General features: G+C 64.2%; 53 protein-coding genes and 1 tRNA gene (2 of these 54 only partly in view). 33 read left to right on the forward strand and 21 right to left on the reverse strand.

Annotated elements, in window-relative coordinates; genetic code table 11:
- Nucleotides 1-358: the 5' portion of a sugar ABC transporter ATP-binding protein gene (locus QN397_RS04420; RefSeq protein WP_323500169.1), read on the reverse strand. The gene continues 1,220 nt to the left of window position 1, outside the view; only the first 358 of its 1,578 coding nucleotides appear in the window; its start codon is at nucleotides 356-358; the stop codon falls past the left edge of the window.
- 7 nt (nucleotides 359-365) lie between these two features.
- Entirely contained in the window at nucleotides 366-1,319 is a 954-nt protein-coding gene (locus QN397_RS04425) for a sugar ABC transporter substrate-binding protein (protein ID WP_323500170.1), read from the reverse strand.
- Between the two features lie 201 nt (nucleotides 1,320-1,520).
- On the opposite strand from QN397_RS04425, the gene ychF reads away from it, so the two are divergent.
- Both ychF and QN397_RS04435 read left to right on the forward strand, forming a co-directional pair.
- Nucleotides 1,521-2,612 carry a redox-regulated ATPase YchF gene (gene ychF / locus QN397_RS04430; RefSeq protein WP_323495711.1) on the forward strand — a complete coding sequence of 364 codons (1,092 nt, stop codon included), beginning with the start codon at nucleotides 1,521-1,523 and terminating at the stop codon, nucleotides 2,610-2,612.
- 425 nt (nucleotides 2,613-3,037) lie between these two features.
- On the forward strand, nucleotides 3,038-3,712 hold the full coding sequence (locus tag QN397_RS04435) for a glutathione S-transferase (RefSeq protein ID WP_323500171.1): 675 nt from the start codon (nucleotides 3,038-3,040) through the stop codon (nucleotides 3,710-3,712).
- Between the two features lie 9 nt (nucleotides 3,713-3,721).
- Here the strand turns inward: QN397_RS04435 and QN397_RS04440 are convergent, their stop codons facing one another.
- On the reverse strand, nucleotides 3,722-4,192 hold the full coding sequence (locus QN397_RS04440; protein ID WP_323495709.1) for a YqaA family protein: 471 nt from the start codon (nucleotides 4,190-4,192) through the stop codon (nucleotides 3,722-3,724).
- Nucleotides 4,193-4,414: 222 nt separating this feature from the next.
- On the opposite strand from QN397_RS04440, the gene dusB reads away from it, so the two are divergent.
- The 4 genes from dusB (at nucleotide 4,415) to QN397_RS04460 (ending at nucleotide 7,866) form a co-directional block, all read left to right on the forward strand.
- Nucleotides 4,415-5,491 carry a tRNA dihydrouridine synthase DusB gene (gene dusB, locus QN397_RS04445; RefSeq protein WP_323500172.1) on the forward strand — a complete coding sequence of 359 codons (1,077 nt, stop codon included), beginning with the start codon at nucleotides 4,415-4,417 and terminating at the stop codon, nucleotides 5,489-5,491.
- Nucleotides 5,492-5,512: 21 nt separating this feature from the next.
- Complete coding sequence (locus QN397_RS04450; RefSeq protein WP_187053082.1) at nucleotides 5,513-5,749, forward strand: Fis family transcriptional regulator; 237 nt, start codon at nucleotides 5,513-5,515, stop codon at nucleotides 5,747-5,749.
- 53 nt (nucleotides 5,750-5,802) lie between these two features.
- Complete coding sequence (gene purH, locus QN397_RS04455; protein WP_323500173.1) at nucleotides 5,803-7,410, forward strand: bifunctional phosphoribosylaminoimidazolecarboxamide formyltransferase/IMP cyclohydrolase; 1,608 nt, start codon at nucleotides 5,803-5,805, stop codon at nucleotides 7,408-7,410.
- A 210-nt stretch (nucleotides 7,411-7,620) separates the two neighbouring features.
- Entirely contained in the window at nucleotides 7,621-7,866 is a 246-nt protein-coding gene (locus tag QN397_RS04460) for a c-type cytochrome (RefSeq protein WP_323500174.1), read from the forward strand.
- 68 nt (nucleotides 7,867-7,934) lie between these two features.
- On the opposite strand, the gene hemL is transcribed toward QN397_RS04460, so the two are convergent.
- Nucleotides 7,935-9,227, reverse strand: a complete 1,293-nt coding sequence (gene hemL / locus QN397_RS04465) for a glutamate-1-semialdehyde 2,1-aminomutase (protein ID WP_323500175.1) — start codon at nucleotides 9,225-9,227, stop codon at nucleotides 7,935-7,937.
- A gap of 24 nt (nucleotides 9,228-9,251) precedes the next feature.
- Nucleotides 9,252-10,232 (reverse strand): bifunctional hydroxymethylpyrimidine kinase/phosphomethylpyrimidine kinase, encoded by a 981-nt coding sequence (thiD, locus tag QN397_RS04470; protein WP_323500176.1) that lies wholly within the window; start codon nucleotides 10,230-10,232, stop codon nucleotides 9,252-9,254.
- A 110-nt stretch (nucleotides 10,233-10,342) separates the two neighbouring features.
- Here thiD and QN397_RS04475 point away from each other — a divergent pair, with 110 nt between their 5' ends.
- The 6 genes from QN397_RS04475 (at nucleotide 10,343) to QN397_RS04500 (ending at nucleotide 20,480) form a co-directional block, all read left to right on the forward strand.
- Nucleotides 10,343-10,513 carry a rubredoxin gene (locus QN397_RS04475; protein ID WP_187053077.1) on the forward strand — a complete coding sequence of 57 codons (171 nt, stop codon included), beginning with the start codon at nucleotides 10,343-10,345 and terminating at the stop codon, nucleotides 10,511-10,513.
- Between the two features lie 80 nt (nucleotides 10,514-10,593).
- Nucleotides 10,594-10,992, forward strand: a complete 399-nt coding sequence (locus QN397_RS04480) for a response regulator (protein ID WP_187053076.1) — start codon at nucleotides 10,594-10,596, stop codon at nucleotides 10,990-10,992.
- A complete protein-coding gene (locus tag QN397_RS04485) occupies nucleotides 10,992-11,357 on the forward strand; it encodes a response regulator transcription factor (RefSeq protein ID WP_187053075.1) in 366 nt (121 codons plus the stop codon). Before QN397_RS04480 ends, QN397_RS04485 begins: the two co-directional genes overlap by 1 nt.
- 16 nt (nucleotides 11,358-11,373) lie before the next feature.
- Complete coding sequence (locus QN397_RS04490; RefSeq protein ID WP_187053074.1) at nucleotides 11,374-11,907, forward strand: chemotaxis protein CheW; 534 nt, start codon at nucleotides 11,374-11,376, stop codon at nucleotides 11,905-11,907.
- A gap of 35 nt (nucleotides 11,908-11,942) precedes the next feature.
- Entirely contained in the window at nucleotides 11,943-14,297 is a 2,355-nt protein-coding gene (locus tag QN397_RS04495; protein ID WP_323500177.1) for a methyl-accepting chemotaxis protein, read from the forward strand.
- A 51-nt stretch (nucleotides 14,298-14,348) separates the two neighbouring features.
- A complete protein-coding gene (locus QN397_RS04500; RefSeq protein WP_323500178.1) occupies nucleotides 14,349-20,480 on the forward strand; it encodes a hybrid sensor histidine kinase/response regulator in 6,132 nt (2,043 codons plus the stop codon).
- Between the two features lie 149 nt (nucleotides 20,481-20,629).
- Here QN397_RS04500 and QN397_RS04505 read toward each other — a convergent pair whose 3' ends face one another.
- Nucleotides 20,630-22,123: a deoxyribodipyrimidine photo-lyase gene (locus QN397_RS04505; RefSeq protein ID WP_323500179.1), complete on the reverse strand. Its 1,494-nt coding sequence runs from the start codon at nucleotides 22,121-22,123 to the stop codon at nucleotides 20,630-20,632.
- On the opposite strand from QN397_RS04505, the gene QN397_RS04510 reads away from it, so the two are divergent.
- The 7 genes from QN397_RS04510 to QN397_RS04540 are packed head-to-tail and all read left to right on the forward strand — an operon-like array spanning nucleotide 22,124 to nucleotide 26,888.
- Nucleotides 22,124-22,723, forward strand: coding sequence for a YqgE/AlgH family protein (locus QN397_RS04510; RefSeq protein ID WP_323495697.1), 600 nt, complete (start codon nucleotides 22,124-22,126; stop codon nucleotides 22,721-22,723).
- Between the two features lie 11 nt (nucleotides 22,724-22,734).
- A complete protein-coding gene (ruvX, locus tag QN397_RS04515) occupies nucleotides 22,735-23,190 on the forward strand; it encodes a Holliday junction resolvase RuvX (RefSeq protein ID WP_323500180.1) in 456 nt (151 codons plus the stop codon).
- Complete coding sequence (pyrR, locus tag QN397_RS04520) at nucleotides 23,187-23,684, forward strand: bifunctional pyr operon transcriptional regulator/uracil phosphoribosyltransferase PyrR (protein ID WP_187053065.1); 498 nt, start codon at nucleotides 23,187-23,189, stop codon at nucleotides 23,682-23,684. Before ruvX ends, pyrR begins: the two co-directional genes overlap by 4 nt.
- Nucleotides 23,684-24,646 carry an aspartate carbamoyltransferase catalytic subunit gene (locus tag QN397_RS04525; protein WP_323500181.1) on the forward strand — a complete coding sequence of 321 codons (963 nt, stop codon included), beginning with the start codon at nucleotides 23,684-23,686 and terminating at the stop codon, nucleotides 24,644-24,646. The genes pyrR and QN397_RS04525 overlap by 1 nt, the downstream gene beginning before the upstream one ends.
- Nucleotides 24,643-25,911 carry a dihydroorotase gene (locus tag QN397_RS04530; protein ID WP_323500182.1) on the forward strand — a complete coding sequence of 423 codons (1,269 nt, stop codon included), beginning with the start codon at nucleotides 24,643-24,645 and terminating at the stop codon, nucleotides 25,909-25,911. The genes QN397_RS04525 and QN397_RS04530 overlap by 4 nt, the downstream gene beginning before the upstream one ends.
- 16 nt (nucleotides 25,912-25,927) lie before the next feature.
- Complete coding sequence (locus QN397_RS04535; protein WP_323500183.1) at nucleotides 25,928-26,671, forward strand: lysophospholipid acyltransferase family protein; 744 nt, start codon at nucleotides 25,928-25,930, stop codon at nucleotides 26,669-26,671.
- Nucleotides 26,634-26,888 carry a hypothetical protein gene (locus QN397_RS04540; protein ID WP_323500184.1) on the forward strand — a complete coding sequence of 85 codons (255 nt, stop codon included), beginning with the start codon at nucleotides 26,634-26,636 and terminating at the stop codon, nucleotides 26,886-26,888. The genes QN397_RS04535 and QN397_RS04540 overlap by 38 nt, the downstream gene beginning before the upstream one ends.
- A 61-nt stretch (nucleotides 26,889-26,949) precedes the next feature.
- Here the strand turns inward: QN397_RS04540 and QN397_RS04545 are convergent, their stop codons facing one another.
- Complete coding sequence (locus tag QN397_RS04545) at nucleotides 26,950-28,350, reverse strand: PLP-dependent aminotransferase family protein (RefSeq protein WP_323500185.1); 1,401 nt, start codon at nucleotides 28,348-28,350, stop codon at nucleotides 26,950-26,952.
- 422 nt (nucleotides 28,351-28,772) lie between these two features.
- Here QN397_RS04545 and QN397_RS04550 point away from each other — a divergent pair, with 422 nt between their 5' ends.
- From QN397_RS04550 to QN397_RS04585, 8 genes are read left to right on the forward strand one after another with little or no spacing between them, the layout of a single operon-like run.
- Nucleotides 28,773-29,255, forward strand: a complete 483-nt coding sequence (locus QN397_RS04550; protein ID WP_187053060.1) for an MSMEG_0572/Sll0783 family nitrogen starvation response protein — start codon at nucleotides 28,773-28,775, stop codon at nucleotides 29,253-29,255.
- Nucleotides 29,256-29,268: 13 nt separating this feature from the next.
- The gene (locus QN397_RS04555; RefSeq protein WP_323500186.1) at nucleotides 29,269-30,345 is read left to right on the forward strand and encodes a Nit6803 family nitrilase; all 1,077 of its coding nucleotides are present in this window, start codon (nucleotides 29,269-29,271) and stop codon (nucleotides 30,343-30,345) included.
- On the forward strand, nucleotides 30,308-31,378 hold the full coding sequence (locus tag QN397_RS04560; protein ID WP_323495819.1) for an MSMEG_0568 family radical SAM protein: 1,071 nt from the start codon (nucleotides 30,308-30,310) through the stop codon (nucleotides 31,376-31,378). Before QN397_RS04555 ends, QN397_RS04560 begins: the two co-directional genes overlap by 38 nt.
- Nucleotides 31,379-31,408: 30 nt before the next feature.
- Nucleotides 31,409-32,014, forward strand: coding sequence for an MSMEG_0567/Sll0786 family nitrogen starvation N-acetyltransferase (locus QN397_RS04565; protein WP_323500187.1), 606 nt, complete (start codon nucleotides 31,409-31,411; stop codon nucleotides 32,012-32,014).
- A gap of 7 nt (nucleotides 32,015-32,021) precedes the next feature.
- Nucleotides 32,022-33,029, forward strand: coding sequence for a sll0787 family AIR synthase-like protein (locus tag QN397_RS04570; RefSeq protein ID WP_323500188.1), 1,008 nt, complete (start codon nucleotides 32,022-32,024; stop codon nucleotides 33,027-33,029).
- A complete protein-coding gene (locus QN397_RS04575; protein WP_323500189.1) occupies nucleotides 33,022-34,242 on the forward strand; it encodes an MSMEG_0565 family glycosyltransferase in 1,221 nt (406 codons plus the stop codon). The genes QN397_RS04570 and QN397_RS04575 overlap by 8 nt, the downstream gene beginning before the upstream one ends.
- A 30-nt stretch (nucleotides 34,243-34,272) precedes the next feature.
- Entirely contained in the window at nucleotides 34,273-34,557 is a 285-nt protein-coding gene (locus QN397_RS04580; RefSeq protein WP_323500190.1) for an MSMEG_0570 family nitrogen starvation response protein, read from the forward strand.
- A gap of 18 nt (nucleotides 34,558-34,575) precedes the next feature.
- Nucleotides 34,576-35,868: an MSMEG_0569 family flavin-dependent oxidoreductase gene (locus QN397_RS04585; RefSeq protein ID WP_323500191.1), complete on the forward strand. Its 1,293-nt coding sequence runs from the start codon at nucleotides 34,576-34,578 to the stop codon at nucleotides 35,866-35,868.
- Between the two features lie 27 nt (nucleotides 35,869-35,895).
- On the opposite strand, the gene QN397_RS04590 is transcribed toward QN397_RS04585, so the two are convergent.
- From QN397_RS04590 to QN397_RS04640, 11 genes are all read right to left on the reverse strand, one after another.
- Nucleotides 35,896-36,993, reverse strand: coding sequence for a bifunctional nicotinamide-nucleotide adenylyltransferase/Nudix hydroxylase (locus tag QN397_RS04590; RefSeq protein WP_323500192.1), 1,098 nt, complete (start codon nucleotides 36,991-36,993; stop codon nucleotides 35,896-35,898).
- Between the two features lie 110 nt (nucleotides 36,994-37,103).
- Nucleotides 37,104-37,340: a hypothetical protein gene (locus tag QN397_RS04595; RefSeq protein WP_323500193.1), complete on the reverse strand. Its 237-nt coding sequence runs from the start codon at nucleotides 37,338-37,340 to the stop codon at nucleotides 37,104-37,106.
- Nucleotides 37,340-37,531, reverse strand: coding sequence for a hypothetical protein (locus QN397_RS04600; RefSeq protein ID WP_323500194.1), 192 nt, complete (start codon nucleotides 37,529-37,531; stop codon nucleotides 37,340-37,342). The genes QN397_RS04595 and QN397_RS04600 overlap by 1 nt, the downstream gene beginning before the upstream one ends.
- A gap of 88 nt (nucleotides 37,532-37,619) precedes the next feature.
- Nucleotides 37,620-37,694, reverse strand: a tRNA-Arg gene (locus tag QN397_RS04605).
- Nucleotides 37,695-37,752: 58 nt separating this feature from the next.
- Complete coding sequence (locus QN397_RS04610; RefSeq protein ID WP_323500195.1) at nucleotides 37,753-41,910, reverse strand: translocation/assembly module TamB domain-containing protein; 4,158 nt, start codon at nucleotides 41,908-41,910, stop codon at nucleotides 37,753-37,755.
- A gap of 23 nt (nucleotides 41,911-41,933) precedes the next feature.
- Entirely contained in the window at nucleotides 41,934-43,802 is a 1,869-nt protein-coding gene (locus tag QN397_RS04615) for an autotransporter assembly complex protein TamA (RefSeq protein WP_416352303.1), read from the reverse strand.
- A gap of 114 nt (nucleotides 43,803-43,916) precedes the next feature.
- Nucleotides 43,917-44,825: a 2OG-Fe(II) oxygenase gene (locus tag QN397_RS04620; protein ID WP_323495679.1), complete on the reverse strand. Its 909-nt coding sequence runs from the start codon at nucleotides 44,823-44,825 to the stop codon at nucleotides 43,917-43,919.
- Between the two features lie 108 nt (nucleotides 44,826-44,933).
- Nucleotides 44,934-46,121 (reverse strand): vWA domain-containing protein, encoded by a 1,188-nt coding sequence (locus QN397_RS04625; protein ID WP_187053047.1) that lies wholly within the window; start codon nucleotides 46,119-46,121, stop codon nucleotides 44,934-44,936.
- A 6-nt stretch (nucleotides 46,122-46,127) separates the two neighbouring features.
- Entirely contained in the window at nucleotides 46,128-46,742 is a 615-nt protein-coding gene (locus QN397_RS04630) for a GNAT family protein (RefSeq protein ID WP_323495678.1), read from the reverse strand.
- Between the two features lie 4 nt (nucleotides 46,743-46,746).
- Nucleotides 46,747-46,992, reverse strand: coding sequence for a hypothetical protein (locus QN397_RS04635; RefSeq protein ID WP_323495677.1), 246 nt, complete (start codon nucleotides 46,990-46,992; stop codon nucleotides 46,747-46,749).
- Between the two features lie 5 nt (nucleotides 46,993-46,997).
- Complete coding sequence (locus QN397_RS04640; protein WP_187053044.1) at nucleotides 46,998-47,852, reverse strand: AAA family ATPase; 855 nt, start codon at nucleotides 47,850-47,852, stop codon at nucleotides 46,998-47,000.
- A 164-nt stretch (nucleotides 47,853-48,016) separates the two neighbouring features.
- On the opposite strand from QN397_RS04640, the gene QN397_RS04645 reads away from it, so the two are divergent.
- Nucleotides 48,017-48,700, forward strand: a complete 684-nt coding sequence (locus tag QN397_RS04645; RefSeq protein WP_323495676.1) for a c-type cytochrome — start codon at nucleotides 48,017-48,019, stop codon at nucleotides 48,698-48,700.
- A gap of 125 nt (nucleotides 48,701-48,825) precedes the next feature.
- Here the strand turns inward: QN397_RS04645 and pcaG are convergent, their stop codons facing one another.
- Together pcaG and pcaH are read right to left on the reverse strand one after the other, a co-directional pair.
- Complete coding sequence (pcaG, locus tag QN397_RS04650; protein WP_416352144.1) at nucleotides 48,826-49,431, reverse strand: protocatechuate 3,4-dioxygenase subunit alpha; 606 nt, start codon at nucleotides 49,429-49,431, stop codon at nucleotides 48,826-48,828.
- 40 nt (nucleotides 49,432-49,471) lie between these two features.
- Complete coding sequence (pcaH, locus tag QN397_RS04655; protein WP_323500197.1) at nucleotides 49,472-50,197, reverse strand: protocatechuate 3,4-dioxygenase subunit beta; 726 nt, start codon at nucleotides 50,195-50,197, stop codon at nucleotides 49,472-49,474.
- A gap of 124 nt (nucleotides 50,198-50,321) precedes the next feature.
- On the opposite strand from pcaH, the gene QN397_RS04660 reads away from it, so the two are divergent.
- The gene (locus QN397_RS04660; protein WP_323500198.1) at nucleotides 50,322-51,323 is read left to right on the forward strand and encodes a LysR substrate-binding domain-containing protein; all 1,002 of its coding nucleotides are present in this window, start codon (nucleotides 50,322-50,324) and stop codon (nucleotides 51,321-51,323) included.
- Here the strand turns inward: QN397_RS04660 and QN397_RS04665 are convergent.
- On the reverse strand, nucleotides 51,298-51,732 hold the full coding sequence (locus QN397_RS04665) for a MarR family winged helix-turn-helix transcriptional regulator (RefSeq protein ID WP_323495673.1): 435 nt from the start codon (nucleotides 51,730-51,732) through the stop codon (nucleotides 51,298-51,300). The two genes, QN397_RS04660 and QN397_RS04665, sit on opposite strands and share 26 nt — an antisense overlap.
- A gap of 210 nt (nucleotides 51,733-51,942) precedes the next feature.
- Between QN397_RS04665 and QN397_RS04670 the strand changes: the two genes are divergently transcribed.
- From QN397_RS04670 to QN397_RS04685, 4 genes are all read left to right on the forward strand, one after another.
- A complete protein-coding gene (locus tag QN397_RS04670) occupies nucleotides 51,943-53,019 on the forward strand; it encodes a substrate-binding domain-containing protein (protein WP_323495817.1) in 1,077 nt (358 codons plus the stop codon).
- Between the two features lie 109 nt (nucleotides 53,020-53,128).
- A complete protein-coding gene (locus tag QN397_RS04675; protein WP_323495672.1) occupies nucleotides 53,129-54,646 on the forward strand; it encodes an amidase in 1,518 nt (505 codons plus the stop codon).
- A 92-nt stretch (nucleotides 54,647-54,738) separates the two neighbouring features.
- The gene (locus QN397_RS04680; protein WP_323495671.1) at nucleotides 54,739-55,965 is read left to right on the forward strand and encodes an ABC transporter substrate-binding protein; all 1,227 of its coding nucleotides are present in this window, start codon (nucleotides 54,739-54,741) and stop codon (nucleotides 55,963-55,965) included.
- Between the two features lie 27 nt (nucleotides 55,966-55,992).
- Nucleotides 55,993-56,340: the 5' portion of a branched-chain amino acid ABC transporter permease gene (locus QN397_RS04685; protein WP_323495670.1), read on the forward strand. Its footprint extends 519 nt past the window's final position; 348 of the gene's 867 nt are visible here — the first part of the coding sequence; it begins with the start codon at nucleotides 55,993-55,995; the stop codon falls past the right edge of the window.

Raw genomic sequence — 56,340 nt, forward strand, 5'->3', positions numbered from 1 at the left:
CGCTGCGTCGGACCCAGCCGGCGCGATGGGGCAAGCGATCGAGCAGCAGGTTCTCGGCGACGGACAGCGTTGCCACCAGGCCGAGTTCCTGCATCACCATACGGACGCCCTGGCGTTCCGCGTCGCGCCGCGATACCGGTGAAAAGACGTTGCCGTCCAGGGCCATGGTCCCACGCGTCGCGGTCACCAGGCCGCAGACGATCTTCGACAAAGTGCTCTTGCCGGCACCGTTCTCGCCGGTCAGTGCCAGCACCTCACCCGCGTGCAGCGCGAGCGACACGTCGTCGAGCACGGGCGTGGAGTAGTCCTTTCCCAGTGACTCCAGCGTCAGGAGCGGCGCGACGGCGGCCAGCGGCATGGCGTGGTTATTTGGTCGTCTTGGTGACCAGCACCACGTCGGTCTTGACCTCGGCGGGCATCGAGGACTGGGGCTGCTTGGCGGCCAGCGCCTTGAGCGCGGTCTCGATCCCGAACACCGCCTGCTTCGCTGCGAACTGGTCGGCTGTGGCCAACACGCGGCCGTCGGCGAGCATGGGCTTGATGGCACCGATGTTGTCGTAGCCGACGACCAACACCTTGCCGGTCTTGCCGGCGGCCTTGACCGCCGCCACGGCACCGAGCGCCATGCTGTCGTTGCCGACCAGCAGTGCTTTGAGGTCGGGATGCTCGCGCATCATGCCGGCCGCCACGGTGTTGCCCTTGTCGATCTCCCATTGGCCGGATTGCACGCCGACGACGGTGGCGCCGGCGGCTTTCATTGCATCCTGGTAGCCGAGCGTGCGCTGCTGCGCATTGAACGTGGTCGAGACGCCCTCGACGATGCCGACCTTGTCTCCGGCCTTCAGGCTCTTGGCCAGGTAGTCGCCGACCAGCTTGGCGCCGGCTCGGTTGTCGGGGCCGACGAAGGGCACCTGGATCGACTTTTCCTTCAGCGCGGCGGTGTCCAGCTGGTTGTCGATGTTGACGACGAGGATGCCCTTGTCGATGGCCGCCTTGATCACCGGTACCAGCGCTTTCGAGTCCGCCGGGGCGATCACCAGCGCATTGATTTTCTGCGCCACCATCTGCTCGACCATCTTGATCTGGGCGGCGGTGTCGGTTTCGTCCTTGATGCCGCTGGCCATCAACGTGTACTCGGATGCGTGTGCTTTTTGATGCGCCTTGGCGCCGTCTTCCATGGTCTGGAAGAACTCGTTGGCCAGCGACTTCATGACCAATGCGACCTTGGGCTTGTCCTGTGCGAGCGCAGGCGTCGCGGCGAGGGCGCCCAGCAGTGCCAGAACGGCGGTGGATTGAATGGTGCGGCGAGTGAATTTCACGGTATGTCTCCTGAAAATGGATGGGCTCCGGTCTGTTGCCGGGACTCCGATCGTAGCCAAAGCAAACGTTTGCGCAAACGTTTGCGCGTCGGGTTTTACCCTTATGCTGCATGCGAAGCGCCCGGAATCCGCCGGAAGTCGCGCGACGTCGAAGCTTCGAGGTCCTCGCCTAAAATCACGGGTTGATTCCAGAGGACCTCCATGAGTTTGCAATGCGGCATCGTCGGCCTGCCCAACGTCGGTAAATCCACCCTTTTCAACGCGTTGACCAAGGCCGGCATCGCAGCGGAAAACTATCCCTTCTGCACCATCGAGCCGAATGTCGGCGTGGTCGAAGTGCCCGACCCGCGGCTGGCGCAACTGAGCGAGATCGTGAAGCCAGAACGCATCGTTCCGGCCATCGTCGAATTCGTCGACATCGCGGGCCTTGTGGCCGGCGCCAGCACCGGTGAAGGACTGGGCAACAAGTTCCTGGCGCACATTCGCGAAACCGACGCCACGGTGAACGTGGTGCGCTGCTTCGACGATGACAACGTGATTCATGTGGCGGGCAAGATCGATCCGATCTCCGACATCGAAGTGATCCAGACCGAGTTGTGCCTGGCCGACCTCGCCACGGTAGAGAAGGCGCTGCATCGCCACGGCAAGACGGCGCGTTCGGGCGACAAGGAGTCCATCAAGCTGGTCGCCCTGCTCGAGAAATGCCAGGCCGCCCTGAATGAAAACATTCCGGTGCGCGCGCTCGAATTCACGAAAGACGAGCAACCGCTGGTCAGGTCGTTCACGCTCATCACCGCCAAGCCGGCGATGTTCGTCGGCAACGTGGCCGAAGACGGCTTCGAGAACAATCCGTACCTTGATCGACTGCGTGAATACGCCGACAAGCAGAAGGCGCCCGTGGTGGCCATCTGCGCCAAGATCGAAGCCGACCTGTCCGAGATGGACGACGAGGACAAGAAGATGTTCCTCGCCGAAATCGGCCAGGAAGAGCCGGGCCTGAACCGGCTGATTCGCGCGGCCTACCAGCTGCTCGGCCTCCAAACCTATTTCACCGCCGGCGTGAAAGAAGTGCGCGCCTGGACCATTCATATCGGCGACACCGGCCCGCAAGCGGCGGGCGTGATCCACGGCGACTTCGAAAAGGGCTACATCCGCGCCCAGACCATCGCCTTCAACGACTACATCGCCTTCAAGGGCGAGCAGGGCTCCAAGGACGCCGGAAAGATGCGCAGCGAAGGCAAGGAATACGTCGTCAAGGATGGCGACGTGATGAACTTCCTGTTCAGCTCCTGAACCGTTTGCAGCGCCACTGGCAGGGCTACTTTGCCGCTGCCTGTTGCATGCCCCAAACGACGGTGTTGTCCACAGCGTAGACCGCGCAGGTCACGTTGCGACCGGCGCATGCTTTGACATGCCCGATGAGTGCAGCTGAACTGGTGGCAGTGCCGTACTGGCCGTCTCTCGTGATCAGAAAGACGCGCGTCGACCACATGGCACGCGGTGACCATTGCAGCGGGCGTAACGGCGACCGCGCTGCCGATGGAGAACGCGCCCCTGCCACGATCGGCCTTCACCGTCCACACAGCGGGCGAGACACGTTGAAAAATCGCCTCGGGTTCCAGTGCATTGGCATCGGATGCCAGCCCGCCCAAGGCGCACAGCAACAGCGTCGTTAGACTCCCGATCTTTCCAGAATTCATTCGCATTTTGCGACGCTCATGATCACCGTTCACCATCTCAACAACTCGCGCTCGCAACGCGTGCTCTGGCTGCTCGAAGAGCTCGCCCTGCCATACGAAGTCGTTCGCTACGAGCGCAACCCGCAGACGATGCTGGCACCACCCGAGTTGCGCGCGGTGCATCCGCTGGGCAAATCGCCCGTCGTGACAACCGAGGACGGGTTGACGTTGGCAGAGTCCGGAGCGATTGTCGAGACGGTGATAGAGCGTTTTGGTGAAGGCCGATTGGCACCTGCCGCGGGAACCCCGGAAGCACTGCGTTATCGCTACTGGCTGCACTACGCAGAGGGTTCTGCCATGCCGCCGCTGCTGTTGAAATTGATCTTCGACAAAATCGAGAACGGCAAGATGCCTTTCTTCGTGAAGCCGATCGCCAAATCCATCGCTGCCAGGGCCAAGGCTGGTTTCATCACACCGAACATCAAGGCGCACCTCGAATTCATGGAAGGCGAGCTCGGCAAGAGCCGCTGGTTCGCTGGAGAGAACTTTACCGGTGCCGACATCCAGATGAGCTTCCCGGTCGAAGCGGCAAAAGCGCGCGGCGGTCTCAATGCGACTCGCCCCAAGCTCATGGCCTATCTCGAGCGCATCCATGCGCGCCCCGCTTACAAGCGCGCACTCGAACGCGGCGGCCCGTACGCCCTGCTGGGCTGAGCCGCTCGGTTACTCCGGCCAGATGTAGAGAAGCGCGACTGTCATCGTCACGTAGCGCGCAAATTTGCCAATGGCCATGTAGAACACACACGGCCAGAACGACAGCTTGAGCCAGCCGGCGACGGCGCAAAGCGGATCGCCGACCAGCGGCAGCCAACTCAAGAGGCACGCTTTGGGGCCGAGCTTTTCAAGCCACTTGAGCACGCGCGTGTGGTGCTTGGAATTCGAATACTTGTCGGCGACTTGGTGCGCGCCATAACCCATCCACCAGTCGACGGCGCCGCCCAAAGTGTTGCCAAGGGTCGCGACGCCGATGGCCGGCCAGAACATAGACGGGTTCAACTTGAGAAGGCCGAATAGAAACGGCTCGGACCCGACCGGCACCAGCGTGGCAGATACGAAAGCGGCCATGAAAAGCGTCGACAGCCCGTATTGCGGGAGCGCGAGCAGTGCGAGAAGAGAGTCGAGCCAGGCTTGCATGGTCGCGCAGTATAGGAAGCGGTGCTTTGGGCACGTTGTGGGAAAAACGCGCGATCGGGCGGGCACCGATCGGGACGGCTGAAGACCGGGCGACCAACGCCGCGAACGGGCTCGCAAACCCGAGGCAAATATTCGTGCAAATCGTTTCAGTCACTGAAACGCGGCGTGGCTACAATCGTGCCTCATTTTTCAGCAGCCGACAGCACACCCGCTTCCACTTTCATGACACTGCAGATCGGCAACATCACGCTGGAAAACCGCCTGTTCGTCGCGCCCATGGCCGGCGTGACCGACAGGCCGTTTCGCATGCTGTGTCGACAACTCGGTGCCGGTTATGCAGTGAGCGAGATGGTCACTTCGCGAAGGGATCTGTGGGGCTCGCTCAAGACGTCGCGCCGTGCCGATCATGTGGGTGAGCCCGGTCCGATCTCGGTGCAGATCGCTGGCACCGATGCGGCAATGATGGCCGAAGCAGCGCAATACAACATCGAGCGCGGCGCGCAGATCATCGATATCAATATGGGTTGCCCCGCCAAGAAGGTGTGCAACAAATGGGCGGGCTCCGCATTGATGCGCGACGAGCCGCTGGCGCTTCAAATCGTCGAAGCGGTGGTGGCTGCTGCAGCGCCGCATGGCGTGCCCGTCACGCTCAAGATGCGAACCGGTTGGAGCGACGATCGTCGCAACGCGGTGAAGCTGGCGCGTGATTTCGAAGCAGCCGGCGTGCAGATGCTGACAGTGCATGGCCGCACGCGCGAGCAGGGCTACAAGGGTGCCGCCGAGTACGACACCATCGCGGCAGTGAAGGCCGCGGTGCGTGTGCCCGTGGTTGCCAACGGCGACGTGACCAGTCCGGAGAAAGCACGCGACGTGCTGGCAGCAACCGGTGCCGATGCGGTGATGATCGGCCGCGCCGCGCAAGGCCGCCCATGGATCTTTCGCGAGATCGCGCACTTCCTGGAAACCGGAACGCACCTTGCGCCACCGCTCGTTGCCGAAGTACGGCGATTGCTGCTCGACCATCTTCAAGAGCACCATGGTTTGTACGGTGAGTACAGCGGTGTGCGCACTGCCCGCAAACACATCGGCTGGTACGTTCGGGGCCTGCCGGATGGCGAGGCGTTCCGGGCCCGCATGAATACGATCGAAGACAGCGCATTGCAACTGCGCGCGGTCGGCGAATATTTCGATGAGCTTGGGGTCCGCATGGACCGCATGCCGACGTACCGCCCTGACGAAGAGCAGACGGACGCAATGGGGACGATGGGGAACGAGGAAGCGGTCACCACCGCTGAATGAGAAGAGAAGCAGAGAACAAGCATGAGCAAAAAACACATTGAAGACTGCGTGCGCACCAGCCTCGACAGTTACTTTCGCGACCTGCGCGGCACCGAGCCCGACGGTATGTACGAGATGCTCGTGCGCGTGGTCGAAAAACCATTGCTCGACGTCGTCATGACGCGGGCCGAGGGCAACCAGTCGCGCGCCGCGCAGTGGCTCGGTCTCAATCGCAACACGCTGCGCAAGAAGCTGGTCGAACACAAGTTGCTCAAGTAAGTGCGTAAGCACACCGCAGCAGAAGAACAAAACACGAAGCAACAAAGCACCCCATGGCACTCACCGCACTGATCTCCGTTTCCGACAAGACCGGAATCCTCGAATTCGCCCTGGCGTTGCACGCGCTCGATATCAAGCTGCTCTCGACCGGCGGCACCGCCAAGCTTCTTGCCGATGCCGGCTTGCCGGTGACCGAAGTCGCCGACCACACGGGCTTTCCCGAGATGCTCGATGGCCGGGTCAAGACACTGCACCCCAAGATCCATGGGGGCCTGCTCGCGCGCCGCGATGTGCCGGCGCATGTGGCGGCCATCGACGCGCACGACATCGAGGCGATTGATTTGCTGGTGGTCAATCTCTACCCGTTCGAATCGACCGTCGCCAAGCCCGGCTGCACGCTGGAAGACGCGATCGAGAACATCGACATCGGCGGGCCGGCGATGGTGCGCAGCGCGGCCAAGAACTGGCAAGACGTCGGCGTGCTGACCGATGCCGCGCAGTACCCGCAGGCACTGGCCGAACTCAGGGCAGACGGCAAGCTGAGCGACAAGACCAGGTTCGCTTTCTCGGTGGCCGCCTTCAATCGCATCAGCCAGTACGACGGCGCGATCAGCGACTACCTCTCTGCCATCGACTTCGACGCCAGCATCGGCCAGCCCGCGCCGACGCGTGCGCTGTTCCCCGCGCAGACCAACGGCCGCTTCGTCAAGCTGCAGGATCTGCGTTACGGGGAGAACCCTCACCAGCAGGCCGCGTTCTATCGCGACCTGTTCCCGGCGCCGGGATCGCTGGTCAGCGCGAAGCAGTTGCAAGGCAAGGAGTTGAGCTACAACAACATCGCCGATGCCGATGCGGCCTGGGAATGCGTCAAGAGCTTTGACGTTCCTGCATGCGTGATCGTGAAGCACGCCAATCCGTGCGGCGTGGCGGTCGGCAAGGATGCGGCCGAGGCTTATGCAAAGGCGTTCAAGACCGATCCGACTTCGGCCTTCGGCGGCATCATCGCGTTCAATCGTCCAGTGGACGCAGCCACCGCGCAAGAAATCAACAAGCAGTTCGTCGAGGTGCTAATGGCGCCCGGCTACACGCCCGAAGCGCTCGCGGTGTTCCAGGCGACCAAGGCCAAGCTCAATGTGCGCGTGCTCGAGATCGCACTGCCGCCGGGTGGCGCGACCGATTGGGACAATGGGCGCAACGCGGTCGACGTCAAGCGTGTCGGCTCCGGCCTGCTGATGCAGACCGCCGACAACCGCGTGCTCGCCGCGAGCGAACTCAAGGTGGTCAGCAAGAAGCAGCCGACCGCCGAGCAACTCGAAGACCTGCTGTTCGCATGGAAGGTCGCCAAGTTCGTCAAGAGCAACGCGATCGTGTTCTGTGCCGGTGGCATGACGATGGGCGTCGGCGCGGGCCAGATGAGCCGCCTCGACTCGGCACGCATCGCGAGCATCAAGGCCGAGCATGCAGGGCTGTCGTTGAAGAGCACGGCGGTTGCGAGTGATGCGTTTTTCCCGTTCCGCGACGGGCTCGATGTTGTTGTCGATGCCGGTGCGAGCAGCGTCATTCAACCCGGTGGCTCGATGCGCGACCAGGAAGTGATCGATGCAGCCGACGAGCGCGGCGTGGTGATGGTGCTCAGCGGCGTGCGGCACTTTCGGCATTGAAGCGGCATTGAAGACATGCGCCACTGGCCGGGGTGTCGAGTGCGGCCGATAGCCGGGCGATGGTGGGCGGCAGTTGCAGTTGCTGTCGCGGTTGCTGTTGTGGTGGCAGGCAGCGGGTCGGCGGTGTGGGCGCAGACAGCGGCGACGCCAACTTCTCCAGCGCCTGCAACGGCGACCACGATCGCGACCGCGTCAGTTCAAGGGCAGGCGTTGGCCAACAAATCCGGCTGCCTGTCGTGCCACGGGCTGGTCCACACGCAGGTCGGCCCGGGCTTCGCGCAGGTCGCGGCGCGCTACCGCGACGATGCAGGCGCACCGGCGCATCTGGCCGCCAAGATTCGCAGCGGCGGCGTCGGTGTCTGGGGTCGCCTCATCATGCCGCGGCAACCGCAGGTGAGCGAAGCCGATGCGGCGCTCCTCGCGAAATGGGTACTGTCGCAGCCGTCGCAGCCGTGAGCAAGGCGGACATCGGCACCGTTGGCCGATGCACAGGATCCAGCGCTTAGCTGCAGCGGCTGGCGCGCTTACCGATTTGCCAGTGTCCTGAAGATCTCGCGCGCAGACGCGATGGTCGCTGCAATGTCTTCTTCGCTGTGCGCCGCGCTGACGAACCCGGCTTCATACAAAGCCGGTGCGATGTAGACGCCGCGGTCGAGCAGGCCGTGAAACAGCGCGTTGAATTTGGCGTTATCGGTCGTCATCACCGTCGCGTAGTTTTGCGGCAGTGCATCCATCAAGAAGAAACCGAACATGCCGCCTTCGCTGTCGGCGTTGAAGGGCAGGCCCTCGGCCTTCGCAGCGGCGCGCAGGCCGTCGGTCAGCGAACGCGTCTTCCGGCCGAGCCCTTCGAAGAAGCCGGGCTTGGCCACTTCCTTGAGCGTCGCCAAACCGCATGCGGTGGCTACCGGGTTGCCCGACAGCGTGCCCGCCTGGTACACCGGGCCAAGCGGCGCCAGCTGCTCCATGATGGCGCGCGGCCCGCCGAATGCAGCCAGTGGCATACCGCCGCCGATCACTTTGCCCAGCACAGTGAGGTCGGGCGTGACGCCGAGCACGCCCTGCGCGCCATGCAGGCCAACGCGAAAACCCGTCATCACTTCGTCGAATACCAGCAGCGCGCCGTGCTGAGTGCAGAGCTCCCTGCAGCGCTTGGCGAACTCGGGCGTGGCGCGCACGAAGTTCATGTTGCCGGCGATCGCTTCGATCATCAGGCAAGCGAGTTCGTGGCCGTGGAGCGTGAAGGCTTCTTCAAGTTGCGCGATATTGTTGTATTCGAGAACCAGCGTGTGCTGCACGACTTCGGGCGGCACGCCTGCGGAAGTCGGATGCCCGAAGGTTGCGAGACCGGAGCCAGCCTTGACCAGCAACGCGTCGGCGTGGCCGTGATAACAGCCTTCGAACTTGATGATGTACTTGCGGCCGGTGGCACCGCGCGCCAGCCGCAGCGCGCTCATCGCGGCTTCGGTGCCGGAGCTCACCAGGCGCACCATTTCCATCGACGGCACCAGCGCGAGGATGGCTTCGGCCAATTCGATCTCGCGTTCGGTCGGCGCGCCGTAGGAAAAGCCGTCGAGCACGGCCTTCTGTACGGCTTCGACTACCGCCGGATGGCCATGGCCGAGGATCATCGGACCCCATGAGCCGATGTAGTCGATGTAGCGCTTGTCGTTGGCGTCCCAGAAGTAAGCGCCTTGCGCGCGCTTGACGAAGCGCGGCGTGCCGCCCACGGCCTTGAATGCGCGGACCGGCGAATTGACGCCGCCGGGGATGACGGCGCGAGCGCGCTCGAAGAGGGTTTCGTTGAGGTCGGTAGCCATGTCAGTGCTTTTCAGTGCGAGAGATTAGTGTCGGGTGTCATGCGGAGGCAGGCCGAAATCGGAGGCGTCTCCGATTTCGGGAGGGTCATCGTCGAGATCTTCTTCTTCTTCTTCTTGCGCCCAGAAGAGGCGGTCGGGAATCACGTGCCCCATGCCCGGCCTGAAGCCTGCGTCGAGACAGCGATCCATATAACTCAGCGCTTCGCCGGTGGCTGCGACCAGGTCGGTACCGCTGGCGAGCAGTGCCGCGAGCGCAGCCGACAGCGTGTCGCCAGCACCGGAGAACACGGCTTCGAGCCGCTCGTATTTCTCGCTCGCGAGCACCGATTGCGGTGACGCCAGCACGTTGTCGATGTGCTGGTCGGGCAGCATGATGCCGGTCACCAGCGTGTAGGGCACGCCGAACTCGCCCGCGGCCTTGGCGATGTCGCGCGCTCCGGGTGGCCGGTCGCCGGACCAGTCGGGTAACAGCCAGCGCCACAGGGTGCTGTGGTTTCCGACCAGAACCGTCGTCTGCGGCAACAGCAGTTCGCGGAAAGCGTCGAGGTACGGCTCGATGAGGTTCTCGTCCCACCACGACAGGTTGGGCATGTACGCCACCAGTGGTACCTCGGGATAGTCGGTCGCGGTTTCGGCAACTGTGCTCAGGATCTCCGGCGTGCCGACGAAGCCGACCTTGATCAATTGCACTTCGACGTCCTCCAGGATGGCGCGCGTTTGTTCGGCAACGGCTTCTTCATCGAACGGAAAGTGATCGAAGATTTCGGCGGTGTCGCGTGCGTAGGCGCCTGTTACGACCGGCAACATGTGGGCGCCGACGGAGGCCATGGCGAGTGCATCGCCGCCCAATCCACCGGCGCCGCTGGGGTCGCTCGCATTAAAAACCAGCACGCAGGGAGGATCCAGGCCTTCGACCTCTAGCCCCTCGTCTTCTTCGGTTGTTGGGGGGTCGTTAAGATCACCAGGAAGGCGGGCGTTCTCGGGCGGTAGTAAGTAAGTTGTCATACGCCGTTTGGTGTCACGCGATGGTGGCATATGTGAGACGTTGGTCACGTGTAATCGTGATACGCCTAGATACAATCGTTGCATTCTATGTACAGGGACTTTAAGCTGCGATGAATACGAAAACCTGGATGTGCCTGATTTGCGGGTGGATCTATGACGAAGCGGTGGGAGTACCAGAAGATGGTATTGCGCCAGGTACGGCGTGGGCAGAGGTTCCAATGAATTGGACTTGCCCGGAGTGCGGGGCGCGCAAGGAAGACTTCGAAATGGTTGAGATGTGAAGCATGGCATAGGGTCGTGCTTCCTGCGCTGAGAAGTCGGCGCAGTCGTCTTCCCGGTGTGGGTGCAACGAGGAGTGCGAATGAGCACGAGCGGGTCCGGTTACAAGGTGCTGGTCATCGATGACAGCAACACCATTCGGCGCAGTGCCGAGATCTTCCTGAAGCAAGGTGGTCATGAAGTGCTGCTCGCCGAAGATGGCTTCGATGCACTCTCGAAGATCAACGACCACAAGCCGCACCTCATCTTTTGCGACATTCTGATGCCGCGTCTCGACGGCTACCAGACCTGCGCCATCATCAAGCGCAACGCGCATTTTTCAAACGTCCCTGTCGTGATGCTGTCTTCCAAAGACGGCGTCTTCGACAAGGCGCGCGGCCGCATGGTCGGCTCGCAGGACTATCTCACCAAGCCGTTCACCAAAGACCAGTTGCTGCAAGCCGTGCAGCAGTTCGGTCTGGTTCAACAGGAAGCACCTTAATGCCGATTCACAAAGTGCTGGTCGTCGACGACTCCAAGACGGAGTTGCTGTTTTTGACCGACCTGCTCCAGAAGAATGGGTTCGCCGTCAAAACCGCAGAGAACGCGGACGACGCGATGCGCCGCCTCGAAGAAGAACAACCCGACCTCATCCTGATGGACGTCGTGATGCCCGGTCAAAACGGCTTTCAGCTGACTCGCGCCATCGCGCGCAATCCGCAATACGCATCCGTGCCCATCATTCTGTGCACCAGCAAGAACCAGGAAACGGACCGCGTCTGGGGCATGCGCCAGGGCGCTCGCGACTACATCGTGAAGCCGGTCAACGCGGCCGAACTGATGGCAAAGATCAGCGCGCTGGCCTGATCGTCCCGACGAGTCCATGGCCAACCGCGACGCCCTGCGCGCTTTCCAGTCCCGACTTGCCAGTCGTCTGCAGGCAGCGCGCACATCGGGTGTGTCTGCCTCCTGGCTCGCAGTCGAAGCAGGCGACCGCAAGTACCTGTTTCCCCTCTCCCATGCTGGCGAGATATTTCCTTGGACGCCACCGCAAGCAGTGCCCTATACCGAGCCGTGGTTCCTCGGCGTCGCCAACTTGCGCGGCGGCCTGTACGGCGTGGTGCAGTTGTCGAGTTTTGCATCGGGCGTTGCGACGCCGCTGGCCGCTACCGAATCGGCCCGTGCGCAGTCGCGCATGGTGGCCTTGAACGAGTTGCTCGAAGTCAATTGCGCATTGCTCGTCGATCGCCTGATCGGGCTGCGTGGCGTTGAAGCATTTACCGCTGCCGAGCTGCCGGGGCCTGATGCGCCCGCGTGGCTCGGGCATGCCTACACAGACGTTGCAGGAGAGCGCTGGCAGGAAGTCAACCTGCAGGCGCTGTCGCAGCAACCCCAGTTTTTGAGCATCGGCGCCTGAGGGCGTCGAGCAGACAACAACCTGAAGGACCGACCGTGAGTTCGATCGCCGACAAGTTCAAGAAGTTTCTACCTTTGCGGGAAGACGGCGTGACCGTTCACGCCAGCAACGCCGCGGCCATGTCGCTCGAGCACACCGAGACGGTTCAGCCGCCGGAAGAACGAACGGTGCTGTTGCGCCGTGAGTCCGCGAACGAGGCGGCTGCGGTGCCTGCACACGCGCCCGAACCTCCGGATACCGTGGTGTCTCCGGATGGCCACGCCGACTTTGCGCCCAGCCGTAATTTCGACGATGTGCCTGAGCCCCTGGCGGCATCGGCGGGCAATGGCACCGGTGCGCCGTTGGCGACACGCGGTGGGCTGCAACGCCAACAGCGCGTGCTGGCCGGCGTGCTGGCGGCGGTCGTGTTGCTGCTGCTTCTCGTGGCGGGTTCCGCTATTCTTCGCGCAGAGCGTTTGGCACAACAGGTGGCTTCGACTGGTCAGGCGCTGATGCAATCGCAGCGTCTGGCCAAGTCGGTTTCGCAGGCGCTGGTGGGCAACGTGCCGGCCTTCACCGAAGTGAAGGAAAGTTCGGACGATCTGGCGCGTCGCGCACAAGGCCTGACGGCCGGTGACGACTCGCTCAAGCTCGAGCGTGTCGGTTCTCAGTACGACGCGGAACTCGAAAAAATCAATCCGCTGGTCGATCGTGCCGACAAGAGCGCCAAAGCCGTGCTGGCGCAGCAGCAGATCCTGACGCAGGTCGGTGCCGCGCTTCGCAACATCAACCGCCAGTCGTCCGATTTGCTTGAAATGACCGAGACGGTGGCGTCGCTCAAGATGCAGCAGAACGCGACCGTGCCGGAGATCTCTGCTGCCGGTCAGCTGGTCATGCTGACGCAGCGGATCGGCAAGTCTGCCAATGAATTTCTGACGGTCGAAGGCGTGAGCCCCGATGCGGTGTTCCTGCTTGGCAAAGACCTGAACACCTTCCAGGAAATTACGCGCGGCCTGCTCGACGGCAATGCGCAACAACGCTTGCCCGGCTCGCGCGATGCGCAGACCCGCCAGCAACTCGAAGCCATCCTGAAGACGTATGAGCAGACGCGCGGCCAGGCCGGTGCCATTCTCGGAAACCTGCAGGGCCTGGTGGCGGCGCGCGAAGCGCAATCGATGATCTTGACCGACAGCGAACCGCTGCGCCTCGCGCTCGGCGATCTGCAAGACAAGCTGTCGCAACGCACCGGCCTGGGCGCCGGCACCCTGGTGATGCTGTTCGTGCTGGCGCTGGCGGCACTGCTGCTCGCTGGCGCGATCGGTTTCGTTCAAGTGAGAGAAGGGCGCGAACGTGCCGCTTTGGCCGAGAACGAACGGGTCGAGGCCGAGCGCATGCGCGAAGACGCGAGCCGCGTGAACGCCGCCAACCAGGCGGCAATTTTGCGGCTCATGAACGAGCTGCAAACGGTGGCCGAGGGCGACTTGACGCAAGAAGCCACGGTGACCGAGGACATCACCGGCGCCATCGCCGATTCGGTGAACTACACGGTGGAAGAACTGCGTTTGCTGGTGGGCAACGTGCAGAACACGGCGACCCGCGTGGCCGCAACGACGTCGCAAGTGGAAAGCACATCGACCGAGCTGCTGGCAGCTTCGACCGAGCAGCTGCGCGAGATTCGCGAGACCGGGCAGTCGGTCCTGACGATGGCCGAGCGAATCAACGGCGTGTCGGCACAGGCGCAAGAGTCGGCCACGGTGGCGCGGCAGTCGCTGCAGGCCGCATCGTCCGGCTTGCAGGCGGTGCAGAACGCCATCGGCGGTATGAACTCGATTCGCGACCAGATCCAGGAAACGTCCAAGCGCATCAAGCGGCTCGGCGAATCGTCGCAGGAGATCGGTGAAATCACCGAGCTGATTTCCGACATTACCGAGCAGACCAACGTGCTGGCACTCAACGCGGCCATTCAGGCGGCATCGGCCGGTGAAGCCGGCCGCGGCTTCTCGGTAGTGGCCGAAGAAGTGCAGCGGCTGGCCGAGCGGTCGGCCGATGCGACGCGTCAGATCTCGGCGCTGGTGAAGGCGATTCAAACCGACACCCAGGATGCCGTAGGCGCCATGGAGCGCTCCACGCAGGGTGTGGTCGAAGGCGCCAAGTTGTCCGACAACGCCGGCACCGCACTGTCGGAGATCGACCGCGTGTCGCGTCGCCTTGCCGAGCTGATCGAGCAGATCTCCCAATCGGCATCGCGCGAGGCCGATTCGGCCAACGTGGTGGCTGCCAACATTCAGCACATTTTTGCGGTGACCGAGCAAACTGGCGAAGGCACGCGCACCACCGCGCAACAGGTGCGCGAGCTGTCGCACATGGCTGAAGAACTTCGCCAGTCGGTGTCGCGTTTCAAGATCGCTTAAGCCGTTCGACGTCCGACGCCCGTTAAAAAAAATACACGCCGAGAAAACATCGTGTCGACCCTAAGCCCTGCCACCGCTCATGTCGCCGGCAACGCGCCGGCCACCGAAGACCTTGGACCGCTGGCCTGGGTCTTGGGTGAAATCCAGAAATCGATCGACGGCGTCAGCAAATCGCTGCGCCGTTTCTCGCGCGAATCGGGCACGGTGCCCGAGCTCGATGCCGGGCCGCTGCGGCTCGCGCGTCAGCAACTGCATCAAGCCGTGGGCGCGTTGCAGATGGTCGGTCATGCCGCGCCGGCGCTGGTGCTGGGCGCGATGGAGTTCGCCGTGCAGAGCTTCGTCGCGGAGCCGACGCGCTGCAACGAAGCCGCTGTACAAAAAATCGACAAGGCCGGTTTTGCTGTCACTGACTTTCTGAGTGCCATGTTGTCGGGCAAGACGGTGTCGCCGATCGCGCTGTTTCCGCAGTATCGCGACGTGCTCGAATTGGTGGGCAATGAACGTGTTCATCCGGCCGACCTCTGGAGCCTGCCTTTTCGCTGGGTCGACATCGAGGCATCTGACCGGCAGCCCACGCTGGTTTACGACCCGGCGGTGCGATCCAAGCTCGACCGCGAAGTGCTCAAGGTCGTCAAGACCGGCGACGACGCTGCTGCGCGTCGCTTGAGTGCGCTGTGCCTCGGGCTCGCGCGCGGCGCCACCATTTCCCGCGTCCGAAGTTTCTGGACGTTGGCCGCCGCATTCTTCGAATCGCTTTCCCTGGCCTTGATGCCCGCCGATGTGTACGTCAAGCGCGCCGCCTCGCGTGTGCTGCTGCAGTACGCCACGCTCGCCCGTGGTGACAACACCGTGTCGGACCGACTCGGGCAAGACCTGCTGTTCTTCTGTGGACAGGCCGTGCCCACCGCCCGCGACGAAGCCCTGACCTTGCGCGCCGTGCGTGCGGCCTGGGGCCTCGAAGCCGAGCAACACGTCGACTACACCGTCGAACAGTTCGGTCGTTTTGATCCGCTGGTGTTGGTGCAGGCGCGCAAACGCATCGAGGCCGCCAAGGAAATGTGGTCGGCGCTGTCGGGTGGCGACATGACCCGCATGCGGCAGGTGGCAGACACCTTCGCGCAGTTGGGAGAGTCGCTCGGCAAGCTGCATCCGCCCAGTGCACCGATGGTGCAGGCGCTGAACAACGCAGTCGAAGATTCGCTCCGCGCCGGGCAGCCACCGGCCACCGAACTCGCCATGGAAGTCGCGACCTCGGTGCTGTACCTGGAAGCGGCTTTCGAAGACCTCGACCCGCATGATCGGCAACTGACCGCGCGCACTGTGCAGCTCGCGGGTCGCATCGACCGTGCTCGTGAAGGCGGCCATTCGGAGCCGCTCGAACCGTGGATGGAAGAGCTCTACCGACGCGTGAGCGATCGGCAGACCATGGGCACCGTGGTCGATGAGTTGCGCTCCCATTTGAGCGAGCTTGAAAAATCGCTCGACCAGTTTTTCCGTCGGCCGGGCGACAAGAGTTCGTTGCGCACCGTGCCGAGCCAGCTGCTGCAAATGCGCGGTGTCTTCTCGGTGCTCGGGCTCGACCAGGCTGCGCAAACCGTGCAGCGCATGCGGGACAACGTCGACAACCTGATGGCCCGCGATTCGACCATCGAAGAATCGTCGGCCGAAGAGACGCGCAGCTTCGATTCGCTCGGCAACAACCTCGGCGCGCTCGGTTTTCTGATCGACATGCTGGGCTACCAGCCGGCGCTGGCAAAGCGTTTGTTCGTGTTCGACGCGGCAACCGGCGAGCTGAAGCCGTTGATGGGCCGGCAAGGGGCCGACTCGGTGCCCGAAGCGCCGGTGCCGGTGTCGATCGCACCTGCTGCTGCGCCCGTGTTGCACGACGTTTCGTCGCATTCGCCAGCGCCCTCTGTAACGCTTCCTGCAGCGCCGATCGCCGCCAAAGCCGCGTACGACGCCAAGCTCAGCGTGGAAGAAGTGGACGCACAAATTGCGGCCAAACTGGCTGCACTCGCAGCGCCGAGCCGCAAGAAAGTTTCCCCGCTCGAAGAGTTCAGCCGCGCCACCGACAGCTGGACCTCGAAGATCACCGGACCGGCGCCGCTCGAACATTCGATGCCCGACACCGAGGTCACCGAGCTCGAAGAAGAAGACCTGCAAAACATCTTTCTGGACGAGGCGCGCGAAGTGCTGCACAACGGCCTGGCCGCGGTGTCTGCATTGCGCCGCGACGCGGCCGAAGGCGGAGAACTGACCGTGCTGCGCCGTGCGTTCCATACGCTCAAGGGCAGCTCGCGCATGGTCGGGTTGATGGACTTCGGTGAAGCCGCGTGGGCCTTCGAGCAGGTGCTGAACACCTGGCTCGCAGACCAGCGCGCCGAAACGCCGGAATTGATCGAAGGCACCGGCAGGGCGCTGCAGGATTTCGCGAAGTGGGTCGAGGCCGTTGCCTCCGGCGAACCGCACAACTGGCAAGCTGTTCCTTTCCGGACAATGGCCGAGGCGCTGCGGTCGGGCGAGCCGATCGCGGCAATGCCGACGCGTGCGGCCGACGCCGATGCGCTGGCTATTGCGGCGCGACAGATCGCTGCCGAGCCGCCGGCTGCAGCGACAGCAACGCCGAGCGAGCCCGACGCATTGATGCCGGAATTGCCGGATCTCGACTTCCTCACAACGGCCTACGACGCGCCGCTGGAGTTCGATTTCTCGAAGCCTGCGTCTGCCGAGGAAGCTGGCAAAGAAGCCAAGGACGCCGCCGAAGATCGTCCGGCTGCACCGCGGCTCGACCACTCCGACGACGACTTCGCATCGACCGACTTTCTCGATTTCGACGCCAAGCCGACGCAGTTCGATCCGGCGCCAGAGTGCGATCGCGAGCGGGTTGACGACCCGGCTTTTTTCCTCGGCAACGACGAGATCGATTTCTTCGCGACAGCCCAGTCGCCGTTGGAGCCGAGCCGCGAAACGACGGCCTTCTCGGCGCCCCGCGAGTTCGGCGAATCATCGACCGCGGAATTCGAGCGCGGCGTCGAACCCGTGTTCAGTCCATTGCTGTCCGGGCCCTCCGACGAGCCGTTGCTCAAGTCGGCCGGCGAGCCCTCCATGGCGCTGCCAGTTGAGATCGTGCCGCCTTCCGTCTATATCGATGCGGCCAATGCCTCGGGCGCCGACGATGCGGTCAAGGCGATCGGCCCGCTGCGCATCGGCATCGCGCTCTACAACGTCTATCTGAACGAAGCCGACGAATGGTCCCGCCAGCTCGCCAATCAGGTCGGCGAGTGGGCGATGGAGCCGCACACGCAAGTGGCCGACTCGACCATCGGATTGGCGCATTCGCTCGCGGGCAGTTCGGCCACCGTCGGCTTTCAGAGCCTGTCCGGCATGGCTCGCCTGTTCGAAGCGGCGTTGCAGCATCTGCACATGCAAGGCAGCGGCACCGAAGCACAAGGCGCGGTGCTGGTCGCTGCGGCCGAAGAGCTCCGGCGCCTGCTCCATCAATTCGCTGCTGGCTTCCTGAAAGAGCCTGCCGATGAAACCGTCAAGGCCCTGCGCGAAGTGGCTGAGTCGCTGATGCCGGTAGAGCCTGTGGAGGCCAGGGTCGAACAGGTCTTCGCTCCCGCAGAGCACGCCGATCGCCCCTCCGGCTTCTCGGCCTCGACCGAAGCCGACTCAGCAGCCCATGTGCCCAACGTCGCGATGGAGGATTCTGAAGACGCGATCGATCTGGCCGACGCGGTCGATGTCGACCTGTTCCCCATCTTCGAAGAAGAGGCGGCAGAGCTTCTTCCGCAACTCGGCACCGCGCTGCGCGAATGGGCTCAGCGGCCCGATGACACGGCGCCGCGGGCGTCGGTGCTGCGCACGCTGCACACCCTGAAGGGCAGCGCGCGTCTGGCTGGCGCCATGCGCCTGGGCGAGCGCGCGCACCGCATGGAATCGGAGATCGAGTACGTCGGCAGCGCTGGCGCCGATGCCGCATCGGTCGAGCGTTTGCTGGGTCGCTTCGACGGTCTGCAAGCTACTTTCGATGCCCTGCGCGCGGAGGATGCGGCAACGCAGGCGGAGATCGCACAGAAGGCCGCGACCGCTGCGGCGATGCCGCTGGTCAGCGCTGCCAAGCCCGCCGAGCCATTGCCGAACGCGGCTGACGAAGCCGGCGCGGATCCGTTCTCCGAAGGAATCGACACGGTCGAAGCGGTCGAAACGGTCGATACGGTCGAAACGCCTGCGCTCGCCAAAACCAAGGCTGCACTGCCTACGCCGTCTGCGCTGGTGCCGTTGCGCGCCTCGTCGACCCAGCAGGTTCGCATCCGCACGCAACTGCTCGATCGTCTGGTCGCGCAGGCCGGCGAGGTCATCATCACGCGCTCGCGGCTGGAAGCCGAGCTGGGCCAGTTGCGCAGTTCGCTCGGCGACCTGACCGGCAACCTGGACCGCTTGCGTCAGCAGTTGCGTGACATCGAAGTGCAGGCCGAAAGCCAGATGCAGTCTCGCTTGGCCCAGGCCAAGGATTCGCAACAGGGCTTCGATCCGCTCGAGTTCGACCGCTTCACCCGCGTGCAGGAACTGACCCGCATGATGGCCGAGTCGGTCAACGACGTGGCCACGGTGCAGCGCACGCTGCAGAAAACCGTGCAGGCGACGGAAGACGACTTGAGCGCGCAGGCACGGCAAACCCGCGAGCTGCAACGCGGACTCTTGCGCACGCGCATGGTCGAGTTCGAGGGTCTGTCCGACCGCCTTTACCGCGTGGTGCGGCAGGCCTCCAAAGACACCGGCAAGCAGGTGCGCCTCGACATCACCGGTGGCACGATCGAGATGGACCGCGGCGTGCTTGAACGGATGACGCCGGCGTTCGAACATTTGCTGCGCAACTGCGTGGCCCACGGTATCGAAGACGCTGCCGTGCGAGAAAAGGCCGGCAAGGATGCCAGCGGCCTGATCCTCATCGACCTGCAGCATGAAGGCAACGACGTGTCGGTCACCTTCAAGGACGATGGTGCGGGCCTCGACCACGAGCGCATCACCGCTCGCGCCCTCGCACTCGGCCTGATCGAGGAAGGCCAACAGCTTTCGGTGGACCAAGCATCCGAGATGATTTTCAAGGCCGGTTTCTCCACGGCAGATCAGGTGTCGGAACTGGCGGGCCGGGGCATCGGCATGGACGTGGTTCGCGCGAATGTCGCCGCGCTCGGCGGTCGCATCGAAACGCGCACTGCGACGGGCACCGGCACGAGCTTCAAGCTGGTGCTGCCGCTCACCACCGCGGTGACACACGTGGTGATGATGCGGGCCGGCGCGGTGTCGATCGGCGTGCCGTCGAGCCTGGTCGAACTGGTGCAGCGCGTGGGTGGTTCCGACGTCGAGTCGGCCTACCTGACGCAGAGCTACCCGTTCGGCAGCGAGCAGGTGCCGTTCTACTGGGCGGGTGCGTTGTTGCAATCGTCGGCACGCAGCGAGCGGGCACCGGGCAAACACAACACCATCGTCATCGTGCGAAGCGCGGCGCAACGCGTGGCGCTGCATGTGGACGAAGTGCTGGGCAACCAGGAAGTCGTGGTCAAGAACCTTGGCCCGCAACTCTCGCGGTTGCCGGGCATGGCGGGCATCTCGGTGCTGGCATCGGGCGCGGTCGCGCTGCTCTACAACCCGGTCGCGCTGGCGGCGGTGCATGGCGAGCTGGCACGGCAGCTGCAGGCTGCGGGTGGCGTTGGTGCGGAAGGAGCCCGTGTGGCGGGCTCGGCCGAAGGCGGTACGGCGCAGGTCGTCATGTTGCCGCAAGCACCCGCGCAAGTGCCTTTGGTGCTGGTGGTCGACGACTCGATCACCGTGCGCCGCGTGACGCAGCGCCTGCTGCAACGCGAAGGCTATCGGGTCGCGCTGGCGGCCGATGGTCTGCAGGCACTCGAACGATTGCAGCAGGAGCGGCCCTCGGTCGTGCTGTCGGACATCGAGATGCCGCGGATGGACGGTTTCGACCTGGCGCGCAACATTCGCGCCGACGAGTCACTGGCCGACCTGCCGATCATCATGATCACCTCGCGCATCGCAGAGAAGCACCGCGACCACGCCCGCACGTTGGGCGTGAACCACTACCTCGGCAAGCCCTACTCGGAAGACGAGTTGCTGCGACTGGTGCGCAGCTACACCAGCGAGCCTGCGCTGGCGGCCCCCGCCTGAACCGTACGAAAGCGCAGCCAGCCCGGTCCTCACCAGATCGATCTGGCGCGTGCAGCCGATCTTTTCAATCGGCACCGAGACTGCAACCTTTCGTGCAACATAGGAAAGCGCCCGCACACAGCGAGGCGGCCTCGCCGGGCTGCGCCGGCTCAGCTTGCGGACACCGCCTTGCTGCGCACCACGCCGTAGCGCTGCAGCGTGCGTTCGCGCGCCTCGGCGTGGTCGACGACGGGTTTCGGATAGCCCTCGCCCAGCACGATGCCGGCGGCTTCGAGCTCCACTGGCGTGGCATTCCATGGCGCGTGGATCGACGTGTTCGATAGCTTTGAAATCTGAGGCAAATAACGCCGGATGAACTTGCCTTCCGGGTCGAAGCGTTCGCTCTGTGTGACCGGATTGAAGATTCGAAAGTAAGGTTGCGCATCGCAACCGCTGGAGCTCGCCCACTGCCAGCCGCCGTTGTTGGAGGCGAGCTCGAAGTCGTTCAGGTGCAGTGCGAAGTAGGCCTCGCCACGGCGCCAGTCCAGTCCCAGGTCCTTGCACAGAAAGCTCGCCACCACCATGCGCAGCCGGTTGTGCATGTAGCCGGTCTGGTTGATCTGCGCCATGGCCGCGTCGATCAAGGGGTAGCCGGTTCGGCCCTGGCACCAGGCGTCGAAGAGCCCGTCGGCATGCTTGCCGTGATGCCAGATGATTTTGTCGTACTCGGGTCTGAAGCTCTTGCCCTCGCCAATGCGCGGGTTGAACGCCAGCACCTGAAAGTAAAAGTCGCGCCAGATCAGTTCGCTGAGCCAGGTCGCGGCCCCGACGTCGCCTTGCAGCGCGAGTTGATGTGCCACGCCGGCCAGTTGCCGGATCGACACCGTGCCGAAGCGCAGATGAACGCTCAGGTAGCTCGGGCCGCGCACCGCCGGAAAGTTGCGCGACGCGTCGTAGCGGTCGATGCGCTGAAAGAAGTCGTCGAACAGCGCTGCGCCGCCCTGGGTGCCGGTGGGGATTTCGAGCTCGGCGAGGTTGGTCTTCTCGAAGCCGATGGCCTTCAACGTCGGTACGCCGGCACGAAGCGATTCGGGCGGCGGTGCCAGTGCATCGACGTAGTGGCGTACCGGATACGGCTTCAGATAGAAAGCTTCGAGCTTGGCGAGCCAGGCGCGCTTGTAGGGCGTGAACACGGTGTACGACTGACCGGTCTTGGTGAGCACCTCGTCGCGCTCGAAGATGGTCTGGTCTTTGTAGGTGTGATACGTGACGCCGGCGTTGGCCAGCGCGCCGAACACCTTGGCGTCACGTTCGAGCGCTGCCGGCTCATCGTCGCGATTCGCGAACACGGCCTGTACTTCGAGTGCGTGGGCCAGCGCCGGGATTTCGTCGGCCGCGACCGCATGCCGAACGATCAGCCCGCTGCCCAGGGTACGCAGCTCCGCATCGAGCTCCACCAGCGATTCGCGGATGAATTCGACCCGTCGATCGGCGCTCGGCAAGGCGTCGAGGATGGCCCGATCGAACACGAACACGCACAGCACCTGCCGGCAGCTGCGCAGTGCGTGATAGAGCGCTGCGTTGTCGTCCACGCGCAGATCGCGACGGAACCACATCAGCCCTTTGGGATAGGCTTTGTCGACGGCCAGTAAAATGGGAGGCATATGGCTTCTGATTCTGCCCCGATGAACCTGACGCATCATTTCCTGATCGCGATGCCCGGTCTGGCAGACAAGGCATTCAGGCGCAGCGTGATCTACCTGTGCGAACACAGCGAACGCGGCGCGCTGGGCCTCGTGATCAACAAGCCCAGCGACATGAATTTGAAGGGTCTGTTCGAAAAGATCGAGCTGCATCTGAGTCGACCCGAACTGGGTGAGGCGCCGGTTTTCCAGGGTGGCCCGGTGCAGACCGAACGTGGCTTCGTGCTGCACGAGCCGGTGTTCGCGGAAGGCGACAAGCCCGAGGAGTCGGTCTATGCATCGACCATGACGATTCCGGGTGGCCTTGAAATGACGACGTCGAAAGACGTGCTCGAAGCGCTGGCGACCGGCGCCGGGCCGCGCAAGGTGCTGGTGTCGCTCGGTTATGCGGCCTGGGAGCAGGGGCAGCTCGAGTCCGAGCTGGCCGAGAACAGCTGGCTTACCGTCGATGCCGATCCGGCGGTCATCTTCGACACGCCGATCGAGCAGCGCTACGACCGCGCGCTGTTGTTGCTGGGGCTGGAAGCCTGGAAGCTGTCGCCCGACGCCGGTCACGCCTGAGCGCTTTGGTCATGTCGAACGAGCCAGCCAACACAGCCTCATCCCGTGACGTTTCCGCTCCTTCTGCTGACCCGGTCCCCTCGCATTTTCAGAGCTTCCTGGCCTTCGATTTCGGCTTGAAGCGCACGGGCGTCGCTACCGGCAATCGCCTGCTCAAGACCGCGTCGCCGCAGGCCACCATCAAGGCCGAAGGCGATGCCCGCTTCGTTCAGGTCGAAGCCCGCATCCGCGAATGGCAGCCCGATGCACTTGTCATCGGCGTGCCATTTCATCCCGATGGCGCAGCGCACGAGAACACGCGTCGTGCTCAGAAGTTCGCACGCCAACTGCACGGACGCTTCAAGCTGCCGGTGTACGAAGTCGACGAGCGCTACAGCACGACCGAGGCGCTCGCGTCCGGCGCGCGCGATGCCGATGCCGCCTCCGCCTGCATCATCCTGGAGCAATTCCTGAGGAGTCTTTCTTGAACACGATCCCCGACGCCGAGGCGCTCTACACCGCGCTCACATCCGGCGTAAAGCAGCTGATGCGGCCCGAGACGAGGCTGGTCGGCATCACTTCCGGCGGCGCCTGGCTGGTGGAGCGGCTGCAAAAAGACCTGGGCCTGCCCGGCGCCCCCGGCGTGATCTCGTCGGCCATGCATCGCGACGACTTCGCACGCCGCGGCCTGGCTGCGAGCGCGCAAACCGCGTTGCCGTTCGAAGTGAACGGTGCCGATGTGCTGCTGCTCGACGACGTGCTCTACACCGGCCGCACCATCCGCGCGGTGCTCAACGAGCTGTTCGACTTCGGGCGTCCGGCCTGCGTGCGGCTTGCGGTGCTGGTCGACCGCGGTGGGCGTGAACTGCCGGTGGCAGCCGACTTCGCAGCGACGCATTTGACGTTGCCGGACACCCAACTCCTGGCTTTGGCACGCAGCGAATCAGGCGTGTTCAGCTTGCAAGTTGAGGCCACTCGCTGATGCTCTACAAACGCAATCCGCAGCTCAACAAGAACGGCGAACTCATCCATCTGCTGTCGATCGAAGGGCTGCCCAAGAGCATCCTTACGCACATCCTCGACACAGCCGCCAACTTCACCAGCGTGAGCGACCGCGAGGTCAAGAAGGTCCCGTTGCTGCGCGGCAAGAGCGTGTTCAACCTGTTCTTCGAGAACTCGACGCGCACTCGCACCACCTTCGAGATCGCGGCCAAGCGGCTGAGCGCCGACGTCATCAACCTCGACATCGCGCGCTCGTCGGCGACCAAGGGCGAGTCGCTGCTCGACACCATCGCCAACCTGAGCGCGATGGCCGCCGACCTGTTTGTGGTGCGGCACGGCGAATCGGGCGCGCCGTACCTCATCGCGCAACACGTCGCGCCGCATGTGCATGTGATCAACGCCGGCGACGGCCGCCATGCGCATCCGACGCAGGGGCTGCTCGACATGTACACGATCCGTCACTACAAGAAAGACTTCACCAACCTCACGGTTGCGATCGTCGGTGACGTTCTGCACTCGCGCGTGGCGCGCTCCGATATTCACGGCCTCACCACGCTGGGTTGTGCCGAAGTGCGGGTGGTCGGCCCCCGGACGCTGGTGCCCGACGACATGGCCCAGATGGGCGTGCGCGTGTGCCACACGCTCGAAGAAGGCATCAAGGATTGCGACGTCGTGATCATGCTGCGCCTGCAAAACGAGCGGATGAGCGGCGCGCTGCTGCCGTCGAGTCAGGAGTTCTTCAAGACCTACGGGCTCACGCCGGAGAAGCTTCGGCTGGCCAAGCCGGACGCCATCGTGATGCACCCGGGGCCGATCAACCGCGGTGTCGAAATCGACTCCGCTGTGGTCGACGGCAGGCAGAGCGTGATCCTGCCGCAGGTCACTTTCGGTATCGCGGTGCGCATGGCGGTGATGAGCATCGTCGCGGGCAATGAAGCATGAACATCCTCATAACAAACGGCCGCGTGATCGATCCGGCAGCGGGCTTCGACCAGCGGGCCGACGTCGCGCTGGCCGACGGCAAGGTCTCCGGCATCGGCGACGTTTCCGGCTTCAAGGCCGATCGCACCCTCGATGCCGCAGGCTGCATCGTGGCGCCAGGCCTGGTCGATCTCGCAGCGCGCCTGCGCGAGCCCGGCTATGAGCACGAGGGCATGCTCGGAAGCGAGATGGCCGCGGCGGTCGCGGGCGGAGTGACCAGCCTGGTCTGCCTGCCCGATACCGACCCGGTGCTCGACGAGCCTGGCCTGATCGAGATGCTGCGGTTTCGCGCGTCCAAACAAAACGGCGCACGCCTGTTTCCGCTGGGCGCCCTCACCCGCAACCTGGCCGGCGAAGTGCTGACCGAGATGGCCGCGCTGACCGAAGCCGGCTGCATCGGCTTTACCCAGGCCGACGTGGCCCTGGCCGACACGCAAGTGCTGCAGCGCGCGTTGCTCTACGCGAGCACCTTCGGCTACACCGTATGGCTGCGCCCGCAAGACCGCGACCTCGGCAAGGGTGTCGCGGCCAGCGGCCCGCTCGCGACGCGGCTCGGCCTGTCCGGCGTGCCGGTGGCGGCCGAGACCATCGCGATCTTCACCATCGTCGAACTCATGAAGAGCACCGGCGCACGCGTGCACCTGTGCCGGCTCTCTAGTGCGGCCGGTGTGCAACTGGTGCGCGAAGCCAAGGCGGCCGGCCTGCCGCTGACCTGCGACGTCAGCATCAATTCGCTGCTGCTGATAGACACCGACATCGGCTACTTCGACAGTCGCGCGCGGCTCAACCCGCCGCTGCGCCAGCAACGCGATCGCGATGCGTTGTCGGCAGGGCTGGCCGACGGCACCATCGATGCGCTGGTGTCCGACCACACGCCGGTCGATGCCGATGCCAAGACGCTGCCCTTCGCTGAGAGCGAAGCGGGCGCGACGGGGCTCGAATTGCTGCTGCCGCTGGCGCTGCAATGGGGTGAGCAGAGCGGTGTCGGGCTCATGCGCGCGTTGCGCGTCGTGACATCGGCGCCGGCCCGACTGCTGACTGCAGCCGGCGCCGGCCAGTTGACGACAGGCGGTGTGGCGGATATCTGTGTGATCGACCCCGAGATCGAATGGCAGGTGCAGCCCGAGACGCTGCGCAGCCATGGCAAGAGCACACCGTTTGCCGGCTACGCGCTGCGAGGACGGGCGCGCCATACGCTCGTCGCCGGTCGCCTCGTTCACGGCTGAAGCGCCGACTTCGCGCATGCGTCAACTCTCCGCTTCCTGGAAATTGCTTCGCGCCGTCGGCCATGCGCTCGGTGGCTGGTGGACCATTCGCTTCAAGTTTCCGGCAATGACCCCGGCGCAACGCGAGACGGCCGTGCAGCAGTGGGCAACGCGCATGCTGGCGCTCATGGGAGTGCAGCTCACGGTGCAAGGCACGCCACCTGCGGGCGGGCCGGTGCTGCTGGTGTGCAATCACCTCTCGTGGCTCGACATCCTCGCGATCCACGCGGCACGCCACGTGCGCTTCGTCTCGAAAGCTGGCGTCAGGCATTGGCCGCTCATCGGCATGTTGTCGACCGGCGCGGGGTCGCTCTATATCGAGCGTGAGCGGCGACGCGACGCGCTGCGCGTGGTGCATCACATGACCGACGCGTTGCGCAAGGGCGACCTGATCGCGATCTTTCCCGAGGGCACGACCAGCGATGGCCACGGGTTGTTGCCGTTCCATGCCAACCTGATGCAGGCCGCTATCTCAGCCGATGCGCCGATCCAGCCCGCTGCGATTCGCTTTGCCGATGCCGCCACCGGCGAGACCAGCCAGGCGCCTCGCTACATCGACGACGACAACCTCGTCACCTCGTTGTGGAACACGCTGACGGCACCGCCGTTGCTGGCCATCGTCCGGTTCGGCGAGCCGCAATCGGCGTATGGACGGGAGCGGCGCAGTTGGGCGAAGTCGCTGCATGAAGACGTTCAACAACTTCGTCGCGAAACGTTCTGACCAAAAAAAAGCGCCCCGAAGGGCGCTATGGAACGACGCCAGAGAGGCGCCGGGAGGAGGAACCTGTCGAATCTCAAAAGACGCCGAAAACCTTCAGACCGATGATGACGATGAGCGGGACGCCGCACAGCCAAAGGATGATGCTTTTCATGAAGGTCTCCGTGTGTTGGTGAGCCACGACCTTAGTGGTCTGCCCTGGGCCTTTGCTGCCGGATAACGCATCCCGCGCACGTCGGCGTGTGCCTACAGGCGGTCAGGGCTGGGCGCGAGTCCGTGCCTTAGGTCACCGTTGCGTGCGGATGCAGCGGATGCGTCAGCGTATCGGCGACCAGCCGCAATGCCTGATCGCATTCTTCGCGCGACATCGGCCCGCCGAGGCAGATGCGCACCGCGTCCGGCGGCGCGCCGTCGGTAGAGAAGGCTGCGCTCGCGACCACGCCGACGTTCTGGCTGCGCAGGTACGAAGCGAATTCGACGGTGCTCCACGCCGAGGTCAACGGCAGCCACAAATGAAAGCCCTCGGTCTGTTGATCGGAGCCGTTGATGCCGTGGTCGGCCAGGTGCTTGACCGCCAGCGCCTGGCGCGCGTTCGATTCGTTGCGCACCGCGACCAGCATTTCGTCGGCGGTGCCATCTTCGACCCACAGCGTGGCGAGCGCGTTGGTGATGGGCGAGGCCATGACGGTGGTGGCACGCAGCGCGCCAGCCAGGCGTTGCGATTGCCGCGCGTTGGGCGAGCGCACGTAGGCGTTGCGCAGCCCCGCACCCAGCGTCTTCGAAAAACCGGTGATGTAGTAGGTGAGGTCGGGCGCCAGGCTGGCGAAGGTCGGTGGTACCTGGCGCGGAATCATCGCGTAGGCGTCGTCTTCGATGATCGGAATGGCGTAGCGCAAGGCGATGTCGGCCAGCGCTTCGCGACGCGCGCGAGAGATCGTCGCGGTGGTCGGGTTGTTGAGGGTCGGGTTGACGTAGAGCGCCTTGGGCTTGAGCGTTTTGCAGGCGTGCTCGAAGGCATCGCCCATCGGGCCTTCTTCGTCGAGCTGCAGCGCATGCAGCTGGATGCCCAACTGCGTCGAGATCGCCTTCACGCCCGGATAGGTCAGCGCCTCGACGCAGATCAGTTCGCCCGGTCGTGCGAGTTGCGAGAACACCGCCGCCAGCACGCTGTGGATGCCGGGGCACACCAGCATCTGGTCGAGCCGGCAATCGGGTACGCGCGGCCGCAGCCACTGCATGCCGGCCTCGCGGTCGCGCACGGAGCCGCCGAAGTCCTGGTAGCGCAGCAGATCCCACAGGTCGGAATCGGCCATCACGCGAGCGGCGCTCTCGTGCATGCGTCCGAGCAGGCCGGCGTCCTGCGGCTCGGGCGGCAGGTTCATCGTCATCTCGGCACCGCTGCCGCCGCGCAAGGGCAGCGCGGGGCTGCTGCCGCGTATGAAGCTGCCGGTGCCCGAGCGCGAGTCGATGAGGCCGCGCTTGCGCGCCTCCGCGTAGCCGCGCGCCACGGTCGTGTAGTTGAGCCGCAAATCGACCGCGAGGTCGCGCAGCGTGGGGAGCTGGTCGCGCGCCGTCAGCCGGCCTGTACGGATGTCGTCGGCAATCAGGTCGGCGAGGAACAGGTAGGCGGGCTTGCTGCTCGTGTCGAGCTTGCGCTGCCAATGCTGCGAGAGTTTGGTCATGTGTTGCTCATGGCGGGTTCACGGTGAGTTGATCGCATCCATTGATTGCATCGGATGCGATCGGTGAATGCGATTGGCGGACGCAGGTTCCGTGCCGACCAAAACGAGTCTTATGCGGCTTAGGTGAGCGATCAATGCCTCGAACGTGTGCATTCAAGTCCATTGATCGGGTGCATTGATCGCATCGAAAGCGCATCAACGGTGTGCATGGCGAGGCCTCGAAGGCTGTCTGCAGGGCGCATCCAGCCATTGAAAACAGTGCCTGAAATTCTTTCGAGGTCGCGGATGGCGCACTGCTATTGATTGATTGCAGGTTGATCGCATCCACACGGGTTTCGAGTGGCACAAAGCGTGCGAATTCGAAGGGCGAGCAGCACATCGTCCCTCTCGTTTTTCAGTCCACTTTTCAACCGGAACACACCATGCCCAAAGTCACCAAAGCACCGAACGTCACTGGCGATCACCTTGTCGACTACGAAGAAAAAGTCTTCGAAGACGTCAAGGCTGAACCGGGCGAGAAGGCCCTGGTCACCTTCCACACCGTCGCCTTCGAAGGCTCGATCGGTTTCGTCAATCTGCTGCAGGCCACGCGGCTGAAGCGCAAGGGTTTCGACACCACCATCCTGCTGTACGGCCCCGGCGTCACGCTCGGCGTGCAGCGCGGCTTCCCGACGCTGGGCGACGAGGCTTTCCCCGGTCATCAAAACTTCAACAAGCAGATCACCAAGTTCATGGAAGAGGGCGGCAAGGTCTACGCCTGCCGCTTCGCGCTGCAGGCCCTGTACGGCCATGGCGAAGGCTCGCTGATTCCGGGCATCGTGCCGATCAGCCCGCTCGACGTGCTCGACATCGTGCTGCTGCACCGCAAGGCCAACGCCTTCATCCTCGACACCTGGACCCTGTAAGAGTCGCGCTGCCATGACATCGCCACGCATCGTCCGCGCCGCAGCGGTACAGATATCGCCCGACTTCGAGAGCCATGACGGCACCCTGAACAAGGTGTGCGAGGCGATCGATGAGGCCGCGGGCAAGGGCGTGCAGCTGATGGTCTTTCCGGAGACCTTCGTGCCGTACTACCCGTACTTCTCCTTCGTGCAGCCACCGGTGCAGCAGGGGCCGGCGCACATCCGGCTGATGGAGCGGTCGGTGGTGGTGCCGGGCCCGGTCACGCTGGCCGTGGCGGAGCGGGCGCGGGCGCGCGGCGTGGTGGTGGTGCTCGGCGTCAACGAGCGTGACCATGGCAGCCTCTACAACACGCAACTGGTGTTCGACGCCGACGGCACGCTCGCGCTCAAGCGCCGCAAGATCACGCCGACGTACCACGAGCGAATGATCTGGGGCCAGGGCGATGCGGCCGGCCTCAAGGTGGTCGACACCGCCGTCGGCCGCGTCGGCGCGCTGGCCTGCTGGGAGCACTACAACCCGTTGGCTCGCTATGCGCTGATGGCGCAGCACGAAGAAATCCATTGCGCGCAGTTCCCCGGCTCGTTGGTCGGGCCGATCTTCGCGGAGCAGATGGAAGTGACCATCCGTCATCACGCGCTCGAGTCGGGTTGCTTCGTGGTGAACGCGACCGGCTGGCTGACCGATGAGCAGATCGTCGCGATCACGCCCGACACCGGTTTGCAAAAGGCGCTGCGTGGCGGTTGCCACACGGCCATCGTCTCGCCCGAAGGCAAGCACCTCGCAGCGCCGCTGACCGACGGCGAAGGCATGGTCATCGCCGACCTCGACATGGCGCTCATCACCAAGCGCAAACGAATGATGGATTCGGTCGGCCACTACGCGCGGCCCGAACTGCTGAGCCTGGCGATCAACGAGCGTCCTGCCACGACCACGTTCGCCATGCCGGCCGCCGCCGAGCTTTCCAACGGTTCTTTCGGTTCTTCTTCTTCCACCGGACATCCCTATGACCACACCGACCGCAACGCCAACCTCCCCGTCGAGCCGGCAACTGATGACCGAGTTGCAGTCCTTCGGGTTGCGGCTGGTTGATCCTTCTGCCGGCGCGGCCAGCCGCCGCGGCGGTGCCGGCCCATCGGACCACAAGGCCGTCACGGTGGACGGTCACACGATCATGGTGCCGGTGCATACGTCGACCGCGTGGAACTCGCCCTTCACCGCGCAGGCACCCGACGCGCAGGGTATGAGCACCATCACGCGTGGTGCGATTCCCATCGCGAGCATCAGCTTCCCGAAGCAGCCGCGCTTCTATTCGATGCAGACTTTCGACGGCGTGCCGTACTCGCACATCGCGACGCTGCATGGCTCCGACGTCCTTGCGACAACGGTGCTGCAGACCTGCATCCGCTACGAGAGCCGCAAGAAGACCTGCAAGTTCTGCGCGATCGGGCAGTCGCTCGCAGCCGGTCGCACGGTGGCGCGCAAGACACCCGAGCAGCTGGCCGAAGTGGCGCGCGCCGCGGTGCTGCTCGACGGCGTCAAGCACATGGTGCTGACGACGGGCACGCCCAACGCGACCGACCGCGGTGCGGCCATCCTGTGCGAGAGCGCATTCGCGATCAAGGCCGCGGTCGACATTCCGATCCAGGGCCAGTGCGAACCGCCGGACGACGACCAGTGGTTCCACCGCATGAAGGCGGCTGGCATCGACACGCTCGGCATGCACCTCGAAGTGGTGACGCAGTCGGTGCGCGAGAAGATCATGCCGGGCAAGGCCAGCGTGCCGATCTCGCGCTACATGAGCGCGTTCGAGGCAGCGGTCGGCGTGTTCGGGCGTGGCCAGGTCAGCACCTACATCCTGGCCGGGCTCGGCGACACGCGCGAAGCCATCCTCGAGATCTGCGACACGCTGCTCACGATGGGCGTGTACCCGTTCGTGGTGCCGTTCGTGCCGATCAGTGGCACCCCGTTGGAAGACCATCCGGCGCCGACGCCGGAGTTCATGAAGTCGATCCTCCAGCCGTTGGGCCAGCGCGTCGCCGCCCACAACCTGCGTTCGAGCGACATCAAGGCCGGCTGCGGAAAATGCGGCGCCTGCTCCTCGCTGTCGGTGTACGAGTCCTGACTCGAAACCATTCGAAAGAAGGAGCCCACCATGAGCTGCATCGATGACATCGTCGACCCTGTGGTGCACTACGCGCCGGTCGAATTCCTCGTGCGCGAGGCTGCGCAGCGCTGGGAGCGCGACGAAGCGCATGCCTTGCGCCGCGCGGTGTTTTGCATCGAGCAGGGCATCTTCATCGGCGACGATCGTGATGGCATCGATGAGCACGCGCAGTTGCTGGTTGCGATGTCGTGCATCGGTGGCATGCCGGATCAGGTGGTCGGCACGGTGCGCATCCATGAAGCATCGCCCGGTGTTTGGTGGGGCTCGCGACTTGCCGTGCACGCGGCGTTCAGGAACCAGGGCCATCTGGGCGCGACGCTGATCAAGCTGGCGGTGACGCGTGCACGTGCGCAGGGGTGCAACACGTTCATGGCGCATGTGCAGTCGCAGAACGAGGCGCTGTTTCAGAAGCTGCACTGGCGTACGACGGGCGCGCTGACGATTCATGGAAGACCCCATGCGGAGATGCAGCCGGACTTGCGCTTTTATCCGCCGTGCCATGACCCGGTCAGCGGCTTCGTCTCCCGCGCGGGTCGTCCGTCTTTTCCCTCTCCGTCTGGGAGAGGCCAGGGTGAGGGCAGCAGCCTTGAATAGGGCACCCATGCTGCACGCCATCGTTGCTGCATTGCGCGACTCGCGCGGCTTCGCGCACAAGCGCGACATCAGCGACATCGTCACCGCACTCGGCCGGGCGCTCCCGGGCGGGACGACCGACCTGTCGCAAGCAGTGCCTATCGGCGACGACTGCGCAGCCATACCCGACGGCAATGGCGGCTACCTTCTCTTCGCCATCGAGGGCCTGGTCGAAGACTTCATCACCCGCATGCCGTGGTTCGCCGGCTACTGCGGCGTGATGGTCAACGTGAGCGACATCTACGCGATGGGCGGCCGGCCGACGGCCGTCGTCAACGCGCTGTGGAGTGCGGGCATGCAGCCGGCGGACGAAATGCTCAAGGGCATGGCGGTGGCGTCGGCGAAATATGGCGTGCCGATCGTCGGCGGTCACAGCAACAACCGAAGCGAGCGTCCCCAGCTGGCCGTGTCCATCCTTGGTCGCGCGAAGAAATTACTGACGAGTTTCGATGCGCGGCCAGGCGATCGCCTCGTGATGGCGATCGACTTGCGCGGCGCCTACGAGGAGCCGTTCCCCTACTGGAACGCCTCGACCGCGACGCCCGGTGAACGCTTGCGTGGCGATCTCGAAATCCTTCCGTTGCTCGCAGAAGAAGGCCTGTGCGATGCCGGCAAGGACATCAGCATGGCCGGCGCCATCGGCACGGCGTTGATGCTGCTCGAATGCTCCGGCGTCGGCGCGACGATCGACATCGATGCCATTCCGCGGCCTGCCGGTGTGCCGCTGCTGCGCTGGCTGACATCGTTCCCCAGCTACGGTTTCGTGCTCAGCGTTCGGCCCGACAAGGTCGACGCGGTGCTCGCGCGCTTTGCAGCGCGCGATCTGGCTGCCACCGTTGTTGGCGATGTCGACGCCACACGCAAGCTCATGTTGCGCCAGGGCTCGCAACACGAAGAGCTGTGGGACTTGCAGCGCGACCCGTTCATCTGCGAGGCTGCCGACTCCGAGTCCGACGCGCAGGTGGCCCATGCGTGAAGCGTTCGACTTTAAGAAGCCGCTATGCATCGGCCTGTTGACGCACTCGGTGAACCCGCGCGGCGGCGTGGTCCACACCATCGAGCTGGCGCATGCCTTGCACGATGCCGGCCACGATGTGACGGTGATGGCACCCGCGTCGCCGGGTCAAGGTTTCTTCAGGCCGATGCGATGCGCGACGCAACTCGTGCCGGTCGGTGGCACGCCCCACGACATGGTCGAGATGGTCGGCGGCCGCATCGAGGCCTTCACCACCCATTTGTCTGCGCTGATCGAAAAGAAGCCGTTCGACGTGCTGCACACGCACGACCCGATCGGCGGCAACGCGCTGGCCAACCTGCAAGACGAAGGGCTGATCGATGGCTTCGCGCGGACGGTGCATCACCTCGAAGTCTTTGCGTCGCCGCAGTTGATGTTCTGGCAGGCGCGCGGCTTTCGTCGTGCGCGCCAGGTGTTTTGCGTGAGCCGGTTGTGGCAAGACATCCTGCGGCGCCAGCACGGCATCGATGCGTCCGAGGTGAGCAATGGCGTCGACAGCGGGCGCTTCAGCGCCACCGCACATGACACCGATGCGGCGCTGGCACGTCGGCTCGGCGTGCGCACGGGGGCGCCAGTCGTGCTGGCGGTGGGCGGCGTCGAAGCGCGCAAGAACACGCTGCGGCTGCTCGAAGCCTTCGTGCTGCTGCGCGCGCGCAGGCCCGATGCGCAACTGGTGATCGCAGGCGGTGCCAGCTTGCTCGACCACGCACACTACACGCGCGACTTCAAGGCGTTGGCCGATGCCAGTGGACTGCGCATCGGCCGCAACCAGCAGGTGGTGCTGACCGGCCCGCTCGACGATGCGGACATGCCCGGTCTCTATCGCCTGGCCGATGTCGTTGCCATGCCGTCGCTCAACGAGGGTTTCGGTCTGGTCGTGCTCGAAGCATTGGCGAGCGGCGCGCCGGTGGTGGTGTCGCGCATCGCGCCCTTCACGGAATACCTCACCGAGGCCGATTGCCAGTGGGCTGACCCGGAGCAACCGTCATCGATTGCCGACGCGATCGATCGTGCGCTGAAAACCCGCGACCCGGCTGCGATCGCCCGCTCCGCCGAGCGCCTCATCGCCCGCTTCAGCTGGGCCGCCAGTGCCGAGCGACACGCGACGTTGTACCGGCAGGGCCTGTCCGCCGAGCCGGCGTCGGCAATGCAACGCGCTGTCGTGACCTGTTGAGCAATCGCTCGACACCACAAGGAAATCCGTATGCCCGTGATGCACTTCAATGTTCGATGGCCCGACTTCAGCGAGACGCGCTGCTACTCGCCGTCGCTGGTCGTCGAGGACTTCCTCGCCGTCGGTCAAAGCTACCCGCTACCGGACTTCATGCAGCGCACGCGCGATGCACTCGGCATCGCGTCGGAGCGCGTGCGTGCCAAGTACGGCTTCGCCTGTTTGCAGGCGATGGACCAACTGGCCGAGATCGAGCACATCGCCACCCGGTTCGACGCGCAACCCGATGCCCAGGTGACCGTCATCGCCTTCGACTGATTCAATAAAAGAAACACCATGCTTACCAAGACCACTCACTACAGCGTCGTCATCGTCGGCGGCGGCCAGTCCGGCCTGTCGCTCAGCCACTGTTTGCAGCAGCGCGGCATTGACCATCTGGTCATCGAAAAACGAAGCCTGGTGCACAGCTGGCGCACGCAGCGCTGGGACTCGTTTTGCCTCGTCACGCCCAACTGGCAGTGCGATCTTCCGGGCTGGCCGTACAAGGGCGCCGATCCGCACGGCTTCATGGTCAAGGACGAGATCAACGCGTGGCTGGCCGGTTTCGTCGAGCAGGTGCAGGCGCCGGCGATGGAAGGCGTCACGGTCAACAAGGTGTCGCGCGCGGGCGAGTCCGACCGGTACACGGTCGACACCAGCGCCGGCCAGTTCACTGCCGACCAGGTGGTGGTGGCGTCGGGCGGTTATCACAAGCCGGTGATTCCGCGCATGGCCGAGCGCCTGCCTGCCGGCATCGTGCAATACCACTCGGCTCAATACCGTAACCCGGCGCAATTTCCCGAGGGTGCGGTGCTGGTGGTGGGCTGCGGACAGTCGGGTTCGCAGATCGCCGAAGACCTGCATCTGGCCGGCCGCAAGGTGTTTCTTGCCACGGGCAACGCGCCGCGCTGCGCGCGCTTCTATCGCGGCAAGGACGCGGTCGACTGGCTCGCCGACATGAAGTACTACGACATGCCGGTCACTGCACATCCGTTGCGCGAAGGCGTGCGCGACAACACCAACCACTACCTCACCGGGCGTGATGGTGGACGCGACATCGACCTGCGTGCGTTCGCCAACGAAGGCATGGAGCTCTATGGTTTGCTGACCGGCATGGAAGGCGATGCGCTGCAGTTCCAGCCCAACCTGCGCGAGCACCTGGACCACGCCGACAAGATCTACAACGGCATCAACGCGTCGATCGACAAATACATCGAAGCCAACGGCATCGATGCGCCGCCGCCCGAGCGCTACGTGCCGGTGTGGGAGCCGAAAGAGGAGCGCACGACACTCAGCCTGCGTGCCTCGGGCATCACCAGCGTGGTGTGGTGCATCGGCTTTCTGCCGGACTTCGCATGGGTCGATGCGCCGGTGTTCAACGGCAAGGGTGAGCCGGTGCATCTGCGGGGCGTGACGCATCAGGCGGGGTTGTATTTCCTCGGCTTGCCGTGGCTGCACACCTGGGGATCGGGCCGGTTCTCAGGTGTCGCGCGAGACGCGTACTACCTCGCAGAGCAGATCGATGGGCGGCGCAAGAACGTGCAAGGTTCGGCGCTGTCGCGAGAAGAGAGCGTGGCTTCGATGAGCTGAAAGTTGGGCGCGCCTGCGAGGGCGGGCTCAGGCGGGAGGCGCAGGCAACTCGAATTGCAGGAAGTGGTGCAGCATGGCGAAGTGGTCGTCCATGAAGTGCGCTTCTTCCGCCACGAGTGCAGAGATGGGCGTCCAACTGGCCGAGGCCGCATCGTCGTCGGCGCGCACCGTCGGCAAAGGGCGATCGCCCAGGTCGAAGTAGTGCGCGTGCGTGATCGTGCGGCCGCGCTCGCTGCGATCGGGGGCGTCGAATACCGCAGTGCCCCTCAGGCAGGCGCGCAGGTCGGCGTCTGGCACGTCGAGGTGCGTTTCTTCTTCCAGCTCGCGCAGGGCGGAACGATGCGTGGTCTCACGCTGCTCGATGAAGCCGCCCGGCACGGCGAGCAGTCCTTTGCCCGGCGCTTCGCCGCGGCGAATCAGCAGCACGTGGCCGCGACACTTCACCACGCAGTCGACCGTGACCAGCGTGGGCGGCCAGGGCGCCGCGGCCCAGGACGCGCGGTAGTCCCGCAGCATCGTCCACTCTTCTTGCAACGCGGCGAAGGTTGGCTCGTTGCGCCAGATTGCCAGGAAGTCGAACGCCGGCAGCGGCACCATTGCGCGCAGAGGGCCGTCGTCTGTCGCACCGAACAAGGCGTCGCGCGCCGCACGGGCTGTTGCGGTCGAGGCGACCGACAGCGTCGTCAACTGCCATTCGGGAAACCAGTCGAGATAGGCGGTGGTCGCGTCTTTTCGGTGACCGACCAGCAGCACCGTGGTCGGCGCAGAGCCGGTCGCATCGGTCGAGCCCGTCGAACCAGCCGTGAAAGTCGTTGCCGCTTTCGCTGTGTTCGCCTTGTTTGCGCTGGCTATCGCCTGGCGAACTTCGGCGATCCACGGCGCGTCTTCATGGTGATCGCGCACCGGCACAAAACTGACCCGCTCTCGATCCGTTTCAGGCAAAGCGCGTCGAATCATCTCGGCACGCTGCTGCCAGCTGAAAGGATGCCGCGGCGAACGCGCGTGAAAGGCCGAGCCGATGACCACGATGCAGCGCTGCGCTTCAGAGAGCGCGCGCTGCAACAGGGCGAGGTGACCTTTGTGGAAGGGTTGGAAGCGGCCGACGAAGACGGCGAGATCATGCATCGCTCGAATGTAATGCCCGAGCGGAGCGCAAAAAGCAAAACCCGCCGGTGGGCGGGTTCGGTGAAGTAGCCAGCGCGCTGGATCGCGTGGTGGCCGAGCGGTGGAGCTCCTCAGAAGTTCGTGACGGCCCACTCGGCGACACGACGGACCGACGCCGAATTTCGCAGGCCCAACTGGCGCTGCAGTCGCGCCGCCCGGCATGCGCGTTCGCGGGCGACCGATTCCAGTGCGTCGGCGACGGCAGCTGCCGTGCGGCCATCGTGTGCCGATTCGCTTCGAAGTGAGTCTGCGAGCCCATGGATCTGCTCGATGCTCAGGCGCTCGGGGCGAGGGGAAACCTTGAACATCATGTTGCGATCAACAGGCGAATCAGCACGGGAATGGCGATAACCAGGAACCCGAGCATGACGTTGCGGCGCCAGCCAGCGGCATGTTGCTCGCGTTGGCCGGACCGGTAAGACTGGGTGAAAGCAGCCCGTTCGGTCGAATCGGACTTGTCTTTCCACCATTCGTGAGGGGTTTGTGCGCGCTGTGTCATGTAAGCAATTGTGCCTACGTCATCCTTTTGACGGGAGGAACTAGGTCACACTTAAGTACACAAAAAACAAATCTCGAGCCCGAGGCCTTGGTGCCCTCGACAGGAATCGAACCTGTATCTGAGTCTTAGGAGGACCCCGTTCTATCCATTGAACTACGAGGACTGAGCGCGCGAAACTTGCTTGTTTCGGGGCTTCGGGCAGCGGCGGCGACTTTAACAGTTCAGTCGTATTTGAGCGTGTAGATCAGGTCGAGCCCGCTCTTCTGGCCGGCCTGGCCGCGCAGGGTCAGGCGCCGCGTCAGGTCGTAGAAGATGAAGAGCGTGCCGAAGGTGCCTCCGATGCTGCGCTCGTAGGTCACGTAGAAGTCCGACGACAGCCGCTTGCCGAGCGTCACCGCCGATTCGCGCAGGTCACCACCGCTGCCAGGGCCTTTGAAGCCGATTTCGTCGAGCCCGAAGCGGCTGGCAAGGCTGCCGCCGGTGCCGCCTTTGCCCAGCCCGCCGAGCACCGCCAACGCGGCCTGCTGCAGCAGCAGCGATTCGCCGCCACTGCTGGCCTGGGCGCGTCCGAGGATCACCCACGACAGCGTCTCCGCGTCGGAGAGCGCGGGCTCGGAATAGAGCCGCACGCGAGGTGATTGCGCAGTGCCTGTGATCTGCACGCCCGCGCGCTGGGTGATGTTTGGCCGGATGGCCAGGATGTCGAGCGACGGGTTGTCGAACGGACCGTTGAAGCGCGCCAGGCCGCTCTCTACATCGAGTTCCTGGCCGTAAGAACGATAGCGGCCACGCACGGTCTTGACCTCGCCGGTGATGCGCGGCGGCGCTGTAAGCGAGGTACTGCGGATGTCGAGCTTGCCTTCGAGGCGCGTCGTGATGCCGCGGCCCTGGACCGCGAAGTCATCGCCGAGGTCGAAGGTGACTGCGATGTCGGGTGGCTTGGCAGTTTGCGGTCGGGCGTTGTTGCTTGCCGCGGTCGTTTCGGCAGCGCGCGCGGCAGCGTCGCGCTTGGCTTGCTGCTCAGCCGCCTCGCGGTCTTTGGCGGCTGAATGAACCACCACATCGCTGCCGAGACTTGGCGCGGTCTCGTCCGGCAGGATGATCACTGCGCGATCGGTCTTGAGGTCGCCCCGCACGGTGAACTGGCCGTTATCGAGGTGCGACTGCACCTCACCCGAAATTGTCACCTGTCGATCGGTGCGGACCAACACACGCAAGCGCGTCAACTTGCCTTGCACCGACATGCGGATGCCAGACCTCGAGGTGGTCGCGTCGCTGTTCCAGCGGACCTCGCCACGGGCCGACAAGCTGCCGCCATCGCTCGCAGCCTCGCTGGCGGCCGTGCTCCTGTTGCCGCTCTGGCCCGCGATGCGTGCCGTGCTGCCGGCGCCGCCCTTGAGCGTGAAATCCGTGATCTCGACGCGGTCGCCCGAAAGCGCGACCCGCAAGCGCCCATCGCGCAAATCAAGTCCTTCGACGGGCGCGCGCAAGGCGAGCTGGTCTGCACTCAATGTCCCGTTCCAGCGCGGTGCTGCGCGATGACCCGACAGCGTGGCATCGGCTTCGAGCGTGCCGGCCACGCGCCAGCCGGGTGGCGCAAGAATCGACCACACGCCAAGGCTCGGCAGTTTGGCCGTGAGCCGGCCGGCGAGGGGCGCGTCGGCAGCCCACTGCCAGCCGCCGTCGTGCTGCACCACGCGGCTCGACGCTTCGGCGTTGAGCTGACCGGCACGCTCGCTGTCCCAGGCCAGCGTCGCCTTGATCGCATCGCCTTGTGCGTCGACTTTGAGTTCGGCCTGCCGCAGGCCGGCGGGTGTGCTGGGGCCGACCGCGTCGCCATCGGACGCCGTTATGGTGCGCTCGCTGGCCGTGCCCGTGCCATGGCTCGTGATGCGCGTGACGAGCGCCGCTTCGCCGGCCTGCACGCGGATGTCGCCGCTTTGCCGAGCAAGCCGCGCATGGGCGCGAAGTGCGTCGCCGGCGTCGATGTCCCAATCGCCGTCGAACAACAAGTCGCCGGTGACGCCGGCATCGGCCAGTGCCGTGTTGGCGCCCAGTGCGCTCGCCCAAGCCATCGGCAGGCCCTGCAGCTTGCCTTGCGATTGCAGGCGGTACACGCGGTTGGTCGACGTGCCGCTCTGGCTGAAGCGCAATGGTTGCCAGTCGATGCGCACCGTGCCCGGCACCGGGCCGCGCAGCGTCGCGCCTGCGGCCGAAGCTTCGACGTCGAGCCGCGCGGCCGTCTTGCCATTCGCGGCCGTGCTGCGGATCGTGGCGCTGATGGCGCGGCTCAGCTCCAGCGTCCAGGGGCCGGGCCGCGTGCTGTCCTGCGCTTGAAGATGCAGGCTGGCGATCGTTGCGCGCCATTGATCGGCGCGCTCGAGGCCGCCGCTGGCGCGTGTGTCGAGCGTGATGTTTTGCGTGCCGGTGCTGGCCTCGCCTTGCAGCGACAAGGTGGCTTGCGCCAGGCTGCCGGCCAGCTCTGCGCGGATGCCGCGCAGTTGAATGGTCGACGATGCAGAAGCAGAAGAAGAAGAAGAAGAAGCAGAGGCGGGCGCTGGCAACCGAAGATCGAGCTTCTGCGCGATCAGCGTGGCTTGCACGGTCGGCTCCGCGTTGCCGCGCGGCGACGGCGTCGTTGCGCTTTGCAAGCGCCGTTGCACAGCCAGCCAGCCACCTTGCCAGCTGGCATCGAGACGTGCGGCACCTTGCGCGCTGCTGCCGGCAAAAGCCGATGCAAGCCCGGGCAGTCCTTCGATCCACTTCTGCAATGTCGCCGCATCGTCGATGCGTGCCTTGAGTTCGCCGCCGCCCTGGTTCGGCGCGATGCGTCCCTGCAGTTCCGCGCTGGCGCCTGGCAAGACGACGTTCAGGTTACCGCTGCCCGCCTGCTCGGCCACACGCAATTGCAGCTTGCCGTCGACGCTAGCGCGCTCGGCATTGATGCGCAGCATGCGCAAGTCGAGTGTCTGGTTTTGAAAGAGCCACTGACCTCGGGCCACGGCGCGATCGAGCTTCAAGCCCTTGAGCGAGTTGGTACCGGCGCCGCCTTCGGCTTGCAGCGCTACGTCGAAGGTCAGCGCATCGCCATTTTGCTCGGCAGTAATGCGGCCATTGATGGGCGCGCCAGCCAGCTCGGTATGCAGCTCGCCGGGCTTTACGCCGCTCACTCTGGCAGTGGCTCGCCATGGCGCCGGGGCAGGAGCCCAGGCGCCTTCGGCATCGATGCGACCGCCGCCAGCGTGCACCGTGGCGTCGGCGATCTTCCAGGCGGTGCCGTCGAAACCGACGTCGGCCTCCACCTGTTCGAGCGGCAATTTGCCGAGGTCCCAGGCGCCGGGCAGCGCGTTGCGGATGTTGCCCCGGGCCTGCCATGCGGCTGGGCCTACGGCGGCGTCGGGTTGCAGCGCGATGGTGCCGGTCAGCTGTGTTCGAGGTGCGCCGGGCCAGAGGCTCGCGGCGTCGATGTTTCGCAGATCGACCTGCGCATCTATCACCGGCTGCGTTTGCCATGGCGCGATCTGGGCTTGCAGCGCGGCTTGCATGAGCTCACCCGCGACCGGCGTCGTGGCATCGGCCGGCTTCAATTGCGCGCTCACCCGCAAGCGTGCGGCTGCGCCACTCAGCGTGCCCTTGATGGTGGCATCGGCCGCCACGTCGATGCTGCGGCCTTCGGCCAGCGGCGCCTTCACGCGACCATCGAGTGCCGCATCGATCGCCATCGGCGCCGGGCCTTGCAGTGCAACGCGGGCGCTGTAATGCCCGTCGGCGATGTCGACACCGGTGACGTCCAGCACATGCTGCGCGTTGGCGTATTTGTAGAGGCCCGACAGGTTCGTGGCCTGCAGCGCTGGTGGCCCGGTCCAGCGCAAATCGTCGATGCGAAATGGAAACTCGACATCGATCGGCAGTGCCAGTTGCTCCAATGGTTCGTTCGGCGTTTTGCTCGGTGGACCACGACGCTCGATCAGCAATTGCGCCGCATGAACTTCACCCAGTTGTACCTTGCGTTTCAAGAGTGGCGCGAGTGCCCAACCGATCTGGGCCCCGTGCACTTCGACTGCCAACGTCGGGCCTTGCCAGCGCAGCCAGCCGATACGCCCACCGGTGCGCAGCGAGCCGCTGACGTCGCGGCTTTCAAGTGATTGGCCAGCCGGCAGATGATTCGCCGCTTGCGTGAGTGCGAAGGCCAGCGACTGGTTCGACCCGAGCCACCACCAGGCGCCTGCGGTCAGCACGAGCACCAGCGCGATCAGCCCGGCGAAGCTCCACGCCAGCGCGCGCAGCGCACGACGGGTGCGCGAGCGGCGCACCACCTGCGCTTCGGGCGGCAAGGCGGTCGTCGTTGCGTTCGAGGGGGATTCGGCTTCGCTGCTCATCGTGCTTGTCGGCTAGCGCGATCTCAAAAGGTAAAGCCGAGCCGCAGATGCAGCCTGAACTTCCTGGTGTCGACGCCGTACGCGACGTCGGCCTGCACCGGACCGACCGGGCTGCGCCAGCGCACGCCGGCACCCACGCCGACCTTGGCTTTCAACAGCCCGGGCTTGTCGGCCACGGCGCCGGCGTCGACGAAGGTCACGCTCTCGAAATCGGTGAGCTTGCCGCCATAGACGACCGGGCGTTGCCATTCGACGCTGGCCACCGCGAGATAGCGACCGGCGACGATGGTGCCGTCGCTGCGCACGCTGCCGATCTGGCGGTAGCTGTAGCCACGCACCGTGGTGTCGCCACCGGTCAGAAACATCAGCGTCGACGGGATCTGCGCGCTGTCTTTGGCCGCGACCACGCCGCCTTCGAGCCGCAACTGCAGTCGGCTGCGACGTGCCTGCGTGCCGTCCTCAGGCACCGTGCCGATCGGCACGATGCCAAGCCAGCGCGCATACGTGCGCACGAAGGGCGTTTGTTCGCCCGTCAGCGTGTAGCCGGCGCCGACTTCGAGCGCCAGCGCCTGGCCGCGCGCAGGTGCGGTGTTGTTGTCGAAGTAGCGGCCGGTCCATCCCCAGTTGGCACTGATCGCCGAAGCTGACGGCGGTGCGTCGTAACCGCGGTTTTGCGCGTAGTCGTATTGCAGGAAATAGCTGCGGTCGATGTGATCGCCTGCTTTGCTGCGGCCACTGCGCAATCGGCCGCTGTCCACGTCGTAGGTGCCTGCGGTTTCACGCTTGAGCTCACCGCTCGCGAACCAGCGCCACCCGTTGTCGCCGGGGATGCTGTTCCATTCCGAGCCGAGCGAGCGGGTCTCGCGGTCGACCGAAAGCCGCGACACGGCACGCCAGCCGAGCACCGGCATCTTGTTGTCGATGTGGTCAACGGAAAGGCGCGGTCCACTGTCGGTGGTGAAGCCCGCGCCGAGCACGATCTTTTGCAGGGGCGCTTCGCGCAGCTGCGCGACCACTGGCGCTGCCTGCGGGTTCAATGACTCGGTGTCGAGCGTCAGGAACACCGAGTCGTAGTAGCCGCTGCTGGCGAGACGTTGCTGCGCATCGAGCAGTTTTTGCTGGTCGTAATCGGCGCCGGTCGGCACGCGGGCAATGCGGCGGGCGCCGTTGGCGTCGTAGCGTTCGCTTCCGCGCACCTGCAGCGGGCCGAAGCGATAGGCCGGGCCGGACTGGTAATCGACCGACAACTTCGCCTCCTGCCGGTCGGCGTCGACATCGGCCACGCTCTTCAGAATGCTGCCGGTCGGGTAGCGCTTGGCCGTCAGGTTGCGCAATGCCACGGCCTTGGCGTTGTCCCAGGCCAGTTGGTTGAACGGCTGCCCGGCACGCAAAGACCAACCGACCCGTACCGCGTCACGGTGCGCTTGCGACGTCGGATCGTTTTCGATGGGGCCGGCAAAGCCGATCTGCACCGAACTGACATGCGTCACTTCGCCGGGGTCGACCGTGATGACCACTTCGCGAGGAGCCTTGGCGCCAGCAATTGGTGTTTCCTTGAGTTCGAGCGTAAGCGTGGGCGTGAAGTAACCCAGCGTGCCGAGCAGCTCGCGCGCGTTGGCCTCGGCGGCCACCATAAGGCGCGAGAGTTCGGCGGCGCCAAGGTCGTCGACTTGGCGATAGCGCTGAATTTCGAGGTGCCGGTTGAGGTAGTCACGGACCGTTTCAGGGCCGTGCACTTCGAGGGCGAAGGCGTCGCGCTTGTCGCGTTGCGCAGTGCTGCTGGCGACCGGTGCGCCTTCAGGTGCATCCGCGGGCGGTGTGTGGCCAGTGAGGCCCGACAGCACGCTGCATCCCTGCAGAAGAAGGACACTCGCAAAAAACAAAGCCGGCATCCATGCCGGCGTTAAAAAAAGCACCCTCCTGACCATCGGGTCGATTCTGACAGCAAGGTCAGCCCGCCCGATATGCCCCCACAGCACCGCAGGGTCACATGCGCAACGGCAGGGTCAGCGGCCGGTGACCTTCTTGATGGTCGACCAGACGATCGGCGGCGTCAGCACACGTGCCACCGCGAGGGCCTTGTCGATGGGACGACGGTCCATGAAGATGGTGTTGAGCATGTCGCGACTCGGTTTGCCGGCCTCGGGACTGCTGTAGTAATAGGCGGCGATCGAACGCCGCGGCCGGCCGTCGGGCGCGTTGAGTGGATCGGTATGACCGTGGTAGCTGGCCTTGCCGTGCAGCATGAATATGCTGCGTCCAAATTCCGGCTGCACCTTGGTGATGCAGGCATTTTTCTTCTTGTCCCATAGCTCGAGTGCCGAGCCCCAGGTCGGGTCCCAACCCTTGTTGAGATAGGTGATGAACACCATCTCGTTGATCAGTCCGGACTCGGTGTGGCGGCCGAAGTCGCGATGGATCGCGAACGAGGCGCCGGTGCGGCTTTCGTGCAGACCGCCGCCATGCAATTGCGGGTCGGGCAGCAGGTACGGGCGGCCCGTGATGCTCGACACCCATTCGGTGAACCAGCCCGAGTTGACGATGTCGAAATAAATTTGCGAAGCCGGCCCGAGGCGGGCCCCGATCACCGATCGGCGAAACGATTCATAGCGGCTCTTGACGTCGAGCCAACCGCCCGTCGTGAGCGTTTCGAACTCTTCGAGCACCAGCTCCAGCAGGCGCGGATTGAAGATGCCTTCGATCACCAGATGCGGAAAAGGCTTTGCGACCAGCAGCTCATCGCGAAAGCGCTGCCGCTGCTCCGGCTCGAAGAGCTTGTAGTTGACCAGTTCATCCAATGGCAGCCGGACGCCGCGGATGGTTACGGTATTGGCAACGGGAGCGCGCTCCAACTGTCCCACGGACGCAGCCTCCGTGGCCGATGTAAAGATTTCGGGCGGGACGCTGATCGACATGATGTGTTGAGCTTAAGGGTCGAATGTGTGTACGTTTGTATTAATGTATCTGAAAGTAGCGAAATGCTCAAATTTTAAGTTTGATCCGGATCAATGTTCCGGTCGACGCTATTTGGAAAGCAGGCGCATCGCCTCTTCCAGCCCCTTGAGCGTGAGCGGATACATGCGGTTGGACACCAACTGCTGCATCACGGCGATGCTCTGGCGGTACTGCCAGACCCCCTGGGGTTCCGGGTTGATCCAGGCAAATTTAGGGAAGGCATGCGTCAGGCGCGCCATCCATTCGGCACCGGCCTCTTCGTTGTTGTATTCGACGCTGCCGCCCGGCTGCAGGATTTCGTAGGGGCTCATCGTGGCGTCGCCGACGAAGATGAGCTTGTAGTCCTTGTTGTACTTGCGCAGGATGTCGACCGTGGCGAACTTTTCCGAGAAGCGCCGCTTGTTGTTCTTCCACATGAAGTCGTAGACGCAGTTGTGGAAGTAATAGAACTCGAGGTGCTTGAACTCGGTCTTGACAGCTGAAAACAGCTCTTCGACGCGCTGGATGTGTTCGTCCATGGTGCCGCCCACGTCCATCAGCAACAGCACCTTGACGTTGTTGTGACGCTCGGGCCGCATCTTGATGTCGAGATAGCCGGCGTTGGCTGCGGTCGATTGGATGGTGTGGTCGAGGTCGAGTTCTTCTTCATGACCTTCGCGCGCAAACTTGCGCAGGCGCCGCAGCGCGATCTTGATGTTGCGCGTGCCCAGTTCCTGGCTGTCGTCATAGTCCTTGTAAGCGCGCTGGTCCCACACCTTGACCGCGCTCTTGTTCTTGCCGGCACCGCCGATGCGCACGCCTTGCGGGTTGTAGCCGCCGTTGCCGAATGGCGATGTGCCGCCAGTGCCGATCCACTTGTTGCCGCCTTCGTGCCGCTCCTTTTGCTCCTCGAAACGCTTCTTCAGCGTTTCCATCAGCTCGTCCCAGCCCATCTTTTCGATCTTGGCTTTTTCTTCGGCGGTGAACTCGCGTTCCAGCGTTTTGCGCAGCCAGTCGAGTGGCACTTCCTTGGTGAAGTCGGTCAGCGTGTCGACGCCCTTGAAGTAGCTGGCAAAGGCGCGATCGAATTTGTCGTAGTGCTTCTCGTCCTTGACCAGCGAAGTGCGGCTCAGATAGTAGAAGTCATCGAGGCCGAAAGCATCGTCGGAATTGGGTCCGACCACGTCGGCCTTCAGTGCTTCGAGCAGGACCAGGTATTCCTTGACCGACACCGGCAACTTGGCCGAGCGCAGGGTGTAGAAAAAGTCGATCAGCATGGCGGATCACTCCTTGTGGTTTGCTTGCGAACGTGGCTTGTCGAGCAGATAGAGCAGTTGCGCCCTGACCTCCGGCCATTCGCCCGAGCGCAGGCTGTACATCACCGTGTCGCGGATGGTGCCGTCGCGGCGCATTGCATGGCCGCGGATCACGCCGTCTTTGCGGGCGCCGAGCCGCTCGATGGCGCGCTGCGACGCGTGGTTGAAGTTGTCGGTGCGCCAGCCGACCACATTGCAGCCGAGCACGTCGAAAGCGTGGCTCAGCATCAGCAGCTTGCAGGTCGTGTTGACGTGCGTGCGCTGGCAGCGCTTCGCATACCAGGTGTAGCCGATCTCGACGCGTTTCACTGCGGGCAGGATGTCGTGATAGCTGGTACTGCCAAGCACGGTGCCGGTGGCCTCCTCGGTGACCGCAAATGCGAAACGATTGCCGGCCTCGCGCATCTGCAATGCGGTCTCGATGTAGCCGCGCGTGTCTTGCGGCTCGGGCACCGAGGTAATACGCAATTTCCATAACTCGCCATCGGCCGCTGCGGCGCGCAAGCCCAATTCGTGCGAGAGCGCCAGCGGCACCAACGCGATGCCACGCGACGATAGAGTGATCGGTTCGACGAAAGCCATCTGTTCAGCCTCTGGGGTTTCCATACCGGCGCGCGTACCAGACACGCGCCAACTGCAGCCCGCCACCGGCACCGAGGCCGACGAGCAGGATGCCGATCATTTCGCGGGCGCTGTAGCCGGCGCTGGCAAAGGCATCGATGCCGAACGCCATGCCGATCCAGCGACCCAACAAGCCGCCCACGACGAACAGCACCGCCTGCGCGACGCCGAGAATGAGCAACTGGCTCGTCGGGTGCGGTGTTTGAGCCATGGGCCTCAGCGGTTGTTGCGCTGCATGAAGACGAGCTTCTCGAACAGCGTCACGTCCTGTTCGTTCTTGAGCAGCGCGCCGACCAGCGGCGGCACTGCCACCTTGTCTTCCTTGCTCTGCAACGCTTCGAGCGGAATGTCTTCAGCCACCAGCAGCTTGAGCCAGTCGAGCAGTTCGGAGGTCGAAGGCTTCTTCTTCAGGCCAGGCAGGTTGCGCACGTCGTAGAACGTCTTCATCGCGGCGGTGAGCAACTCCTGCTTCAGGCCGGGGAAGTGCACGTCGACGATCTGCTTCATCGTGGAGGCGTCTGGAAACTTGATGTAGTGGAAGAAGCAGCGGCGCAGAAAAGCGTCGGGCAGTTCTTTCTCGTTGTTCGACGTGATGAACACCAGCGGCCGGTGCTTGGCGCGAATGAGCTCGCGCGTCTCGTAGCAATAGAACTCCATGCGGTCGATTTCGCGCAGCAGGTCGTTCGGAAATTCGATGTCGGCCTTGTCGATTTCGTCGATCAGCAGTGCAACCGGTTCTTCTGCCGTGAAGGCTTGCCACAACACGCCCTTCAGGATGTAGTTGTGTATGTTCTTGACGCGCTCGCCACCGTCGACGTCGGCCAGTTGCGAATCGCGAAGGCGGCTGACGGCGTCGTATTCATACAGACCCTGTTGCGCCTTGGTGGTCGACTTGATGTGCCATTGGAGCAGCGGCAGTTCGAGTGCCTGTGCCACTTCTTCGGCCAGCATCGTCTTGCCGGTGCCGGGTTCGCCCTTGACGAGCAGGGGCCGTTTGAGCGTGATGGCGGCGTTGACTGCCAGCATCAGGTCTTGCGTGGCAACGTAGTTGTCTGAACCCTTGAATTTCATGGATGTAGCTGCAACAGGAGGGTGGATAAAAGAAGACAGTCGAGTCGCTATGCGGCCTGTGAGGCGCATTCCGCACGGGGCTGCTGAGAGCCGCCCCATGAGCCGCCGCATATAATCGAAAGCTGATAGAGAAACCGAAATTTCCACGAGATTGTGCGCGCAAAATGAACAAGTTGTTGACCACGATATTTGCCTTCGCTGTCGCTTGCGTGACGTTTTCGGCCCAGTCCCAAACGCTCACCGGCAACGCGAAAGACGGCTCCAAAAAGATCGCCATGTGCGTGGGTTGCCACGGCATCGTCGGGTACCAGGCGAGCTTTCCCGAGATCCACAAGGTGCCGATGATTGCGGGCCAAAGCGCCACCTACATCGTGTCGGCACTCACTGCTTACAAGGGCGGCGATCGCAAGCACCCGACGATGCGTGCCATCGCCGACACCCTTGCGCCGCAAGACATCGTCGACCTCGCTGCGTACTACAGCCAGCTCGGCCTGAAAGAAGGCGACGCGCCGCCGGCTGCGTTGGCCAAGGCGCCCAGCAAGGAAGTCGAAGCACTTATCGCGCGGGATTCGGCCAACGCCTGCACCAAGTGCCACGGCGCCAATTTCAATACGCCGAACGACGGCACCGTGCCCAAGCTGGCCGGCCAGTATCCGGACTATCTCTTCGTCGCACTCAAGGCGTACAAGGCCGACAACCATCCGATGGTCGGCCGTGCCAACGCCATCATGGGCGGGCAGGCGAAGCGGTATAGCGTGGCTGAACTGAAGGTACTGGCCAGCTACATCAGCACATTGCCGGGCGATGTGAAAACGGTCCCCGAGTCGCTCCTTCACCGGTCTGATTGAAGATGCCGGTGAAGACGCCATGTCAGGCGTCCCGGCACCATTGAAAAAGCCCGCTCGCAGCGGGCTTTTTTACGGTCGAGCTCACGACGCGATCTCTCGGCGCGTCATTGCACGGCAAGCTGGGTTCAGACGTCGAAGAACACCGTTTCGCCATCGCCCTGCATACGGATGTCGAAGCGATATCGCACCGCGCCGTCTTGCGCCACGCGTTCCGCGATCAACGTGCCGCGGCGATCGGCGGGTACGCTTTGCAGCACGGCGTCATTCGCGTTGGCACCCGCTTCGTCGCTGAAATAGATTCGCGTGAAGGTGTGCAGCAACAGCCCTCGCATCGTCACGATGACGTTGATGTGCGGTGCCTCGCCCGATGTTTCGGTGCCGGGCTTCACCGTATGGAATACGAAGCGATTGCCGCTTTCGGTTCCCGTGCCGCAGCGGCCGAATCCCCGAAAGCCCGAGCTTCGCGCCTCGTCGACCGTTTGCGGATAGCGGCCTTCGCCATCGGGCTGGCTGATCTCGACCAGCGCATCGCCGATTACATTGCCGTCGCCGTCGATCACGCGGCCTTCGACCCGAATGCGCTCGCCTCTGGCGTTTTCGAGCGCCAGCACGGCGTCGAAAGGCTGGTCGAAGTCGTAGCCGTATTGCGAGGCGGTGAGGCCGTAGGCAAAGTAGGGGCCTACGGTTTGGGAAGGGGTCTGGCCGAAGTCGGCTTCCAGTGCGCTCATCATGGTGCGAGTCTCCTTGTCGGTGTCTTTGTCTGTCGGGCCATCAACGGTTTTCGAACGGCGTTTCGTCGGCGCCGCGCAGCACGATGTCGAACTGGTAGCCCAGTGCGTAGCCTTCTTGGGTGGCGTCGAGGCTGAAGTCGGCGATCAAGCGGTTGCGATAGCGCTCCGGCGTGCCGCTGATCATCGGGTCGTGCTGCATCAGCGGGTCACCGGGAAAGTACATCTGCGTCACCAGCCGACTCGCGAAATGCTGGCCGAACAGCGACAAGTGAATGTGCTGCGGGCGCCATGCGTTGGGATGATTGCCCCAGGGATAGGCACCCGGCTTGATGGTCAGAAACCGATAACGGCCTTCGCTGTCGGTCAGGCAGCGCCCGGCACCGAGAAAGTTGGGATCGAGCGGCGCATCGTGCTGGTCGACCTTGTGCACATAGCGGCCCGACGCGTTGGCCTGCCACAGCTCGACCAGCGTGTTGGCGACCGGGCGTCGACGCTCGTCGATCACCTGGCCGGTCAGGATCATGCGTTCGCCCAACGGCTCGCCGTTCTTGCGCGCGTTGCGCGTCAGGTCGTGGTCGAACTCGCCGATGGCGTTGTGACCGTAGACCGGTTGCTGCAGTTCGCCGAGCGATGCCTTGAGTGGAATCAGCGGCTGTTGCGGGCCGCGCTTCAAGGTCGACTTGTAGCCCGGGTAAATGTACGAGGGGTGGCTCGCCCAGTCGCGCGGTGAGAGCGTCGCCAGGGGCTTTGGGGTTCGGTCCAGCATGTTTTGTGTCCAGTCTGAATTTCTTGAGGATGTCTCGTCGGTATTTCAACGGCGGGCTTTACTTTAGAAGTCGCCTTCGATCATGTAAATTGAAGATTCCGTCTTTTTCAATAATCAACGGTAATTGAAATCCGCTCCCGCTGTTCCTTCGCTGGCCTTCGCCCGCAACGTGCAACTGCGTCATTTGCGATGCTTCGTCGCGATCGCCCAGGAGCGTCATTTGGCACGCGCAGCGGAGCGACTGGCGCTGAGCCAACCGGCCATTTCCAAGACATTGGCAGAGCTCGAGACGCTTGCCGGCACGCGTCTGGTCGAGCGCAGCAGTGCCGGCCGGCGCGGCGTTCAGGGCCTGACGCCAACGGGCGAACAGTTGCTGGGCCACGCACTGCGCGTGCTGGAGGCGGTGGACGCCAGCGCGCAGGCGATCGCGCCCGCTGCGGGTGACCGACTCGAGCGCTTGCGCATCGGCGCGCTGCCGAGCGTGGCACCGGCGCTGCTGCCGCAGGCGCTGGCCCGCCTGCGCAGCCATTGGCCGGCATTGCAGGTGACCGTGAAGAGCGCTGCCAACGCGGTGCTGCTAGACGCGTTGCGCGCAGGAGAACTCGACCTCGTCGCCGGCCGCATGAGCGATCCGCAGCTGATGAAGGGCTTGAGCTTCGAGTTGCTCTACGCCGAGCCGCTGGTGTTCGTGGCACGGAATGGGCACCCGCTGGCCCGGCGTGCAGCGTCGGTACAGGCGGTGCTCGCCTATCCGATCGTGTTGTTCGCCGAGGGCACGATCCCGCGCCACAGCACCGAGAGTTTCTTTTCCGCGCGCGGCCTCGCAGTGCCGCCGAACGCATTGGAGACGCTGGACCTGATGGTGGCGCGCGCGCTGGTGGCGCAGTCCGATGCGGTCTGGATCACGCCGCTCGGCGCTGTCCACGACGACCTGAAGGCTGGCACGCTGGCACGGCTGCGCATCCAGACATCCGGCACCGAAGAACCGGTCGGGCTGCTGCTGCGCAGCGAAGCCGAGCCGTCGGCCGCCTGCAATGCGATGGTGGGGCTGTTGCGCGAGTCGGCCCGGCAAGGCCAGAAGCCCACGCGCACCGGCCGGCTCAGTGCGTCTCGCACTCCTCGATGAAGCTTTCGAGCAGCTTCTTGAGCTGACTGGTCTTGCGCGGCCCCAGTGCCTCTTCCAGTTGACCGTGGTGCGCATCGACGCTCTTCTTCAGGCGCGCCACCGTTTCGAGCCCGAGGTCGCTGATGTAAACGAGCACCCGGCGACTGTCCGACGCATCCGCGGCCCGCTGCACCAGGCCACGGCCCACCAGCTTGTCGACGTTCTTGGTCAGCGCCGGATGGTTGAGCAACACCGTCTCCGCCAGATCCCCCATCGACCGCCCCTGTTCGTCTGCCAGCACCTGAAGAATGCGCCAATGCTCCTCGGTCACTTCTTCTGCGGCGATCGACTGGGCCAGCCCGATGCGCATGCGCCGGTTGGCGGCGGCCAGCAGATAGGCAAGGTACTGCGAGATGTCTTGCTCAGGCATGGGTGGGGCGGTAGGCTTTGTCATGAGTGCGCAGGGTATCTTTCAAGGTTAGCAACGATCGTTTTCCTTGGAAAGCGTTGGCGCGATTTTTGCGGCACTTCAATCCCTGTTGCCATCTTGGTGCAATGCTTGGGAGTTCCGATGTTTTTATCCCTTGGATCGGTCATGCGTCGCTCGCCCGAACCCACGCCGTATGGTGGCACCTGGCACTTGCGGCGTCCCCCGCACCCGCCGCTAGCGCGTTCGGAACTCAATATCGCGCTCTGCGTGCCGCTCGGTGGCTCGGCTGGCATATGGGGGCCGTCGGCGCTCGCGTCCGCGAAGCTGGCGGTGGCCGAACTCAACCGCGAGGCGGGCATCGGCGGCCGCTCCTGCCGTTTGCTCACCGTCAATGCGGCGGACGACTCGGCCGACATCGAGGCCACCCTGACCGAACTGGTCCAGGCCGGCGACATCGACGCCATCATCGGCATGCATACCAGCGGGGTGCGGCAACGCATCCTGCGCGCGGTCGGTGGCCAGATTCCGATCATCTACACCCCGCTCTATGAGGGGGGCGAGTCCACTGCCGGAGTGTTCGCGATCGGCGAGACCACCGCCCGCCAGCTTCAGCCGTCCATTGCATGGCTCGGCCAGCGCAAGCGTCCGCGGCGCTGGTTCGCGATCGGCAACGACTACATCTGGCCGCACATGTCGCATCGCATGGCGCGCGGCTACATCGCCGAGGCGGGCGCCGCCATGGTCGGCGAGAGCTATGTCCCGTTCGGCACAACCGATTTTTCGGTGGCATTCGACGCGCTGCGTCAGTGCCGCGCCGACGCCGTGTTGGTGTCGCTTATAGGCCAGGATGCGATCGAATTCAATCGCGCTTTCGGCCGCGCCGGTCTGCACCGCGACATGCTGCGCTTCTCGTGTGCCATGGGGGAAAACGAGCTGCTCGGCATCGGCGCCGACAACGCAGACGAGCTGTATGTCGCGTGCGGCTATTTCGCCACGCTCGACACCGAGTCCAACCTGGCGTTCAAGGAGCGCTATCACGCGCACTTCGGCGAACGCGCACCCACGCTCAATACCTTCGGCCAGTCGACCTATGAAGGCATGCATTTCCTCGCGGCGCTGCTCGACGGCCATCTGCAGACGGGCATCGACCGCGAGCACCTGGGCCACGCGCCGCTGGTCTACCGCAGTGCCCGCGACGCCGCTTACGAAGGCAGCGGCATCAACCGCGTGCCGATCTATCTCGCCCGCGCCGAGGGCAATGCTTTTCGTGTTCTGACGCGGTTTTGACCAAAGTGGACCGACAAATTTTGTTTTCCAAGGAAAATAAAATACTTGACGTGAAAACTATCAACTTACAGAATTCGAGCCACATTCAACGCAAAAGACGGAGTCAGCCATGGCCATCAAACGCCCTACCATCGACCAGCTGCAAGACGTTGCATTGAGTCTCGGCATCCATCTGTCCGAATCGCAGGCGTCCAGCTACAACGCGCTGCTCCAGGGCAACTTCGATGCCTACGATGTGATCGATGCGATGCCCGACTACCAGCCCGTCGTCAGCTACGCGCGCACGCCCGGCTACCGCCCCTCCGGCGAAGAAAACAAGTACGGCGCCTGGTACATCAAGACCACGATCAAAGGCAAGCCGGGCGGCAAGCTCGACGGCAAGACGGTCGTGCTCAAAGACAACGTGTGCCTGGCCGGCGTGCCCATGATGAATGGCGCCTCCACGCTCGAGGGCTACATGCCGAACGTCGATGCGACGGTCGTCACACGGCTGCTCGACGCCGGCGCCACGGTGGTGGGCAAGTCGGTCTGCGAGTACTTCTGCTTTTCCGGCGGCTCGCACACCAGTTCTTCGGGGCCGGTGCACAACCCGCACCGCATGGGGTATTCGGCGGGCGGCTCGTCGTCCGGCAGCGCAGCGTTGGTCGCCGCTGGAGAAGTCGACCTCGCCATCGGTGGCGACCAGGGCGGCTCGATCCGCATGCCCGCTTCCTACTGCGGTATCTACGGCATGAAGGCCACGCACGGCCTCGTGCCCTACACCGGCGTGATGCCGATCGAGCTGACCATCGACCACACCGGGCCGATGACCAACAACGTCACCGACAACGCATTGATGCTCGAAGTGCTGGCGGGGCCCGATGGGCTCGACCCGCGTCAGCATGCGGGCCAGGAATCCAAGCCCTACGCCGAACTCATGAAAGGCGGCGTCAAGGGCATGCGCATCGGCATCGTCACTGAGGGCTTCGGCTGGCCGCAGTCCGACGCCTTGGTGAACGAAAAGGTGCGCAAGGCGGCCGAGGTGTTCGCCGGGCTCGGCGCCATCGTGAGCGAAGTGTCGGTGCCCATGCATGCGGTCGGTCCGGCGATCTGGTTGCCGATCGCGGCCGAGGGCGCGACCCAGCAAATGATGAAGGACAACGGGCACGGCTTCAATTGGAAGGGCCTGTACGTCACCAGCATGGTCGACTTCCACGCGGGCTGGAAACAGCGGGCCGACGAGCTGTCGGAAACGCTCAAGCTCACCATGGTGCTGGGCGAGTATTTCATCCAGCACTACCGCGGCCACTTCTACGCCAAGTCGCAGAACCTGTCGCGCCAGTTGACGGCCGCCTACGACAGCTCGCTGGCAGAGTTCGACCTGCTGCTGATGCCCACCCTGCCCATGACCGCCACGCCGTTGCCCGCCGCTGGTGCGCCGGTCGAGGAAGTGATCGGCCGTGCCTTCGAGATGCTGCCCAACTGCTGCCCGTTCGACGTGACCGGCCATCCGGCCATGAGCGTGCCGTGCGGGCTGGTCGATGGCATGCCGGTCGGGATGATGCTGGTCGGCAAGTTCTACGACGAAGCCACGATCTACCGCGCCGCCTTCGCATTCGAGCAGGCCGGCGACTGGAAAGCGATCTGACCGCGACCCTCGCCTTTCCAGTTTTCTTTCCGCAGTCCTTCTTTCAATAAAACCACGACGGCACCCGCCGTCAATCTTCGAGGAGTTTGTTCATGGATCGTCGTTCCTTCATCCACGGTTCCGCCGCCGCACTCGCCGGTTCCGCCTTGCCGCTGTTCCCGATGGCCGCCATGGCCGCCGACGAAATCGTCGTCGGCAGCATCATCGACATGTCGGGCGGGCTCGACATCTACGGCAAGCCGATGGCGGACTGCATGACGCTCGCGGTCGAAGAACAGAACGCGGCAGGCGGCTTGCTCGGCAAGAAGATCAAGCTCGCCGCGTACGACCCGCAATCGAACATGCAGCTCTACGCGCAGTTCGCGCAACAGTCGGCGTTGAAGGACAAGTCGACGGTCGTGATGGGCGGCATCACCTCCGCCTCGCGCGAAGTGATTCGCCCGGTGCTCACCCGCAACAAGACACTCTACTTTTACAACACGCAGTACGAAGGCGGGGTGTGCGACCGCAACACCTTCTGCACCGGCGTCACGCCAGGCCAGACGGTCGCCAAGCTCATTCCGTACGCCATGAAGAAGTGGGGCAAGAAGGTCTACGTGGTGGCGGCCGACTACAACTACGGCCAGATCACCTCGCAGTGGGTCAAGAAATTCGTACAGGAGAACGGCGGCTCGATTGCTTCCATCGACTTCTTTCCGCTCGACGTCACGAACTTCGGCCCGACCATCTCGAAGATCGAGCAGGCCAAGCCCGACATGATCGTCTCGGCGCTGGTCGGCGGCGCACACATTGCTTTCTACCGCCAATGGGCAGCAGCAGGCCTGACCAAGAAGATTCCGCTCGCATCGACCACCTTTGCCGGCGGCAACGAGCATATCGTTCTGTCGCCCGCCGAGGCGGATGGCTTCCTGGTGTCGTACAACTACTTCCAGAACGTCGACACGCCGGAGAACAAGGCTTTCAAGGAGCGCTTCTACAAGCGTTTCGGTGCCGACTATCCGAACATCACCGAACTCGCGATGGGCACCTACCAGGGTTTCAAGCTGTGGGCCGAGGCTGTCAAGAAGGCCGGTTCCATCGACCGCGAGAAGATGATCACGGCGCTGGAAAGCGGCATCAGCATCGACGGCCCGAGCGGCAAAGTCTCGATCGACCCCGAGACGCACCACTGCGTGCTCAATGTGCGTATCGCCGAGGTCCGCAACAAGCAACTCAACATCGTCGAGACGTTTCAGCAGCAGCCACCGGTCGACACCAGCGCGGTCTGTAATCTCATCAAGAATCCGAAGGACAACCAGCAGTACGTGATCAAGGCCTAGATCAAGAGATAAGGGACGCGCGCCGACATGGATCTCGCACTCATCGTTTTCATCCAGGTGCTCTACGCGGTGGCGAGCCTGGTCATCATCTCGGCCGGTCTGGCTGTCATCTTTGGAATGATGAAGGTCATCAATCTCGCACATGGCGAGTTCATGATGCTCGGTGCGTATGCCGTGATCGCCGCGCTCAAGGTGGGCATCAACCTCTGGGTCGCGATATTCATCGTCGCGCCGATCGCGGTCGGCATCGTCGGTGTGGTGTTGGAGCGGCTGGTCATTCGCCGCCTCTATGGCCGCATGGTCGACACCATGTTGGCGACCTGGGGTCTGTCGCTGCTGCTGGTGGGCATCGTCACATCGGTGGCGGGCAACACC

The sequence above is a fragment of the Variovorax sp. RTB1 genome (assembly GCF_035018765.1).
GTDB lineage: Bacteria > Pseudomonadota > Gammaproteobacteria > Burkholderiales > Burkholderiaceae_C > Variovorax.

Excerpts from the sequence above, each read along its gene's own strand:
- QN397_RS04525 (WP_323500181.1), top strand. The coding sequence starts at position 23,684 with ATGCTCTACAAACGCAATCCGCAGCTCAACAAGAACGGCGAACTCATC.
- QN397_RS04645 (WP_323495676.1), top strand. The coding sequence starts at position 48,017 with ATGAACAAGTTGTTGACCACGATATTTGCCTTCGCTGTCGCTTGCGTG.
- QN397_RS04610 (WP_323500195.1), bottom strand. The coding sequence starts at position 41,910 with ATGAGCAGCGAAGCCGAATCCCCCTCGAACGCAACGACGACCGCCTTG.
- QN397_RS04600 (WP_323500194.1), bottom strand. The coding sequence starts at position 37,531 with ATGACACAGCGCGCACAAACCCCTCACGAATGGTGGAAAGACAAGTCC.
- QN397_RS04480 (WP_187053076.1), top strand. The coding sequence starts at position 10,594 with ATGAGCACGAGCGGGTCCGGTTACAAGGTGCTGGTCATCGATGACAGC.
- dusB (WP_323500172.1), top strand. The coding sequence starts at position 4,415 with ATGACACTGCAGATCGGCAACATCACGCTGGAAAACCGCCTGTTCGTC.
- QN397_RS04630 (WP_323495678.1), bottom strand. The coding sequence starts at position 46,742 with ATGGCTTTCGTCGAACCGATCACTCTATCGTCGCGTGGCATCGCGTTG.
- QN397_RS04545 (WP_323500185.1), bottom strand. The coding sequence starts at position 28,350 with ATGACCAAACTCTCGCAGCATTGGCAGCGCAAGCTCGACACGAGCAGC.
- QN397_RS04530 (WP_323500182.1), top strand. The coding sequence starts at position 24,643 with ATGAACATCCTCATAACAAACGGCCGCGTGATCGATCCGGCAGCGGGC.
- QN397_RS04540 (WP_323500184.1), top strand. The coding sequence starts at position 26,634 with ATGAAGACGTTCAACAACTTCGTCGCGAAACGTTCTGACCAAAAAAAA.
- QN397_RS04620 (WP_323495679.1), bottom strand. The coding sequence starts at position 44,825 with ATGTCGATCAGCGTCCCGCCCGAAATCTTTACATCGGCCACGGAGGCT.
- QN397_RS04505 (WP_323500179.1), bottom strand. The coding sequence starts at position 22,123 with ATGCCTCCCATTTTACTGGCCGTCGACAAAGCCTATCCCAAAGGGCTG.
- QN397_RS04575 (WP_323500189.1), top strand. The coding sequence starts at position 33,022 with ATGCGTGAAGCGTTCGACTTTAAGAAGCCGCTATGCATCGGCCTGTTG.
- QN397_RS04590 (WP_323500192.1), bottom strand. The coding sequence starts at position 36,993 with ATGCATGATCTCGCCGTCTTCGTCGGCCGCTTCCAACCCTTCCACAAA.
- hemL (WP_323500175.1), bottom strand. The coding sequence starts at position 9,227 with ATGGCTACCGACCTCAACGAAACCCTCTTCGAGCGCGCTCGCGCCGTC.
- QN397_RS04510 (WP_323495697.1), top strand. The coding sequence starts at position 22,124 with ATGGCTTCTGATTCTGCCCCGATGAACCTGACGCATCATTTCCTGATC.
- QN397_RS04450 (WP_187053082.1), top strand. The coding sequence starts at position 5,513 with ATGAGCAAAAAACACATTGAAGACTGCGTGCGCACCAGCCTCGACAGT.
- QN397_RS04580 (WP_323500190.1), top strand. The coding sequence starts at position 34,273 with ATGCCCGTGATGCACTTCAATGTTCGATGGCCCGACTTCAGCGAGACG.
- ruvX (WP_323500180.1), top strand. The coding sequence starts at position 22,735 with ATGTCGAACGAGCCAGCCAACACAGCCTCATCCCGTGACGTTTCCGCT.
- purH (WP_323500173.1), top strand. The coding sequence starts at position 5,803 with ATGGCACTCACCGCACTGATCTCCGTTTCCGACAAGACCGGAATCCTC.
- thiD (WP_323500176.1), bottom strand. The coding sequence starts at position 10,232 with ATGACAACTTACTTACTACCGCCCGAGAACGCCCGCCTTCCTGGTGAT.
- QN397_RS04680 (WP_323495671.1), top strand. The coding sequence starts at position 54,739 with ATGGATCGTCGTTCCTTCATCCACGGTTCCGCCGCCGCACTCGCCGGT.
- QN397_RS04625 (WP_187053047.1), bottom strand. The coding sequence starts at position 46,121 with ATGCTGATCGACTTTTTCTACACCCTGCGCTCGGCCAAGTTGCCGGTG.
- pcaH (WP_323500197.1), bottom strand. The coding sequence starts at position 50,197 with ATGCTGGACCGAACCCCAAAGCCCCTGGCGACGCTCTCACCGCGCGAC.
- QN397_RS04435 (WP_323500171.1), top strand. The coding sequence starts at position 3,038 with ATGATCACCGTTCACCATCTCAACAACTCGCGCTCGCAACGCGTGCTC.
- ychF (WP_323495711.1), top strand. The coding sequence starts at position 1,521 with ATGAGTTTGCAATGCGGCATCGTCGGCCTGCCCAACGTCGGTAAATCC.
- QN397_RS04440 (WP_323495709.1), bottom strand. The coding sequence starts at position 4,192 with ATGCAAGCCTGGCTCGACTCTCTTCTCGCACTGCTCGCGCTCCCGCAA.
- QN397_RS04595 (WP_323500193.1), bottom strand. The coding sequence starts at position 37,340 with ATGTTCAAGGTTTCCCCTCGCCCCGAGCGCCTGAGCATCGAGCAGATC.
- QN397_RS04485 (WP_187053075.1), top strand. The coding sequence starts at position 10,992 with ATGCCGATTCACAAAGTGCTGGTCGTCGACGACTCCAAGACGGAGTTG.
- QN397_RS04665 (WP_323495673.1), bottom strand. The coding sequence starts at position 51,732 with ATGCCTGAGCAAGACATCTCGCAGTACCTTGCCTATCTGCTGGCCGCC.
- QN397_RS04635 (WP_323495677.1), bottom strand. The coding sequence starts at position 46,992 with ATGGCTCAAACACCGCACCCGACGAGCCAGTTGCTCATTCTCGGCGTC.
- pcaG (WP_416352144.1), bottom strand. The coding sequence starts at position 49,431 with ATGATGAGCGCACTGGAAGCCGACTTCGGCCAGACCCCTTCCCAAACC.
- QN397_RS04475 (WP_187053077.1), top strand. The coding sequence starts at position 10,343 with ATGAATACGAAAACCTGGATGTGCCTGATTTGCGGGTGGATCTATGAC.
- QN397_RS04565 (WP_323500187.1), top strand. The coding sequence starts at position 31,409 with ATGAGCTGCATCGATGACATCGTCGACCCTGTGGTGCACTACGCGCCG.
- QN397_RS04490 (WP_187053074.1), top strand. The coding sequence starts at position 11,374 with ATGGCCAACCGCGACGCCCTGCGCGCTTTCCAGTCCCGACTTGCCAGT.
- QN397_RS04560 (WP_323495819.1), top strand. The coding sequence starts at position 30,308 with ATGACCGAGTTGCAGTCCTTCGGGTTGCGGCTGGTTGATCCTTCTGCC.
- QN397_RS04615 (WP_416352303.1), bottom strand. The coding sequence starts at position 43,802 with ATGCCGGCTTTGTTTTTTGCGAGTGTCCTTCTTCTGCAGGGATGCAGC.
- QN397_RS04555 (WP_323500186.1), top strand. The coding sequence starts at position 29,269 with ATGACATCGCCACGCATCGTCCGCGCCGCAGCGGTACAGATATCGCCC.
- QN397_RS04550 (WP_187053060.1), top strand. The coding sequence starts at position 28,773 with ATGCCCAAAGTCACCAAAGCACCGAACGTCACTGGCGATCACCTTGTC.
- QN397_RS04585 (WP_323500191.1), top strand. The coding sequence starts at position 34,576 with ATGCTTACCAAGACCACTCACTACAGCGTCGTCATCGTCGGCGGCGGC.
- QN397_RS04570 (WP_323500188.1), top strand. The coding sequence starts at position 32,022 with ATGCTGCACGCCATCGTTGCTGCATTGCGCGACTCGCGCGGCTTCGCG.
- QN397_RS04640 (WP_187053044.1), bottom strand. The coding sequence starts at position 47,852 with ATGAAATTCAAGGGTTCAGACAACTACGTTGCCACGCAAGACCTGATG.
- QN397_RS04535 (WP_323500183.1), top strand. The coding sequence starts at position 25,928 with ATGCGTCAACTCTCCGCTTCCTGGAAATTGCTTCGCGCCGTCGGCCAT.
- QN397_RS04675 (WP_323495672.1), top strand. The coding sequence starts at position 53,129 with ATGGCCATCAAACGCCCTACCATCGACCAGCTGCAAGACGTTGCATTG.